General features: G+C 59.4%; 55 protein-coding genes and 1 other RNA gene (1 of these 56 only partly in view). 36 read left to right on the top strand and 20 right to left on the bottom strand.

The window, feature by feature from the left end; translation table 11 throughout:
- A partial coding sequence (locus ACM6IN_RS26675) for a M10 family metallopeptidase (protein WP_414916999.1) occupies positions 1-1686 on the bottom strand: 1686 nt, incomplete at its 3' end.
- Positions 1687-1888: 202 nt separating this feature from the next.
- Between ACM6IN_RS26675 and ACM6IN_RS26680 the strand changes: the two genes are divergently transcribed.
- Positions 1889-2533, top strand: a complete 645-nt coding sequence (locus ACM6IN_RS26680; RefSeq protein ID WP_007917060.1) for an MBL fold metallo-hydrolase — start codon at positions 1889-1891, stop codon at positions 2531-2533.
- Positions 2534-2650: 117 nt separating this feature from the next.
- Complete coding sequence (locus ACM6IN_RS26685) at positions 2651-3388, top strand: OmpA family lipoprotein (RefSeq protein WP_007917058.1); 738 nt, start codon at positions 2651-2653, stop codon at positions 3386-3388.
- 254 nt (positions 3389-3642) lie between these two features.
- Here the strand turns inward: ACM6IN_RS26685 and ACM6IN_RS26690 are convergent, their stop codons facing one another.
- Positions 3643-4077, bottom strand: a complete 435-nt coding sequence (locus tag ACM6IN_RS26690; RefSeq protein ID WP_007917055.1) for a YhcB family protein — start codon at positions 4075-4077, stop codon at positions 3643-3645.
- 144 nt (positions 4078-4221) lie between these two features.
- On the opposite strand from ACM6IN_RS26690, the gene ACM6IN_RS26695 reads away from it, so the two are divergent.
- From ACM6IN_RS26695 to zapE, 3 genes are all read left to right on the top strand, one after another.
- Positions 4222-4851, top strand: a complete 630-nt coding sequence (locus ACM6IN_RS26695; RefSeq protein WP_123376601.1) for an alpha/beta hydrolase — start codon at positions 4222-4224, stop codon at positions 4849-4851.
- 24 nt (positions 4852-4875) lie between these two features.
- Entirely contained in the window at positions 4876-6231 is a 1356-nt protein-coding gene (locus ACM6IN_RS26700; protein ID WP_414917000.1) for a tryptophan--tRNA ligase, read from the top strand.
- 90 nt (positions 6232-6321) lie between these two features.
- Positions 6322-7416 carry a cell division protein ZapE gene (gene zapE, locus ACM6IN_RS26705; RefSeq protein WP_034156483.1) on the top strand — a complete coding sequence of 365 codons (1095 nt, stop codon included), beginning with the start codon at positions 6322-6324 and terminating at the stop codon, positions 7414-7416.
- A 184-nt stretch (positions 7417-7600) separates the two neighbouring features.
- Here zapE and ACM6IN_RS26710 read toward each other — a convergent pair whose 3' ends face one another.
- Complete coding sequence (locus ACM6IN_RS26710) at positions 7601-8497, bottom strand: GlxA family transcriptional regulator (protein WP_414917077.1); 897 nt, start codon at positions 8495-8497, stop codon at positions 7601-7603.
- 250 nt (positions 8498-8747) lie between these two features.
- On the opposite strand from ACM6IN_RS26710, the gene ACM6IN_RS26715 reads away from it, so the two are divergent.
- Positions 8748-9884 (top strand): acyl-CoA dehydrogenase family protein, encoded by a 1137-nt coding sequence (locus ACM6IN_RS26715; protein WP_095112414.1) that lies wholly within the window; start codon positions 8748-8750, stop codon positions 9882-9884.
- A gap of 156 nt (positions 9885-10040) precedes the next feature.
- Here ACM6IN_RS26715 and ACM6IN_RS26720 read toward each other — a convergent pair whose 3' ends face one another.
- Positions 10041-11081, bottom strand: coding sequence for an NADP(H)-dependent aldo-keto reductase (locus ACM6IN_RS26720; protein ID WP_007917033.1), 1041 nt, complete (start codon positions 11079-11081; stop codon positions 10041-10043).
- A 245-nt stretch (positions 11082-11326) separates the two neighbouring features.
- Between ACM6IN_RS26720 and rplM the strand changes: the two genes are divergently transcribed.
- The 7 genes from rplM to ACM6IN_RS26755 all read left to right on the top strand — a co-directional run bounded on the left by rplM (position 11327) and on the right by ACM6IN_RS26755 (position 16213).
- Positions 11327-11755, top strand: a complete 429-nt coding sequence (gene rplM, locus ACM6IN_RS26725) for a 50S ribosomal protein L13 (RefSeq protein WP_007917032.1) — start codon at positions 11327-11329, stop codon at positions 11753-11755.
- Positions 11756-11769: 14 nt separating this feature from the next.
- Positions 11770-12162, top strand: coding sequence for a 30S ribosomal protein S9 (gene rpsI / locus ACM6IN_RS26730; RefSeq protein ID WP_003205364.1), 393 nt, complete (start codon positions 11770-11772; stop codon positions 12160-12162).
- Between the two features lie 270 nt (positions 12163-12432).
- Positions 12433-13026: a ubiquinol-cytochrome c reductase iron-sulfur subunit gene (gene petA, locus ACM6IN_RS26735; RefSeq protein ID WP_007917031.1), complete on the top strand. Its 594-nt coding sequence runs from the start codon at positions 12433-12435 to the stop codon at positions 13024-13026.
- The gene (locus ACM6IN_RS26740; protein ID WP_007917029.1) at positions 13026-14237 is read left to right on the top strand and encodes a cytochrome b; all 1212 of its coding nucleotides are present in this window, start codon (positions 13026-13028) and stop codon (positions 14235-14237) included. The genes petA and ACM6IN_RS26740 overlap by 1 nt, the downstream gene beginning before the upstream one ends.
- Positions 14237-15019 (top strand): cytochrome c1, encoded by a 783-nt coding sequence (locus tag ACM6IN_RS26745; protein WP_007917027.1) that lies wholly within the window; start codon positions 14237-14239, stop codon positions 15017-15019. The genes ACM6IN_RS26740 and ACM6IN_RS26745 overlap by 1 nt, the downstream gene beginning before the upstream one ends.
- A 146-nt stretch (positions 15020-15165) precedes the next feature.
- Entirely contained in the window at positions 15166-15783 is a 618-nt protein-coding gene (locus ACM6IN_RS26750) for a glutathione S-transferase N-terminal domain-containing protein (protein ID WP_007917025.1), read from the top strand.
- A gap of 16 nt (positions 15784-15799) precedes the next feature.
- Positions 15800-16213, top strand: a complete 414-nt coding sequence (locus tag ACM6IN_RS26755) for a ClpXP protease specificity-enhancing factor (RefSeq protein ID WP_007917024.1) — start codon at positions 15800-15802, stop codon at positions 16211-16213.
- Between the two features lie 51 nt (positions 16214-16264).
- Here ACM6IN_RS26755 and ACM6IN_RS26760 read toward each other — a convergent pair whose 3' ends face one another.
- The 4 genes from ACM6IN_RS26760 to ACM6IN_RS26775 form a co-directional block, all read right to left on the bottom strand.
- On the bottom strand, positions 16265-16843 hold the full coding sequence (locus ACM6IN_RS26760) for a BON domain-containing protein (RefSeq protein WP_007917023.1): 579 nt from the start codon (positions 16841-16843) through the stop codon (positions 16265-16267).
- The gene (locus tag ACM6IN_RS26765; RefSeq protein ID WP_007917022.1) at positions 16840-17433 is read right to left on the bottom strand and encodes a phosphoheptose isomerase; all 594 of its coding nucleotides are present in this window, start codon (positions 17431-17433) and stop codon (positions 16840-16842) included. Before ACM6IN_RS26765 ends, ACM6IN_RS26760 begins: the two co-directional genes overlap by 4 nt.
- 104 nt (positions 17434-17537) lie before the next feature.
- A complete protein-coding gene (locus ACM6IN_RS26770; RefSeq protein ID WP_007917019.1) occupies positions 17538-17900 on the bottom strand; it encodes a YraN family protein in 363 nt (120 codons plus the stop codon).
- Positions 17900-19711 carry a penicillin-binding protein activator gene (locus ACM6IN_RS26775; protein ID WP_414917001.1) on the bottom strand — a complete coding sequence of 604 codons (1812 nt, stop codon included), beginning with the start codon at positions 19709-19711 and terminating at the stop codon, positions 17900-17902. The genes ACM6IN_RS26770 and ACM6IN_RS26775 overlap by 1 nt, the downstream gene beginning before the upstream one ends.
- A gap of 177 nt (positions 19712-19888) precedes the next feature.
- Between ACM6IN_RS26775 and rsmI the strand changes: the two genes are divergently transcribed.
- From rsmI to lpxC, 18 genes are all read left to right on the top strand, one after another.
- On the top strand, positions 19889-20794 hold the full coding sequence (gene rsmI / locus ACM6IN_RS26780) for a 16S rRNA (cytidine(1402)-2'-O)-methyltransferase (protein WP_034156477.1): 906 nt from the start codon (positions 19889-19891) through the stop codon (positions 20792-20794).
- Between the two features lie 73 nt (positions 20795-20867).
- An RNA gene (gene rnpB, locus ACM6IN_RS26785) (RNase P RNA component class A) lies at positions 20868-21221 on the top strand.
- Between the two features lie 402 nt (positions 21222-21623).
- Positions 21624-22079 carry a division/cell wall cluster transcriptional repressor MraZ gene (gene mraZ, locus ACM6IN_RS26790; protein WP_007917012.1) on the top strand — a complete coding sequence of 152 codons (456 nt, stop codon included), beginning with the start codon at positions 21624-21626 and terminating at the stop codon, positions 22077-22079.
- A complete protein-coding gene (gene rsmH / locus ACM6IN_RS26795) occupies positions 22076-23023 on the top strand; it encodes a 16S rRNA (cytosine(1402)-N(4))-methyltransferase RsmH (protein ID WP_163019685.1) in 948 nt (315 codons plus the stop codon). The genes mraZ and rsmH overlap by 4 nt, the downstream gene beginning before the upstream one ends.
- The gene (ftsL, locus tag ACM6IN_RS26800) at positions 23020-23313 is read left to right on the top strand and encodes a cell division protein FtsL (protein ID WP_007917008.1); all 294 of its coding nucleotides are present in this window, start codon (positions 23020-23022) and stop codon (positions 23311-23313) included. The genes rsmH and ftsL overlap by 4 nt, the downstream gene beginning before the upstream one ends.
- The gene (locus ACM6IN_RS26805; RefSeq protein ID WP_174245137.1) at positions 23313-25052 is read left to right on the top strand and encodes a peptidoglycan D,D-transpeptidase FtsI family protein; all 1740 of its coding nucleotides are present in this window, start codon (positions 23313-23315) and stop codon (positions 25050-25052) included. The genes ftsL and ACM6IN_RS26805 overlap by 1 nt, the downstream gene beginning before the upstream one ends.
- Positions 25052-26515, top strand: coding sequence for a UDP-N-acetylmuramoyl-L-alanyl-D-glutamate--2,6-diaminopimelate ligase (locus ACM6IN_RS26810; protein WP_414917002.1), 1464 nt, complete (start codon positions 25052-25054; stop codon positions 26513-26515). Before ACM6IN_RS26805 ends, ACM6IN_RS26810 begins: the two co-directional genes overlap by 1 nt.
- The gene (locus tag ACM6IN_RS26815) at positions 26508-27875 is read left to right on the top strand and encodes a UDP-N-acetylmuramoyl-tripeptide--D-alanyl-D-alanine ligase (protein WP_095112410.1); all 1368 of its coding nucleotides are present in this window, start codon (positions 26508-26510) and stop codon (positions 27873-27875) included. Before ACM6IN_RS26810 ends, ACM6IN_RS26815 begins: the two co-directional genes overlap by 8 nt.
- Positions 27875-28957, top strand: coding sequence for a phospho-N-acetylmuramoyl-pentapeptide-transferase (gene mraY, locus ACM6IN_RS26820; protein ID WP_007917000.1), 1083 nt, complete (start codon positions 27875-27877; stop codon positions 28955-28957). The genes ACM6IN_RS26815 and mraY overlap by 1 nt, the downstream gene beginning before the upstream one ends.
- Before the next feature lie 5 nt (positions 28958-28962).
- Positions 28963-30309 carry a UDP-N-acetylmuramoyl-L-alanine--D-glutamate ligase gene (gene murD / locus ACM6IN_RS26825; RefSeq protein ID WP_414917003.1) on the top strand — a complete coding sequence of 449 codons (1347 nt, stop codon included), beginning with the start codon at positions 28963-28965 and terminating at the stop codon, positions 30307-30309.
- On the top strand, positions 30306-31523 hold the full coding sequence (gene ftsW / locus ACM6IN_RS26830) for a putative lipid II flippase FtsW (protein WP_007916996.1): 1218 nt from the start codon (positions 30306-30308) through the stop codon (positions 31521-31523). Before murD ends, ftsW begins: the two co-directional genes overlap by 4 nt.
- On the top strand, positions 31513-32583 hold the full coding sequence (gene murG, locus ACM6IN_RS26835) for an undecaprenyldiphospho-muramoylpentapeptide beta-N-acetylglucosaminyltransferase (protein ID WP_007916994.1): 1071 nt from the start codon (positions 31513-31515) through the stop codon (positions 32581-32583). The genes ftsW and murG overlap by 11 nt, the downstream gene beginning before the upstream one ends.
- A complete protein-coding gene (murC, locus tag ACM6IN_RS26840) occupies positions 32576-34036 on the top strand; it encodes a UDP-N-acetylmuramate--L-alanine ligase (protein WP_007916992.1) in 1461 nt (486 codons plus the stop codon). The genes murG and murC overlap by 8 nt, the downstream gene beginning before the upstream one ends.
- Positions 34033-34992, top strand: coding sequence for a D-alanine--D-alanine ligase (locus ACM6IN_RS26845; protein ID WP_110721097.1), 960 nt, complete (start codon positions 34033-34035; stop codon positions 34990-34992). The genes murC and ACM6IN_RS26845 overlap by 4 nt, the downstream gene beginning before the upstream one ends.
- A gap of 4 nt (positions 34993-34996) precedes the next feature.
- Positions 34997-35863 (top strand): cell division protein FtsQ/DivIB, encoded by an 867-nt coding sequence (locus tag ACM6IN_RS26850; RefSeq protein WP_007916989.1) that lies wholly within the window; start codon positions 34997-34999, stop codon positions 35861-35863.
- Positions 35864-35878: 15 nt separating this feature from the next.
- Positions 35879-37138: a cell division protein FtsA gene (gene ftsA, locus ACM6IN_RS26855; protein WP_007916987.1), complete on the top strand. Its 1260-nt coding sequence runs from the start codon at positions 35879-35881 to the stop codon at positions 37136-37138.
- Between the two features lie 68 nt (positions 37139-37206).
- Positions 37207-38403: a cell division protein FtsZ gene (ftsZ, locus tag ACM6IN_RS26860; protein WP_007916986.1), complete on the top strand. Its 1197-nt coding sequence runs from the start codon at positions 37207-37209 to the stop codon at positions 38401-38403.
- Between the two features lie 112 nt (positions 38404-38515).
- Positions 38516-39427 (top strand): UDP-3-O-acyl-N-acetylglucosamine deacetylase, encoded by a 912-nt coding sequence (gene lpxC / locus ACM6IN_RS26865; protein ID WP_007916984.1) that lies wholly within the window; start codon positions 38516-38518, stop codon positions 39425-39427.
- Between the two features lie 202 nt (positions 39428-39629).
- Here the strand turns inward: lpxC and ACM6IN_RS26870 are convergent, their stop codons facing one another.
- The 7 genes from ACM6IN_RS26870 to ACM6IN_RS26900 form a co-directional block, all read right to left on the bottom strand.
- Entirely contained in the window at positions 39630-41138 is a 1509-nt protein-coding gene (locus ACM6IN_RS26870; protein ID WP_414893118.1) for a sensor domain-containing diguanylate cyclase, read from the bottom strand.
- Positions 41139-41262: 124 nt separating this feature from the next.
- On the bottom strand, positions 41263-42579 hold the full coding sequence (locus ACM6IN_RS26875) for an OprD family porin (protein ID WP_414917004.1): 1317 nt from the start codon (positions 42577-42579) through the stop codon (positions 41263-41265).
- 197 nt (positions 42580-42776) lie between these two features.
- Positions 42777-42998 carry a hypothetical protein gene (locus ACM6IN_RS26880; protein WP_007916980.1) on the bottom strand — a complete coding sequence of 74 codons (222 nt, stop codon included), beginning with the start codon at positions 42996-42998 and terminating at the stop codon, positions 42777-42779.
- A 418-nt stretch (positions 42999-43416) separates the two neighbouring features.
- Positions 43417-44781 carry a heavy metal sensor histidine kinase gene (locus ACM6IN_RS26885; protein WP_414917005.1) on the bottom strand — a complete coding sequence of 455 codons (1365 nt, stop codon included), beginning with the start codon at positions 44779-44781 and terminating at the stop codon, positions 43417-43419.
- Positions 44771-45448: a heavy metal response regulator transcription factor gene (locus ACM6IN_RS26890; protein ID WP_007916978.1), complete on the bottom strand. Its 678-nt coding sequence runs from the start codon at positions 45446-45448 to the stop codon at positions 44771-44773. The genes ACM6IN_RS26885 and ACM6IN_RS26890 overlap by 11 nt, the downstream gene beginning before the upstream one ends.
- 9 nt (positions 45449-45457) lie before the next feature.
- Positions 45458-48559 carry a multidrug efflux RND transporter permease subunit gene (locus ACM6IN_RS26895; RefSeq protein ID WP_414917006.1) on the bottom strand — a complete coding sequence of 1034 codons (3102 nt, stop codon included), beginning with the start codon at positions 48557-48559 and terminating at the stop codon, positions 45458-45460.
- Positions 48556-49716 (bottom strand): efflux RND transporter periplasmic adaptor subunit, encoded by a 1161-nt coding sequence (locus ACM6IN_RS26900; protein ID WP_007916974.1) that lies wholly within the window; start codon positions 49714-49716, stop codon positions 48556-48558. The genes ACM6IN_RS26895 and ACM6IN_RS26900 overlap by 4 nt, the downstream gene beginning before the upstream one ends.
- 1077 nt (positions 49717-50793) lie before the next feature.
- Between ACM6IN_RS26900 and ACM6IN_RS26905 the strand changes: the two genes are divergently transcribed.
- The 5 genes from ACM6IN_RS26905 to ACM6IN_RS26925 all read left to right on the top strand — a co-directional run bounded on the left by ACM6IN_RS26905 (position 50794) and on the right by ACM6IN_RS26925 (position 53147).
- Positions 50794-51156 carry a DUF6124 family protein gene (locus ACM6IN_RS26905; RefSeq protein WP_007916971.1) on the top strand — a complete coding sequence of 121 codons (363 nt, stop codon included), beginning with the start codon at positions 50794-50796 and terminating at the stop codon, positions 51154-51156.
- 193 nt (positions 51157-51349) lie between these two features.
- Complete coding sequence (locus ACM6IN_RS26910; RefSeq protein ID WP_007916969.1) at positions 51350-51979, top strand: nucleotidyltransferase domain-containing protein; 630 nt, start codon at positions 51350-51352, stop codon at positions 51977-51979.
- Entirely contained in the window at positions 51942-52361 is a 420-nt protein-coding gene (locus ACM6IN_RS26915; RefSeq protein ID WP_414917007.1) for a hypothetical protein, read from the top strand. The genes ACM6IN_RS26910 and ACM6IN_RS26915 overlap by 38 nt, the downstream gene beginning before the upstream one ends.
- Positions 52362-52490: 129 nt before the next feature.
- Positions 52491-52796 (top strand): type 1 fimbrial protein, encoded by a 306-nt coding sequence (locus tag ACM6IN_RS26920; protein WP_414917008.1) that lies wholly within the window; start codon positions 52491-52493, stop codon positions 52794-52796.
- A 111-nt stretch (positions 52797-52907) separates the two neighbouring features.
- Entirely contained in the window at positions 52908-53147 is a 240-nt protein-coding gene (locus ACM6IN_RS26925; RefSeq protein ID WP_414917009.1) for a hypothetical protein, read from the top strand.
- Between the two features lie 175 nt (positions 53148-53322).
- On the opposite strand, the gene ACM6IN_RS26930 is transcribed toward ACM6IN_RS26925, so the two are convergent.
- The 5 genes from ACM6IN_RS26930 to norR all read right to left on the bottom strand — a co-directional run.
- Positions 53323-54072 (bottom strand): YkgJ family cysteine cluster protein, encoded by a 750-nt coding sequence (locus ACM6IN_RS26930; RefSeq protein WP_414917010.1) that lies wholly within the window; start codon positions 54070-54072, stop codon positions 53323-53325.
- Positions 54073-54155: 83 nt separating this feature from the next.
- Positions 54156-54482 (bottom strand): hypothetical protein, encoded by a 327-nt coding sequence (locus tag ACM6IN_RS26935; protein WP_095112399.1) that lies wholly within the window; start codon positions 54480-54482, stop codon positions 54156-54158.
- A gap of 156 nt (positions 54483-54638) precedes the next feature.
- The gene (locus tag ACM6IN_RS26940) at positions 54639-55097 is read right to left on the bottom strand and encodes a GNAT family N-acetyltransferase (RefSeq protein WP_414917011.1); all 459 of its coding nucleotides are present in this window, start codon (positions 55095-55097) and stop codon (positions 54639-54641) included.
- Between the two features lie 27 nt (positions 55098-55124).
- Positions 55125-56027 carry a chemotaxis protein CheV gene (locus tag ACM6IN_RS26945; RefSeq protein ID WP_008084803.1) on the bottom strand — a complete coding sequence of 301 codons (903 nt, stop codon included), beginning with the start codon at positions 56025-56027 and terminating at the stop codon, positions 55125-55127.
- 326 nt (positions 56028-56353) lie between these two features.
- On the bottom strand, positions 56354-57093 hold the end of the coding sequence (gene norR / locus ACM6IN_RS26950; RefSeq protein WP_414917012.1) for a nitric oxide reductase transcriptional regulator NorR. 820 nt of this gene lie beyond the right edge of the window; 740 of the gene's 1560 nt are visible here — the last part of the coding sequence; the start codon falls outside the window, past its right edge; it ends in the stop codon at positions 56354-56356.

Raw genomic sequence — 57093 nt, forward strand, 5'->3', positions numbered from 1 at the left:
TGCAGCGTTACCGGTCAGCGTGTTGTCCAGCGCGTTACCGGTGCCGTTGATCGCATCGCCGGTGAGCACGAGGTTTTCCAGGTTGGCGCCCAGGGTCCAGTCCACCGACGCGCGCACGGTGTCGATTTCGCTGGCCAGCGTGCTGCTTTCAGTCACCGTGTCGCCGATGTTGTCGACGATATAAGTGTCATTGCCCAAGCCGCCATTCAGGACGTCGGCACCCGCGCCGCCATCGAGGATGTTGTTGCCCGAATTACCATTGATGTAGTTAACGCCGCTGTTGCCGGTGCCGTTGAGATTGGCGGTACCGGAAAGCGAGAGGGCTTCTATGTTGGCGCTCAAGGTGAAGTCGACCGACGACCAGACACTGTCGATCTCGCCGGCCAGGGTGCTGGTTTCCACGATGGTGTCGCCGACGTTATCGACGATATAGGTGTCGTTGCCGAGGCCGCCAATCAATGTGTCAGCGCCTGTGCGGCCATCAAGGATGTTATTGCCATCGTTACCGGTGATGCGGTTATTGACCGAGTTGCCGGTGCCGTTGAGGTTGCCAGTGCCGGTCAGGATCAGGTTTTCGACGTTGTTGCCGAGGGTGTAATCGATGGACGCGAATACGCGGTCAAGGGCGGTCAGCGAGGCATCGGTTTCGATGACCACATCACCGACGTTGTCGACGTAGTACGTGTCGACGCCATCGCCACCGGACATGGTGTCGGCACCTGCGCCGCCATCAAGCGTGTTGTTCAGCGCGTTACCGGTGAGGATGTCGTTGAACGCAGAACCGATGGCGTTCTCGATCTTCGCCCCGTAGGCAATCGCCAGGCCGTCATTGATCGCGGTCTGGTTGTTGTAATCGATGAACGCCTTGCCGATCTGGCTGTAAGCGCCTTCATTGAGGTTGATGCTGACGGCTGCGAGCTGGTTGCTGCCATCGATGGTGTCGTTGCCGCCGCCATCCCAGATGGTCTCGAAAATCGACTGGTTGGCTGCCCACTTGTAAACAGTGTCACCGGCCTGCCACGCCATGTTGGCGCCATACAGGCTCTGGATCGCGATGATGTCCAGCACCATTGGCGTGGTTGGCTGGTAGGAATAATTGCTGTTGTAGCTCATCACCGTGAAGTGAACATCATCGAGCGTCGGGTCGAGCAGGGTCTTGTTGGTCGAGCTGGCGTCGAACGGGTGCTTGAGTCCTAGCGCATGGCCGATTTCATGCACGAACGTCATGTAGTCGTAGGTGCCTTTGCCCGGGTTCGGATCATTGGTCTGCGGACCGATCCAGACATCGCCGGCGACTGGCGTATTGGCCGGGAAGTAAGCCCACGCAGCAGTCTTGTCGTCCATCAAGCGATAGCCGCCAAAACGCATGTCACCGACGTTGAAAAGGGTGTCGGTGGTCAGCGTGAAGTTGAGGTTGGCGACGGCACTCCAGGCGCCCAGCGCGCTGGTGATTGCGGTTTTTTGCCCGGCCGTGAGCTCATACAGTGCGTTGTATTCGTTGTCGGGGCTGTAATCGGTCACGAAATACGAAGTGACCGGTGCCATGAAGCTATAGCTCAGGTTGGTCGGCCCAGTCGGACTCCAGTTGGCTCCCAGCCAATAGGTGCCGGAGATGAGGCTGTCGACGAGGGCATTGCCCGTCAGCGTGGAGGGCAAACTGATCGAATACGTCTTGGGCGTTGGCATAGGATTTCCTGAGAGCTATGCGACCCTTCCTGAATGCGGCCGCTACAAAAAAAACGCGATTTTGCACCAGAATTTATACATTTGACATCATAGGGCCACTATTTTCTGATTAGTGGCGTCAAATTACTGGCCTGGCATTCTGTATCGGCGCGTGCAGTAGAATCCTGAAAAAATGCTGTCCGCCGTCTGTCGAGGATTTTTCATGTCAGTTGTAACGCCTTCTCTCATCCGCGAAACCTTCCCCGTCGGCCCTTTGCAGTGCAACTGCACGATCATTGGCGACCCGTTGACCAAGAAAGCCATCGTCGTCGACCCCGGCGGCAACCCTGATCTGATCATGGCGCGCCTTGATGCGCTGGGCCTGAAAGTCGTCAGCATCATTCACACCCACGCGCATCTGGATCACTTTCTCGCTTCCGGGCAAATGAAGGAAAAAACCGGCGCGACCCTGCACCTGCACAAGGAAGATCAATTCCTGTGGGACAACCTGGAAATGCAATGCCAGATGTTCGGTGTGCCGTATGTGCCCGTGCCGTCACCGGATCGCTGGCTGAGCGACGACGAAGAACTGGCCTGCGGCTGCGGCGTGGCGCTGCATACGCCAGGCCATACACCCGGTTCCATGAGCTTTTGGTTTTCCGAGGCTAAGCTGTTGATAGCGGGCGACACGTTGTTTCGTCGCGGCGTAGGGCGTACGGATTTGTGGGGCGGCGATCAGGCGACCATCGTGCGTTCGATCAAGCAGCGGCTATATACCTTGGACGAGGACGCAATCGTGGTGACCGGACATGGGCCGGATACGCGTCTGGGGGACGAGATGCGCGAAAACCCGTTTGTGCGCGCCTAAATATTTTGTCACGAGTGCCCGGCGGAATTTTTGTGCATTGTCATGATCAAACGCCCGCGCAGGTCCATTAACCCAGTGGCCGCTGCACCACAGAATGCGAAAAACCAGGAGCTCTCCATGTTCACCAAGCGTCGTTTGATTATTGTCGCTACTGCCGTGGCCTTGCTGTCCGGCTGTGCCTCGCCTAACCCGTATGACAATCAGGGCCAGGCTGACGGTGGCTCGCAAGGCATGAGCAAAACCGCCAAGTACGGTGGCCTCGGTGCTCTGGCCGGTGCGCTCGCCGGTGCCGCCATCGACCACAACAACCGCGGCAAAGGTGCCCTGATCGGTGCGGCTGTGGTGGGTGCCTCCGCAGCCGGTTACGGTTACTACGCCGACCAGCAGGAAAAGAAACTGCGCGCGAGTATGGCCAACACCGGTGTTGAAGTGCAGCGTCAGGGCGATCAGATCAAGCTGATCATGCCGGGCAATATCACCTTCGCTACCGACTCGGCGAACATCGCTTCCAGCTTCTACCAGCCGCTGAACAACCTGGCCAACTCGTTGAAAGAATTCAACCAGAACCAGATCGAAATTGTTGGCTACACCGACAGCACCGGCAGCCGCCAGCACAACATGGACCTGTCGCAGCGTCGTGCGCAGAGCGTGGCGACCTATCTGACCTCGCAAGGTGTCAGCGGTGCCAACCTCTCGGCCCGTGGCGCCGGTCCGGATAACCCGATTGCCAGCAACGGTGACGTCAATGGCCGGGCGCAGAACCGTCGGGTTGAAGTCAACCTGAAGGCGATCCCGGGTCAGCAGTATGGTGGTCAGCAGCAACAGCAGCCGGGTACGGTTCAGCAGTATCCGTAAGCGCTAGCCTGAATGAAAAAATGCCCGGTCCAGTGATCGGGCATTTTTTTGTCTGGCCTGTTATGGCCTCATCGCGAGCAGGCTCACTCCCACAGGAATTGATGATGTACACAAAAGTTGTGTTCCACACCTAACCCTGTGGGGGCGAGCTTGCTCGCGAAGGGGGCATAACAATCAGGCACAAATCATCGGATACAAAAAAGCCCCCGGACACATCGCTGTCCGGGGGCTTTTTGTTTGTCAGCGAAGGCTGATTACTTCTTCAAACCATAATGCTCATCGAGCATGCCCGGTGAGTTCGGGGTCTTCGGTGCGTAATCACGTGGTGGCTCCTGATCGCGCGGTGGCGTCAGGCGTTCACGTGGTGCGACTGCCGCGTCAGCGTGCAGGGCGGCGATCAGGCGCTGGCGGGTCTGCTCGTCCAGGGCCAGACGATTGGCGCCCTCGGCGAGATGATCCTGCACTTCCTGATAGCTCTGGGTCAGCTTCTTGACCAGCATCGCGGTGCTGTTGAAGTGGGTGACCACCTCGTTTTGATAACTGTCGAAACGCTCCTGGATATCATCCAGTTGACGCTGCGTACGGCTCGGCGCGGCGTTCGGCGCAACGCGCGCGATCAGGAATCCAATGGCGACACCCACAACCAGGGCAAGAGTCGGTAACAACCAAACTAAGAGCGAGTGTTCCACGAGTCCTTCCTCTATAAACGGCTTTGCTTTACGTTAACGGCTCGAACCTGCGCTGTATACCGCGATTCACTCGCAATAGATTGGCACAGACAATTTGCTAGACGAGTCGACCTGATTCGAGGTCACGGAGTTCCTTCCTTGCTGATGCGTGAAACCCCTGTAGTGATTGACGGCCCGGTGGGTCAACTTGAGTCTCTGTATCTGGATAACGAGCAGCCAATCGGCATCGCGCTGATCTGCCACCCGAACCCGGTGCAGGGCGGCACCATGCTCAACAAGGTCGTCTCGACCCTGCAGCGCACCGCGCGCGATGCGGGCCTGATTACCTTGCGCTTCAACTATCGTGGCGTCGGTGCCAGCGAAGGTTCGCACGACATGGGCATCGGCGAGGTCGACGATGCTCAGGCTGCCGCTGCATGGCTGCGAGAAAAACACCCGGATCTGCCGCTGACCCTGTTCGGTTTTTCCTTCGGCGGATTTGTTGCAGCAAGTCTCGGCGGTCGACTCGAAGCGCAGGGCGTACAGCTCAAGCACCTGTTCATGGTTGCTCCGGCGGTGATGCGTCTGGGCGAGCAGGATCAACTGCCGCAGCAGGGTGAACTCACGGTGATCCAGCCGGAAACCGACGAAGTCATCGATCCGCAACTGGTTTACGACTGGTCGGAAAAACTCCAGCGCCCCCATGAGCTGCTGAAAGTGGCAGAATGCGGACACTTTTTTCATGGCAAGCTGACCGATCTCAAGGATCTGATCCTGCCGCGTCTCTCGAATTGATTGCAGTCTGACAAGCGATTACCCATGACGAACCGTACCCGTATCCTCACCGGCATCACCACCACCGGCACGCCGCACCTGGGCAACTACGCCGGCGCCATCCGCCCGGCGATCCTCGCCAGCCGCGACAGCAATGCCGATTCGTTCTACTTCCTGGCCGACTACCACGCCCTGATCAAATGCGATGACCCGCTGCGCATCCAGCGCTCGCGTCTGGAAATCGCCGCGACCTGGCTGGCCGGTGGCCTCGATGTCGACCGCGTGACGTTCTACCGTCAGTCCGACATTCCGGAAATCCCTGAGCTGACCTGGCTGCTGACCTGCGTGGCCGCCAAGGGCCTGCTCAACCGTGCGCACGCTTACAAGGCCTCGGTGGACAAGAACATCGAAACCGGTGAAGACCCGGACGCCGGCATCACCATGGGCCTCTACAGCTATCCGGTACTGATGGCGGCGGACATCCTGATGTTCAATGCGCACAAAGTACCGGTCGGTCGTGACCAGATCCAGCACGTGGAAATGGCCCGCGACATCGGTCAGCGCTTCAACCACCTGTTCGGTCAGGGCAAAGAATTCTTCACCATGCCTGAAGCGCTGATCGAAGAAAGCGTGGCGACGTTGCCGGGCCTCGACGGTCGCAAGATGTCGAAGAGCTACGACAACACCATCCCGTTGTTCTCCAGCGCCAAAGAGATGAAGGACGCGATCTCCCGCATCGTCACCGACTCCAAAGCGCCAGGCGAAGCCAAGGATCCTGACAACTCGCACCTGTTCACCCTGTTCCAGGCCTTCGCCACGCCAGCGCAGGCTGACGAATTCCGCAGCGAATTGCTCGGCGGTCTGGGTTGGGGCGAGGCGAAGAACCGTCTGTTCCAGTTGCTCGACAACGATCTCGGCGAAGCGCGCGACAAGTATCACCAGTTGATCGAGCGCCCGGCGGATCTGGAAGACATTCTGCAGATCGGCGCCAAGAAAGCCCGTGCCGTGGCAACGCCGTTCCTCAACGAACTGCGCGAAGCCGTTGGCCTGCGTTCCTTCGTCAATCAGGTTCAGGTTGCCGCGACGACCAAGAAGAAAGCCGCAAAAGCCGCACGTTTCGTCAGTTTCCGCGAAGACGACGGCAGCTTCCGTTTCCGTCTGCTGGCGGCCGATGGCGAGCAACTGCTGTTGTCGCGCAACTTCGCCGACGGCAAAACCGCCGGGCAGGTGACCAAGCAACTGCAATCCGGCCAGCCGCTGGACGTGCGCAGCGAAGACCTGAGCTTCAGCGTGTGGCTGGAAGGCGAGTGCGTTGGCGACAGCCCGGCATTCGCCGACGCTGCGGCGCGGGACGCGGCCATCGAGGCTTTGCGCGTCGCGCTGACCCCGGTTCAGGACTAATCGGCGGCACGGTCCGACCAAGGGCCGATTGCCATTCCCACGGGCCGTCGCTACAGTGACGGCCCGTTTTTGTTGCCTTGCTAACGAATTATGACGCCCCTAGAACGATACCAAGCTGATCTGAAACGCCCGGACTTCTTCCATGACGCCGCGCAGGAAACTGCTGTGCGTCATCTGCAGCGTCTGTACGAGGATCTGATCGCCGCCGATCAGAACAAACCGGGTCTGCTGAGCAAACTGTTCGGCAAAAAAGATCAGACGCCGGTCAAGGGCCTGTATTTCTGGGGCGGCGTAGGTCGCGGCAAAACTTATCTGGTCGACACCTTCTTCGAAGCGCTGCCGTTCAAGGAAAAGACCCGCACCCACTTTCACCGCTTCATGAAGCGTGTGCACGAAGAGATGAAAACCCTCGGCGGCGAGAAAAACCCGCTGACCATCATCGCCAAGCGCTTCGCGACCGAGTCGCGGGTGATCTGCTTCGATGAATTCTTCGTCTCCGACATCACCGACGCGATGATCCTCGGCACGCTGATGGAAGAGTTGTTCAAGAATGGTGTGACCCTGGTCGCGACCTCGAACATCGTGCCGGACGGTCTGTACAAGGACGGCCTGCAACGCGCGCGTTTCTTGCCAGCCATCGCCCTGATCAAGCAGAACACCGAGATTGTCAACGTCGACAGCGGTGTCGACTACCGTCTGCGTCACCTCGAACAAGCGGAACTGTTCCACTATCCGCTCGACGAAGCCGCTCACGAAAGCCTGCGCAAGAGCTTCAAGGCTCTGACGCCAGAGTGCACCGCAGCGGTCGAGAACGACGTGTTGATGATCGAAAACCGCGAGATCCGTGCGCTGCGCACGTGTGACGACGTGGCCTGGTTCGACTTCCGCGAACTGTGCGACGGCCCACGTAGCCAGAACGACTACATCGAACTGGGCAAGATTTTCCACGCCGTGCTGCTCAGCGGTGTCGAGCAGATGAGCGTCACCACCGATGACATCGCCCGCCGTTTCATCAACATGGTTGACGAGTTCTATGACCGCAACGTCAAGCTGATCATCTCCGCTGAAGTCGAGCTGAAGGATCTGTACACCGGCGGCCGCTTGAATTTCGAATTCCAGCGCACGCTGAGCCGTCTGCTGGAGATGCAATCGCACGAATTCCTGTCGCGGGCGCACAAGCCTTAAACAGAATCGCGAAACAAAAAAGGGCCTGCAATTGCAGGCCCTTTTTTATGTCCAGAATTCACCGCAATACCCTGTAGGAGTGAGCCTGCTCGCGATAGCGGTGGATCAGTCACATAAATGCTGCATGGACGGACGCAATCGCGAGCAGGCTCACTCCTACATGGGGTTGTGTATGGGCAGAGGGCTAAGCAGCCTGCTGAAACTGCTGCCGATACTGGTTCGGCGACAGTTCAGTGTGCTGACGGAACAGCCGCGCAAAGAAGCTCGCGTCGTCGTAACCGACTTCATAACTGATGGTTTTGATGCTCTTGCGGCTCCCGGACAACAAACCCTTGGCGGTCTCGATACGCAGCCGTTGCAAGTAATGCAGTGGCTTGTCACCGGTGGCCGTCTGGAAGCGTCGCATGAAATTGCGGATGCTCATGCCATGCTCGCGGGCCACGTCTTCGAAGCGGAACTTGTCGGCGAAATGCTCTTCGAGCCAATGCTGAATCTGCAGGATGATTACGTCCTGATGCAGTTTCTGCCCGCCAAAACCGATGCGTCCCGGCGCATAGCTGCGCTGCACCTCATAGAGAATGTCGCGGGCCACGGCTTGCGCGACGTTGGCCCCGCAAAAGCGCTCGATCAAGTAAATGTAGAGATCGCAGGCTGAGGTGGTGCCGCCGGCGCAGTACAGGTTGTCGGCGTCGGTCAGGTGCTTGTCCTGATTGAGGTAGACCTTGGGAAACCGCTCGGCGAAGGCATTGAAGAAGCGCCAGTAGGTGGTCGCTTCCTTGCCGTTGAGCAGACCGGCCTCGGCCAGCCAGAACACCCCGGTGGCTTCGCCGCACAATACGGCGCCGCGCGAGTGTTGTTCGCGCAGCCATGGCAGGACTTGTGGATAACGGCTGCACAGCGTATCGAAATCGTCCCAGAACGCCGGGAGGATAATGACATCGGCGTTTTCCAGGCCACCGTCGACCGGCATTACCACGTCACTGAAGCTGTTCACCGGTTTGCCGTCGGGGCTGACCAGGCGCGTTTCAAACGCCGGTGTCAGGCCTTGGCCCAGTTGTTTGCCATAACGCAGGCTGGCCAGATGGAAGAAATCCTTGGCTTGCATGAGAGTGGAAGCGAAAACCCGGTCGATTGCCAGGATGCTGACGCGCCGCAAGGGCGTGGAGACTTGCTTGGACATAATTCAACTTTTGTTTTGTTTTTATAAGGGAAAGTGGTCACCAGACGGCTGGATCGTCTTATTTTTTGTCGGATGTGTCCAGTGTCCTGTGTCAGAGGGGAGGCTTAGTCTCTGAAGGTCATCTCCCTCCAACAACAAAGAAAGGTGCCGCATGATCCCCAGAACCTTGTTTAGCCCCGAGCACGAATTGTTTCGCGACAGCGTTCGCACCTTCCTCGAAAAAGAGGCCGTGCCGTTTCATGCGCAATGGGAGAAGCAAGGCTATATCGACCGCAAACTCTGGAACAAGGCAGGGGAGGCGGGGATGCTCTGCTCGCACCTGCCGGAAGAGTATGGCGGGCTGGGAGCGGACTTTCTTTACAGCGCGGTGGTGATCGAGGAGGTCGGTCGACTGGGCCTGACCGGCATCGGTTTCTCGCTGCATTCGGACATTGTCGCGCCGTACATCCTGCATTACGGCAGCGAGGCGCTGAAGCACAAATACCTGCCGAAACTGGTTTCGGGCGAGATGGTCACTGCTATCGCGATGACCGAGCCGGGGGCGGGTTCCGATCTGCAAGGTGTGAAGACCACCGCTGTGCTTGACGGTGACGAATATGTGATCAACGGTTCGAAAACCTTTATTACCAACGGCTTTCTGGCGGACTTGGTGATCGTAGTCGCGAAGACCGATCCGAAGGCCGGCGCCAAGGGCACCAGCCTGTTTCTGGTGGAGGCGAATACGCCGGGCTTCGACAAGGGCAAGCGCCTGGAGAAGGTCGGCATGAAGGCGCAGGACACCTCGGAATTGTTCTTTCAGGATGTGCGCGTGCCGAAGGAAAACCTGCTGGGGCAGGCTGGGGCAGGGTTTGCTTATCTGATGCAGGAGTTGCCGCAAGAGCGTCTGACGGTAGCGATTGGTGGCCTGGCTTCAGCTGAAGCGGCGTTGCAATGGACGCTTGATTACACCCGTGATCGCAAGGCCTTTGGCAAGGCGATTGCCGACTTCCAGAACACCCGCTTCAAGCTGGCGGAGATGGCGACTGAAATCCAGATCGGTCGAGTGTTCGTCGATAAATGTCTGGAGCTGCATCTGCAAGGCAAGCTGGATGTGCCGACAGCGGCGATGGCCAAATACTGGGGCACCGATCTGCAATGCAAGGTACTCGACGAATGCGTGCAGTTGCATGGCGGCTACGGTTTCATGTGGGAATACCCGGTAGCCCGGGCGTGGGCGGATGCGCGGGTGCAACGGATTTATGCCGGCACCAATGAAATCATGAAGGAGATCATTGCGCGTTCGCTTTGATGATCGTTCCCACGCTCTGCGTGGGAATGCCGCCGGGGACGCTCCGCGTTCCGCTTTGGTGATGATCTGATCGGCCTCTTCGCGAGCAGGCTCGCTCCCACAGGGGATCTCCGTGCCTGTGGGAGCGAGCCTGCTCGCGAAGCTTTTAGCGTTCAATCAAGGCGCAGGATTCGGATGATCCTTGTGAATCGCTTCGATCCCTGCCAGCACTTCGTCGGAAAGCTTCAGATCAAAACTGGCAATGTTGCTGTCCAGTTGCTCAAGCGTCGTCGCACCAATGATGTTGCTGGTGACGAACGGTTGCTGCGTGACAAACGCCAGCGCCATCTGCGCAGGATCCAGACCGTGTTCACGGGCCAGCGCCACATAGCGGCTGCACGCTGCTTCCGACTGCGCGTTGAAATAGCGGCTGAAGCGACTGTAGAGGCTCAGACGACCTTTCGGCGGCCGGGCGCCACCTTCGTACTTGCCTGACAGAAAACCAAACGCCAGCGGCGAATAGGCCAGCAGACCGCATTGCTCGCGAATGGCGATTTCTGCCAGACCGACTTCAAAGCTGCGGTTGAGCAGGTTGTACGGGTTTTGGATCGACACCGCACGCGGCCAGCCACGGGCCTCAGCCAATGCCAGAAAACGCATGGTGCCCCACGGCGTTTCGTTGGACAGGCCGATGTGGCGGATCTTGCCGGCCTTCACCTGTTCGTCGAGCGCTTCGAGGGTGTCTTCGAGCGGCGTCAGGTTGGCTTCGATCTTGTGTTTGTAGCCCAGCTGTCCGAAAAAGTTGGTGCTGCGTTCCGGCCAGTGCAATTGGTACAGGTCGATGTAATCGGTCTGCAGGCGCTCGAGGCTGGCGTCCACCGCTGCGGTGATGTGCTGGCGGTTGTGGCGCAGGTTTTTGTCGCGGATGTAGTCAATGGTGTTGCCCGGGCCGGCGATCTTGCTGGCGAGAATCCAGTCGGCGCGATCACCGCGACTTTTGAAGTAATTGCCGATGTAGCGCTCGGTGGTGGCGTAGGTTTCGGCTTTCGGCGGCACCGGATACATCTCGGCGGTGTCGATGAAATTGATCCCGGCTTCCTTGGCCCTTTCGATCTGCGCGAAGGCTTCAGCTTCAGTGTTTTGCTCGCCCCAGGTCATGGTGCCGAGGCAGATTGCACTCACGTTCAGGTCGGTACGGCCTAGCTGGCGATAGTCCATCGGGTGCTCCTTGGGCAAAACAATCATAAAAGCAGGTTGAAATATTTTTCGCAATCTGCATAATTGCCGACCTCTTTCTGCAGTGGAAGTGATGCGCCGCCGCCGAAGAATCTTGCCGTTGAACGGACGCGCCGACCCGAGCCCCCGAAAGCGTCTGTATCCGGCTGCCTTTGACTTGTCAAAGTACGCACTATTCAGTAAGATCCGCCGTCTAATTTACAGGGCGGCCCCTGAGGCTATAAAGAATGAAAACTTTTACTGCTAAACCGGAAACAGTAAAGCGCGACTGGTTTGTCGTCGACGCTGCTGGTCAGACCCTGGGTCGTCTGGCCACCGAAATCGCGAGCCGTCTGCGTGGCAAGCACAAGCCTGAGTACACTCCTCACGTTGACACCGGCGACTACATCGTCGTAATCAACGCTGAGCAGATTCGTGTTACCGGTGCTAAAACCACTGACAAAATGTACTACTCCCACTCCGGTTTCCCGGGCGGCATCAAGTCGATCAACTTTGAAAAGCTGATCGCTAAAGCCCCTGAGCGCGTGATCGAGACCGCGGTTAAAGGCATGCTGCCTAAAAACCCACTGGGTCGCGACATGTACCGTAAGCTGAAAGTCTATGCGGGCGCTGCACACCCACATACTGCTCAGCAGCCCCAAGAACTGAAGTTTTAACGGAATAGTACATTATGTCGGCGACTCAAAATTACGGCACTGGCCGTCGCAAGACCGCAACCGCACGCGTTTTCCTGCGTCCGGGTACTGGTAACATCTCCATCAACAACCGTTCGCTGGATAACTTCTTCGGCCGCGAAACTGCCCGCATGGTAGTTCGTCAGCCGCTGGAGCTGACCGAGACTGTCGAGAAGTTCGACATCTACGTCACCGTGATCGGTGGTGGTGTAAGTGGTCAAGCTGGCGCAATCCGCCACGGCATCACTCGCGCTCTGATGGACTACGACGAAACCCTGCGTGGCGCTCTGCGCAAAGCTGGCTTCGTTACTCGCGACGCCCGTGAAGTTGAACGTAAGAAAGTTGGTCTGCGTAAAGCGCGTAAGCGTCCGCAGTACTCGAAGCGTTAATTCCGCTTCCGCGTTCAAAAAGAACGCCCGCCTCCTCACGGAAGCGGGCGTTTTTTTATGCCTGTGATTTATCAAAGAATTGCGCTGCGACAACTTGCCACTTCCGTAGACCCCCTATACTGCAAGGCTTGAGGGTAAGAGCTCCGGGTAATTCCCTTGTCAGAATTGGGGCTTTTCATTACCATCTCGGCAAAATTTTTATAAGTAACATTGATTTATTTAGTAGACGCCTGATTTAACAGGCCACAAAAGCTGATGGGAGAGGACTGAATGAGCAATGACGGCGTGAATGCAGGCCGGCGTCGCTTCTTGGTAGCAGCCACATCCGTGGTGGGTGCTGCAGGAGCGGTGGGGGCTGCGGTCCCGTTCGTGGGGTCATGGTTTCCCAGTGCCAAGGCGAAAGCCGCCGGTGCACCGGTGAAAGTGAATGTCAGCAAAATCGAGCCAGGACAGCAGATGATTGCTGAATGGCGCGGCCAGCCGGTGTTCATTGTCCGCCGTACCGAGGAAATCCTGGGGAATCTCAAGAAGATCGAGGGCCAGCTCTCCGATCCAACCTCCAAAAACTCCACGCAACCCACCTATGTCGACCCTGAAGTGCGCTCGATCAAGCCGGAAATTCTGCTGCTGATCGGGATCTGCACACACTTGGGTTGCTCACCAACCTTCCGTCCCGAAGTGGCACCTGCGGATCTCGGTAAAGACTGGGTCGGTGGCTATTTCTGCCCTTGCCATGGTTCCCACTACGATCTGGCTGGCCGCGTCTACAAGTCGCAACCTGCGCCTTTGAACCTGCCAGTTCCCCCGCATTCCTATGAGACCGATGACCTGATTGTCATTGGCGTCGATACGGAGAAAGCGTGATGAGCAAGTTCATGGATTGGGTTGATGCGCGCTTTCCCGCGACCAAAATGTGGGAAGACCATCTCAGCAAGTATTACGCTCCAAAAAACTTCAACTTCTTCTATTTCTTCGGCTCCTTGGCGCTGTTGGTGCTGGTGAATCAGATCGTTACCGGTGTCTGGCTGACGATGAGTTACACGCCGTCGGCAGAAGAAGCCTTCGCTTCCGTTGAATACATCATGCGCGACGTCGAGTACGGCTCGATCCTGCGTCTGCTGCACTCGACCGGCGCTTCGGCGTTTTTCATCGTGGTTTATCTGCACATGTTCCGTGGCCTGCTCTACGGTTCGTACCAGAAACCGCGCGAGCTGGTCTGGGTCTTCGGCATGCTGATTTACCTGGCGCTGATGGCCGAAGCCTTCATGGGTTATCTGTTGCCTTGGGGTCAGATGTCCTACTGGGGTGCCCAGGTGATCATCTCGCTGTTCGGTGCGATTCCGGTGATCGGAAACGACCTGACGCAGTGGATTCGTGGTGACTACCTGATCTCCGGGATCACCCTGAACCGCTTCTTCGCCTTGCATGTGGTGGCTCTGCCAATCGTGATTCTCGGTCTGGTCGTGCTGCACATTCTGGCCTTGCACGAAGTCGGTTCGAACAACCCTGACGGCGTCGACATCAAGAAGCACAAAGACGAAAACGGCATCCCGCTGGACGGCATTGCCTTCCACCCGTACTACACCGTGAAAGACATAGTCGGTGTCGTGGTGTTTCTGTTTATCTTCTGTTTTATTGTGTTCTTCTTCCCGGAAATGGGCGGCTACTTCCTCGAAAAACCAAACTTCGAGCAGGCTAACCCGTTCAAGACACCAGAGCACATTGCCCCGGTTTGGTACTTCACGCCGTTCTACGCAATCTTGCGGGCGATCCCCGACAAGCTCATGGGTGTGATTGCCATGGGCGCGGCGATTGCGGTGCTGTTCGTGCTGCCATGGCTGGACCGCAGTCCGGTCAAATCGATGCGCTATAAGGGCTGGATGAGCAAAATCTGGCTGCTGGTGTTCTGCATTTCGTTCGTGATTCTGGGCATTCTCGGTGTTCTTGCGCCGACGCCGGAGCGAACCTTGCTGTCGCAGGTCTGCACCTTCCTGTACTTCGCCTACTTCATTCTGATGCCGTTCTACACCAGGCTCGAGAAGACCAAACCGGTTCCGGAAAGGGTGACTGGCTGATGAAAAAGTTATTTTTCGCTCTGATTTTTGCTGCTTTGCCTGTCCTGTCTTTCGCTGCTGAGCACGGAGGTCCTGAGCTGGAGAAAGTCGACATCGACGTTTCCGACAAGGCCGCCCTGCAGGATGGCGCACGTACTTTTGCCAACTATTGCATGGGTTGCCACAGTGCCAAGTTCCAGCGTTACGAGCGGGTTGCCGATGATCTGGGCATTCCTCACGAAATGATGCTGGAGAAGCTGGTGTTCACCGGCGCCAAGATCGGCGATCACATGAACATCGGCATGCAGCCGGCGGACGCCAAGACCTGGTTCGGCGCGGCACCACCGGATCTGACCCTGGTGGCGCGCGTGCGTGGTACTGACTGGCTTTACGGTTACCTGCGCTCGTTCTACGAAGATCCGGCACGTCCTTGGGGTGTAAACAACAAGGTCTTCCCGAACGTCGGCATGCCTAACGTGCTGGTCGGCCTGCAAGGTCGCCAGGTCGTGGGCTGTAAACAGGTGCAGATCGTCGAAGACGGCAAGAAGCAATATGATCCGTTGACCGGCACGCCTCTGACGCATGAAGCGTGCGATCAACTGACCATCGTGCCGAAATCCGGTGCTCTGAACGAAGAGCAGTTCGATGAGAAGGTCAAGAATCTGGTAACCTTCCTGGCTTACTCGGCTAACCCGGTTAAGCTGCAACATCAGCGCATCGGTACTTATGTCTTGCTGTACCTGGCGTTCTTCTTTGTGTTCGCCTACCTGCTCAAGCGTGAATACTGGAAAGACGTGCACTGATACGCTTCAAGCATTGCTGTTAATCGCGCGCGCCCAAGGGCGCCTCCAATAACGCAACGTCTGGTTCGCCAAGCGTTGCGGGAGGCGCCCTCTGGGCGCGCGCGTTTTTCCGGTTCCGACAAATTCAACAAGCGAGGAGGATCGCCATGGGCGTGACCAATCGGTTGGCCTGTTACTCCGACCCCGCCGACCACTATTCCCACCGAGTGCGCATTGTGCTTGCAGAGAAGGGTGTCAGCGCCGAGATCATTTATGTGGAAGCTGGTCGCCAGCCGCCTAAACTGATTGAGGTAAACCCTTACGGCAGTCTGCCGACGCTGGTCGATCGTGACCTGGCGTTGTGGGAGTCGACCGTGGTGATGGAATATCTGGATGAGCGTTACCCGCACCCGCCGTTGATGCCGGTTTACCCGGTGGCGCGTGCCAACAGCCGCCTGCTGATTCATCGTATTCAGCGCGACTGGTGTGGTCTGGTGGATCTGATTCTGGATCCCAAGTCCAAGGAGGCCGCGCGTGTCGTGGCGCGCAAGGAATTGCGTGAAAGCCTGACGGGCGTGTCGCCGCTGTTTGCCGACAAGCCGTTTTTCCTCAGTGAGGAACAAAGTCTGGTGGATTGCTGCCTATTGCCAATACTCTGGCGTTTGCCGATTCTGGGTATTGAACTGCCGCGGCCAGCCAAGCCGCTGCTTGATTATATGGAGCGCTCGTTTGCGCGTGAGGCTTTCCAGGCGAGTCTGTCTGGTGTCGAACGCGATATGCGCTAAGGCTTAAGGAGCCGCTATGAACTCCAGTCGACCTTATCTGGTCCGCGCGCTCTACGAGTGGATTGTTGATAACGATTGCACCCCGCACATGCTGGTCAATTCCGAATACCCGGCGGTGCAGGTGCCGCAGGGTTTCGCCAGTGACGGGCAGATTGTCCTGAACATCTCGCCAAGTGCCGTGCGTCATCTGCACATGGACAACGACGTGGTGACCTTCGAAGGTCGCTTCGGTGGTGTCCCGCACAGCTTGTACGTGCCGATCAGCGCGATCCTGGGGATCTACGCCCGGGAGAACGGTCAGGGCATGGTGTTCGATCTCGAGTCGCCGATGGATGACGAGGAAGAGATCGAGTCGGATGACGACTTGCCACCACCGGACAGCGAGCCGCCGCGCCCTAGCGGCCGGCCAAGCCTGAAAGTGGTGAAGTAATAAAAAAGGCGATCCGGATGGATCGCCTTTTTTGTGTGCGCGTTTCAGCTATCAGTCGATGTATTCGAAGAGTTTGACGATTTTCTGTACGCCGGAAACACCCTGAACCAGATTGGTTGCCTGAGTGGCTTCCTGTTTGGTCAGCAGGCCCAGCAGATAGACGATACCGTTCTCGGTCACGACCTTGATGCGCGAGCCAGGGATGCTGGCGTCGGTGAGCATCTGGGTCTTGATCTTGGAGGTCAGCCAGGTGTCGTTCTGGCGAGCCAGGAAGCCGGACGGCGGTATGACCTGCAGTTCGTTGTGAACGGTTTTTACCCGCTGCACGGCGGCTGCTGCCTGCTCAGCCTTGGCTTTCAAGTCTGCGCGAGGGGTTTGACCGGCCAGCAAGACAACACCGTTGAAACTGGTGACGACGATGTGCGAATCGTTGTCCAGGGCCGGGTCGGCCTTGGCCACGTTCACACCGACTTTGGTTTCGATCAACGAGTCGTCGATCTTGCTGCCGAAGGTGCGCGTGCCACGGTCGTCGTCGATCGGTGCTTCACGGCTGGCGTTCACCACCGAGGTGCAGCCGCTGATGCCGAGGCACAGGGTCAAGGCCAGAAGGCCAAGGCGATTAGGGGTCATTCTTCACTCCCGAACAGTTGGCTGTCGATCAGATCGCAAAGGCAATGGATCGCCAGCAAGTGGACTTCTTGAATACGTGCAGTGACATTGGCCGGAACGCGAATCTCGACGTCTTCGGGCAGCAGCAGCGACGCCATGCCGCCGCCATCGCGTCCGGTCATAGCTACGACAATCATTTCGCGATCATGTGCGGCCTGGATCGCTTGAATAATGTTCGCCGAGTTGCCGCTGGTCGAAATAGCCAGCAGGACATCGCCTGGCTGACCGAGCGCGCGGATCTGTTTGGAGAACACTTCGTTGTAGCTGTAGTCATTGGCGATCGAAGTGATCGTCGAGGTATCGGTGGTCAGGGCGATAGCTGGCAGGCTCGGACGCTCGCGCTCGAAGCGGTTGAGCAACTCGGAGGAGAAGTGCTGGGCATCGCCGGCTGAGCCGCCATTGCCGCACGAAAGCATTTTGCCTTCGTTGAGCAGGGCGTTGACCATGATCTGGCTGGCTTGCTCGATGTGCGGTGCAAGTACGTCCATCGCCTGTTGCTTGGTGTCGATACTGGCCTGGAAAAGCTGGCGAATTCGGGATTGCATGTCCATCTGTGTGACCTTAAGTAGCGCGGCTGTCCGGCACATGAATGTGCAGCCCGCAAAGCAAAGAGCAAAATTTGTCGGTGGGATTGTCCGGGTCGCAACGCCGACGATCAACTGTCGAAAGCATTCTGCAACCAGTTCAGCTGATCCGGATGGCTGTCGATAGCCACCACGTCGAAGCGGCAAGGGGAATTGGCCCAACGCGACTCGCGCTGAAGAAAATACTGTGCAGCGAAAATCAGTTTCTGCTGCTTGCGCCCATCGATGCTAGCGAGCGCGCCACCCCATTGAGTGTTTTTTCTGTAGCGAACTTCAACGAATACTACTGTATCGCCATCAAGCATGACCAGATCAAGCTCGCCGCGTTTGCATAACCAGTTCTGCGCCAGCAGGCGCAGACCGTGTTGTTGCAGATGCTCGAGCGCCTGGCGCTCGGCATCCTTACCGCTTTGCGAGCGTGACCTGTCAGGCATCAGCGCGGGGTGTCCGGCAGGCGCTGCACCTGGCCGCTGACGAACTGTGCCCAAGGCAATTGACGCACGACGCGTTGGGTCTGGGTCATGCCGAGGCTGCCCGACTCACCGTCGATGCGGCTGTCTGGCAGGGCTTTGAGTTGCCCCAGGCGCGGAGCCAAGCGATAGGCATCGACACCCATCGCGTACAGGCGGCCGAGGCTGCCGGCGGCTTGCGGCCACTGCGCAACCACTTGCTGACGCAATGGGTCACTGCTGTCCAGCAGCCATGGGGTTTCGCAGAAGCGAATGCCGTTCATGTCGTTGTACTGGTTGACGTCGCCACTGGCGCTGTAAACGTGCGAGGTCGCATAAACCGGAACGTCACCGGCGTACTGGAAATTCAGGGTCGGCTTGATCTGCTGCGCCTGTTGTGGCGTGGCAGCAAGGAAGATGAACTCGATGTCCTGACGACGCGACGGCTGCGCGGCGACGTTAGTGCCGGCGGCATTTTGCAGGCTCTTGGCGCGGGCTTCGCTCTGACGCAGCTGGAACATGTCAGCGATCTGCTGAGCCAGTTGCACCGGCTGATCAACGCGTTCGGTGGCTACGATGCTGCCGCCGTTAGCCTGCCAGTCCTGGCTGAACGCACGCAGTACGCGGTCGCCCCATTCGCCTTTCGGCACCATGATCGCGGCGCGGTGCAGGCCATCGGCGCGGGCGCGACGCGAGACTTCGCGAGCTTCGTCTTCCGCGGCCAGACCGAACTGGAACAGTTGCGCCGGACCTTGATCGCCTTCGCTATAGTTCAGGGCGAGGGTGGTGATCGGCAGTTGCGGACGGGTGCTCAGCTGTTTGACCAGTGGTTTTTCCAGCGGGCCGACAACCAGTTGCACGCCGTCAGCCTGAGCCTTGCGGTAGAACTCGTCCATCGAGGTCAGCTTCGAGCTGTCGTAGAACTCGATCGCTGGTGGCTTTTGCCCGGCCTGTTGAGCCTGGTAGTGCGCGGCCATGAAGCCTTCACGCAGTGCCTTGCCGACGGCGGCCAATTGACCGTCTTGCGGCAGCAGCAGGGCGATTTTGCTCAGCGGCTGGCTGGCCAGTTCCTTGAGTTTGGTCAGCGGCAGCGGCAGGTTGATTGCGGCCGGGTGCTTTGGATTCTGCGCGCGCCAGGTGTCGATTGCGGCTTGCTGCTGTTCCAGGGTGCCCGCGGATTTCACCGCCATGGCCAGGCCCATCCAGCCGCCGAGATCGTCGGTGCTGTTTGGCTGCAGTTGGTCGGTCGGCAGTGAGCCGATCAGGGTCCAGATCGCTTCGTGGTTCTTGCTCGCGGCGTCGCCTTGCAGCATCGGCGCGATGAACACGCGCTCGCGGGCGGCAGCCAGAGTCTGGCCATCGGCTTCAAGGGCGCGGGCATGCACGGTGCCGGTGCGTACTTGCTGCTCTTCAGGCATCTCACCCAAATGTTGCAGGCTTGGATGGCTCAGGGCCGTCAGCGCAGCTTTCGGCTGATTGCGGGTCATGGCCAGTTCAGCATTCAGCGTGCTGGCGAAAATCTGCTGGCCTGGCTTCAGTTGCTCCATCGGCACTTGTTGCAGGATCTGCGCAGACTGGCCGGCGTTACCCTGACGGTAAGCCAGATCCGCAGCACTCAGGCGCAGCAGGGCGGCTTTTTCCGGGGTTTTCGCCTGGCTAGCCTGTTCGAGCAGTTGCTCGATGCTGGCATCCGGGGTCCGTGGAAGTTCGCCAAGGCTGGAGGAAGGGGAGCTGGCGCAAGCCGCCAACAGGGCAGCGAGGCAGAGGGCAGTGAACAGCCGCAGGCAAGCGATCATGTAAGTGTTCCTGATACTCGATCAAATTAGCGTCGAATTGTACCCAAGCACTGGCCGGGGCGCGATGTTACTGGCGTGAATCGGACGATTTAGCTGGAGTAAATGTTGCGGCGGCGCACAACTGCGCGCAAAACCATGGTGGGTCGAGGCGCGTCGCAAGCCTCGTGTCGCGCTACAATGGCCGCTTTTACCGATCACGAGGTGTGCGCTTTGACTGCTCCAGGTTCCCTGAATTCCGCTGCTGGCTCGCTTTATGTGGTGGCGACGCCCATCGGCAACCTGGACGACATCAGCGCCCGGGCATTGAAGATCCTCCGTGAAGTCGCCTTGATCGCCGCCGAGGACACCCGTCACTCGGCGCGCCTCATGCAGCACTTCGGGATCGGCACGCCGCTGGCTGCGTGTCACGAACACAATGAACGAGATGAAGGTAGCCGCTTTATTACCCGCTTGCTGGCCGGTGATAACGTCGCGCTGATTTCCGATGCGGGGACACCGCTGATTTCCGATCCGGGTTATCACTTGGTGCGTCAGGCTCGCGCAGCCGGAATCAATGTGGTGCCGGTGCCGGGTGCTTGTGCGCTTATCGCCGCGTTGTCGGCGGCGGGGCTGCCATCCGATCGTTTTATCTTTGAAGGTTTTCTGCCGGCCAAGTCGGTCGGGCGCAAGGCGCGACTGGAAGCCGTTAAAGAAGAGCCGCGCACGCTGATCTTTTACGAAGCTCCGCACCGCATTCTTGAATGTCTGCAGGATATGGAAGCCGTGTTTGGTGGAGAGCGCCAGGCATTGCTCGCCCGCGAGATCACCAAGACCTTCGAAACGCTAAAAGGTCTGCCATTGGCTGAGTTGCGTGCGTTCGTCGAATCCGACAGCAATCAGCAGCGCGGCGAATGCGTGGTGTTGGTGGCTGGCTGGACCGCGCCGGAGTCTGAAGACGCCGTGAGTAGCGAGGCGATGCGCATCCTCGATCTGCTCCTCGAAGAAATGCCGCTCAAGCGTGCCGCCGCGCTGGCAGCGCAGATCACCGGCGAGCGCAAAAACGTGTTGTATCAGGTCGCGCTGGATAAACAGAAAGGCGTGTAAGCCGTCGCCCATAGCGGTCTTGAGGCTTTTAGCGCTTGTTCTTCGGGCGCTCTGCCGTTAACCTTCGCGGCGGAGAGTCGATCGGACAGTCGCTGCCCTCTATGAAAATTAGGGGGGGGAGGAAAGTCCGGGCTCCATAGGGCGAAGTGCCAGGTAATGCCTGGGAGGCGTGAGCCTACGGAAAGTGCCACAGAAAATAACCGCCTAAGCGCTTCGGCGCCGGTAAGGGTGAAAAGGTGCGGTAAGAGCGCACCGCACGTCTGGCAACAGTTCGTGGCTAGGTAAACCCCACTTGGAGCAAGACCAAATAGGGTCCCAAGGCGTGGCCCGCGCTGGGACCGGGTAGGTTGCTAAAGATGTCCAGTGATGGCCATCGTAGACGAATGACTGTTCAAGACAGAACCCGGCTTACAGATCGACTCTCCACCTTTTTCTTTCCCTGCTTGAATCAATGGCAACAGGGCTGTGTAATATCAGCAGGCCTGGGCTGAAAGTTCGGCAGCGGCAAACGCAGTAATAGCCATTTCCCACCTTGCTTCAATCAACAGCAGAAGCGCTTTTGTAATACCGAAAAAATCTTACTCTTAACAAATTACTTTAACTTTCGAGCGCAGCTATCAGTGCTGCATCAGGTTATGGGTCAAAAGTCTGCGCCAGATTGTCGTTACTCCTCCTTTTATGCTCCTAAATCTCCGTTCTGTAAGGGTTTTCCTTTAATCCGCGCCTTGACGGTGTGGTGGGCGCATTCCTATAGTGTGCGCAAGTGGCGGAAAGTGGCATGAAGTGGGTTTTTTGAGCTCAAAACGATAAAAATTGGAGAAACGCAGACGTGTTTCGCGGAGCTAACGCTATCAGTCTCGACGCAAAGGGCCGTCTCGCTATGCCGAGCCGGTACCGTGACGAGCTCGATTCGCGCAGTTCCGGCCAACTGATCGTGACCATTGATGCCGTTGATCCGTGTCTGTGTGTCTATCCGCTCGACGAGTGGGAAATTATTGAAACCAAGTTGCGCGCACTCCCTTCGCTTCGCGAAGAGAACCGTCGCTTGCAGCGTTTATTGATTGGCAACGCCGTCGACCTCGAGCTCGATGGCAGTGGTCGTTTTCTGGTTCCACCGCGTCTGCGCGAATACGCCAAGTTGGATAAGCGCGCGATGCTGGTAGGCCAACTGAACAAGTTCCAATTGTGGGACGAGGATGCATGGAACGCGGTATCTGCCGCTGACCTTGCTGCCATTCAACAACCGGGCGCGATGCCTGATGAACTGCGTGATTTGATCCTGTGACTATTGATAGCGGCTTTAACCACATCACCGTACTGCTTGACGAAGCCGTCGAGGCTCTCGCCGTACGTCCTGATGGCTGCTATCTGGACGGCACGTTCGGGCGCGGCGGCCACAGCCGGCTGATCCTCAGCCAGCTCGGCACGGACGGTCGGCTCATCGGATTCGACAAAGATCCACAAGCGATTGCCACCGGGCAAACGCTAGCGGCCGAAGACGGCCGCTTTGTCGTTGTGCAGCGCAGCTTTGCCGAGCTCGGTTCGGTGGTTGCCGAACAGGGTCTGAGCGGCAAGGTCAGCGGTATTCTGCTCGACCTCGGCGTGTCTTCGCCGCAGCTCGACGACGCCGAGCGCGGCTTCAGTTTCCTCAACGACGGCCCGCTCGACATGCGCATGGACCCGTCCCGTGGCATCAGCGCTGCCGAGTTTGTCAACACCGCGCCGGCTGAGGAAATCGCCCGGGTGTTCAAGGAATACGGCGAAGAGCGATTCTCCGGTCGCATGGCTCGCGCGGTCGCCGAACGTCGCGATATCAAGCCGTTCGAGCGCACCGCCGATCTGGCTGAAGTGTTGAAAGTCGCCAACCCGGCGTGGGAAAAGGGCAAGAACCCGGCCACCCGTGCATTCCAGGGTTTGCGCATTCACGTCAACAACGAGCTGGGTGATCTGGAAGCCGGCCTCGAAGCCGCACTGGATGCTCTGGAAGTTGGCGGCCGTCTGGTCGTGATCAGCTTCCACTCGCTGGAAGACCGCATCGTCAAACTGTTCATGCGCAAGCTGGTGAAAGGCGAAGCCGACAACCTGCCGCGCAACCTGCCGGTTCGCCATGTCGCGTTCGAACCGAAAATCAAAATCCATGGCAAAGCGCAGACGGCCTCCGACGCCGAACTCAAAGCCAACCCACGTTCCCGTAGCGCCGTCATGCGCGTCGCGGAGAAGTTGCGGTGAGCAAGCTTTTCGCCAAGCCACTGCCCGGCGGCAGCTTTCTGATGCTGCTGCTGTTTATCGGCGTGCTCGTCTCGGCCATCGCCGTGTCGTACAGCGCGCACTGGAACCGGCAGTTGCTCAACACCCTTTACAACGAACTCAGCGTGCGCGACAAGGCGCAGGCCGAGTGGGGCCGTCTGATTCTTGAACAGAGCACCTGGACCGCGCACAGCCGCATCGAAGTGCTGGCCACCGAACAATTGAAAATGCACATCCCCGGCGCGGCTGACGTGAAGATGGTGGCGCCATGATGAAACTCGAAGGCGCACTGTTCCCATGGCGCTTCCGCCTGATGGTGGCGCTGCTTGGCATCATGGTCGCGGCGATCTGCTGGCGCATCATCGACCTGCAAGTGGTTGACCGTGACTTCCTCAAAGGTCAGGGCGATGCGCGCAGCCTGCGTCACATTCCGATTCCGGCTCACCGTGGTCTGATCACCGACCGTAACGGCGAGCCTTTGGCCGTGAGTACCCCGGTGACCACGCTGTGGGCCAACGCCAAGGAAATGCAAACGGCGAAAGAGAAGTGGCCGGCACTCGCCGCCGCGCTGGGTCAGGACCCGAAAGCCCTGACCGAACGCCTCGAAGCCCAGGCCAACAAAGAATTCATTTATCTGGTGCGCGGGCTGACCCCCGAGCAAGGCCAGGCTGTGCTCGACCTGAAAGTGCCGGGCGTTTATGGCATCGAAGAATTCCGCCGGTTCTATCCGGCCGGTGAAGTCACCGCACACATGGTCGGGTTTACCGACATCGACGACCACGGTCGCGAAGGTGTCGAACTGGCTTATGACGAATGGCTCGCCGGGGTGCCGGGCAAACGACAGGTCATCAAGGATCGGCGCGGACGGCTGATCAAGGATGTCCAGGTCACCAAAAACGCCAAGGCCGGCAAGCCCTTGGCGTTGTCCATTGACCTGCGCCTGCAATATCTGGCCAACCGCGAGCTGCGTAACGCGATCATCGAGAACGGCGCCAAGGCCGGCAGCCTGGTGATCATGGACGTCAAGACCGGCGAGATTCTGGCCATGGTCAACCAGCCGACCTACAACCCGAACAACCGCCGCAACCTGCAACCGGCGATGATGCGTAACCGCGCGATGATCGACGTGTTCGAACCGGGTTCGACCATGAAAGCCATCTCGATGGCTGCCGCAATCGAAACCGGCCGCTGGAAACCGAGCGACACCGTCGAGGTGTATCCGGGCTCCCTGCAGATCGGCAAATACACCATCAAGGACGTCTCCAAGAGCGAAGGTCCGGTGCTCGACCTGACCGGCATCCTGATCAATTCCAGTAACGTCGGCATGAGTAAGGTCGCGTTCGATATCGGCGGCGAAACGATTTTCCGCCTCGCGCAGAAAGTCGGCCTCGGCCAGGACACCGGCCTTGGCTTCCCGGGCGAACGTGTCGGCAACCTGCCGAACTACCGCGATTGGCGCAAGGCTGAAACCGCAACGCTTTCTTACGGCTACGGTATTTCCGTGACCGCGATTCAGCTCGTCCACGCGTTCTCGGCATTGGCCAACAACGGTCGTCTCGCGCCGTTGACCCTGATCAAAACCGACAAGCCACCGCAGACCACGCAGGTGCTGCCGGAAGCCGTCGCGAAAACCCTGCAAGGCATGCTTACTCAGGTGATCGAAGCGCCGCGCGGCGTGTTCCGTGCGCAGGTGCCGGCGTATCACGTGGCGGGCAAGTCGGGTACTGCGCGTAAGACCTCGGTGGGCACCAAGGGCTATGCGGAAAACTCTTACCGCTCGCTGTTCGCCGGTTTCGGTCCGATGAGCGATCCGCGTTACGCCATCGTTGTCGTGATTGATGAACCGTCCAAGGCCGGTTACTTCGGTGGTCTGGTTTCCGCGCCGGTGTTCAGCCGTGTGATGTCCGGCACCCTGCGTCTGATGAACGTTACGCCGGACAATCTGCCGACGACGCAACAAGCCAACGCTACCCCGGTCGTTCCGCTGAAAGCCAATGGAGGGCGCGGCTGATGTCATTAAGTCTGAACAAGATATTCCCCCACGCCGGCCACGATCTGTTGATCCGTGAATTGGCGCTGGACAGCCGCAACGTACGCGCGGGCGATTTGTTCCTCGCCGTGCCCGGCGGCAAATTCGATGGCCGTGCGCACATCGCCGATGCCTTGCAACGCGGCGCGGCGGCTGTAGCGTATGAAGTCGAAGGTGCCACCGTACTGCCGATCACCGACGTGCCGCTGATTCCGGTCAAAGGCTTGGCAGCGCAGCTGTCGGACATTGCCGGGCGTTTTTACGGCGAGCCAAGCCATCACCTGAACTTGATCGGCGTGACCGGCACCAACGGCAAAACCAGCGTGACCCAATTGGTTGCGCAGGCGCTGGATCTGCTCGGTCAGCATTGCGGCATCGTTGGGACCTTGGGTTCCGGCTTCTATGGCGCACTGCAAAGCGGTCTGCACACCACGCCGAATCCGATCGCCGTGCAAGCAACGTTGGGCGACCTGAAAAAGGCCGGCGCCAAAGCCGTGGCCATGGAAGTCTCGTCCCACGGTCTGGATCAGGGCCGGGTCACGGCGCTGGCGTTCGACGTCGCGGTGATGACCAACTTGTCCCGCGATCACCTGGATTATCACGGCAGCATGGAGGCATACGCCGAGGCCAAGGCCAAGCTGTTCGCCTGGAATGATCTGAAGTGTCGTGTGGTCAACCTCGACGACGATTTCGGCCGGCAACTGGCCGCTGAAAAACGCGAATCGCGCCTGATCACCTACAGCCTGCTCGACAGCAGCGCCTATCTATATTGCCGCGAAGCGCAGTTCGATGACCACGGCGTGCGCGCCACACTGGTGACGCCGCAGGGCGAACATCATCTGCGCAGCACCTTGCTCGGTCGTTTCAACCTGAGCAACGTTCTGGCGGCGGTCGGCGCCTTGCTCGGTCTGGATTACGCGCTCGACGAAATTCTCAAAGTACTGCCGAAACTCGAAGGCCCGGCCGGGCGCATGCAGCGTCTTGGCGGTGGCACTCAGCCGTTGGTGGTGGTCGATTACGCCCACACCCCGGATGCATTGGAAAAGGTTCTGACCGCGCTGCGCCCGCACGTCAAAGGTCAATTGCTGTGCCTGTTCGGCTGCGGCGGTGACCGTGATCGCGGCAAGCGTCCGTTGATGGCTGAAGTGGTCGAGCGTCTGGCCGATCAGGTGCTGGTCACCGACGACAACCCGCGCACTGAAGATCCGGCAGTGATTTTCGATGACATCCGCGCCGGTTTCACGGCTGTGGATAAAGTCACCTTTGTCGCCGGCCGTGGTCAGGCGATTGCGCAACTGATTGCCGGCGCTTCGGCGGATGACGTGATTGTGCTGGCCGGTAAAGGTCACGAGGACTATCAGGAAATCAACGGCGAGCGCCACGCTTTCTCCGATCTGGTCGAGGCTGATCACGCCCTGACGGCGTGGGAGGTGGCCCATGCTTAAGGCCTTGAAACTCAGCGAACTGACCAACGCACTCGATGCACGTTTGATCGCTGCTGATGCCAGTTTCGACGGCGTCAGCATCGACAGCCGTGCGATCCAGCCAGGCCAACTGTTTATTGCGTTGACCGGCCCGCGATTCGACGGTCATGACTATTTGAACGATGTCGCTGGCAAAGGCGCCGTGGCTGCGCTGGTCGAGCGTGAAGTCGCCGACAGCACCTTGCCGCAACTGCTGGTCAAAGACACCCGTCAGGCCCTCGGCCAGTTGGGCGCGCTGAACCGTGCCGCGTTCACTCAGCCAGTCGCAGCGATCACCGGTTCCAGCGGCAAGACCACGGTCAAGGAAATGCTCGCGAGCATCCTGCGCACCCGCGGTCCGGTACTGGCGACCCGTGGCAATCTGAACAACGATCTCGGCGCGCCGCTGACCCTGCTCGAACTGGCTGCGGAACACACTTCGGCCGTCATTGAACTGGGCGCCTCGCGTCTCGGCGAAATCGCTTACACCGTTGGCCTGACCAAGCCGCACGTGGCGATCCTCAACAATGCCGGCACCGCGCATGTTGGTGAGTTCGGCGGGCCGGAAAAAATCGTCGAAGCCAAAGGCGAAATCATCGACGGGCTGGCGGCCGATGGTGTCGCCGTGCTCAACCTCGATGACAAGGCCTTCGGTATCTGGAAGACCCGTGCGGGCGCGCGCAAAGTGCTGACTTTTGCCTTGAGCAATACGCACGCGGACTTTTACGCCAGCGATCTGAGCACCGATGCCCGTGGTTGCCCGGCCTTCAATCTGCACACGCCTGAAGGTGTCGAGCGCGTTCAACTGAACCTGCTCGGCACGCATAACGTCGCCAACTCCATGGCCGCCGCCGCTGCCGCTCACGCCTTGGGCGTGTCGCTGTTCGGCATCGCCACCGGGCTTGGCGCCGTGCAACCGGTCAAGGGTCGCACCGTCGCGCAACTGGCGAAAAACGGTATGCGCGTGATCGATGACACTTACAACGCAAACCCCACCTCGATGTGCGCGGCCGTTGATATACTCGCCGGCTTTTCCGGCCGCACCGTCCTGGTGCTCGGAGATATCGGCGAGTTGGGCGATTGGGCGGAGCAGGGGCACCGCGACGTGGGCGAGTACGCCCGGGGCAAGGTTTCCGCGCTTTATGCCGTCGGGCCAAACATGGTTCACGCCGTAAACGCTTTCGGTGAACAGGCGCATCACTTCGGCACGCAAGCCGAACTGATTCAGGCCCTCGACGCCGAGCAGGACACAAACACCACCATTTTGATCAAGGGTTCGCGCAGTGCAGCGATGGAAAACATCGTTGCGGCTCTGTGCGGGTCCAGTCTGGAGAAACATTAATGCTGCTGCTGCTAGCGGAGTATCTGCAACAGTTCTACAAAGGCTTCGCGGTCTTTCAGTACCTGACCCTGCGCGGGATTCTCGGTGTGCTGACCGCGCTGGTTTTGTCGCTGTGCTATGGCCCGTGGATGATCCGCACTTTGCAGAACCGTCAGATCGGTCAGTCCGTTCGAAATGATGGCCCGCAATCGCACCTGTCCAAGTCGGGTACACCGACCATGGGCGGCGCACTGATTCTGTCTTCGATCGGCGTCAGCACTCTGCTTTGGGCTGACCTGAGCAACCGCTACGTCTGGACTGTTTTGTTGGTGACTTTGTTGTTCGGCGCCATCGGCTGGGTCGACGATTACCGCAAAGTCATCGAGAAGAACTCGCGTGGTCTGCCGAGCCGCTGGAAGTATTTCTGGCAATCGGTGTTTGGCCTCGGCGCGGCGATCTTCCTTTATATGACTGCTTCCACCCCGGTGGAAACCACGCTGATTCTGCCGATGCTCAAGGACTACAGCATTCCGCTGGGCCTCGGTTTCATCGTGCTGACCTACTTTGTGATCGTCGGCTCGAGCAACGCGGTCAACCTGACTGACGGCCTCGATGGCCTGGCAATCATGCCGACCGTGATGGTCGGTGGTGGCCTCGGCATCTTCTGCTACCTGTCGGGTAACGTGAAATTCGCTGAATACCTGTTGATCCCTTACGTGCCGGGCGCGGGCGAACTGATCGTGTTCTGCGGCGCGCTGATCGGTGCCGGTCTCGGCTTCCTGTGGTTCAACACCTATCCGGCGCAAGTGTTCATGGGCGACGTCGGTGCCCTGGCACTCGGCGCGGCGCTGGGCACCATCGCGGTGATCGTCCGTCAGGAAATCGTCCTGTTCATCATGGGCGGCGTGTTCGTGATGGAAACCCTGTCAGTCGTCATTCAGGTTGCGTCCTTTAAGCTGACCGGTCGCCGTGTGTTCCGCATGGCACCGATCCACCACCATTTTGAACTCAAGGGCTGGCCCGAGCCGCGCGTGATCGTCCGTTTCTGGATCATCACCGTGATTCTCGTGCTGATCGGCCTTGCCACCCTGAAGCTGAGGTAGAACGAGTGTCTCTGATCGCTTCTGACCACTTCCGCATCGTTGTCGGCCTCGGCAAGAGCGGCATGTCCCTGGTTCGCTTCCTGGCGAACCGGGGCACGTCGTTTGCCGTGGCCGACACGCGGGAAAATCCACCGGAACTGGCCACGCTCAAGCGTGACTATCCGCACGTGGAAGTGCGTTGTGGCGAGCTGGACGTCGAATTCCTGTGCCGTGCCGACGAGCTCTACGTGAGCCCCGGCCTGGCGCTGGCGACCCCGGCCCTGCAAGCCGCTGCGGCCCGTGGCGTGAAACTGTCCGGCGACATCGAGCTGTTCGCGCGTAACGCGCGGGCGCCGATCGTGGCCATCAGCGGTTCCAACGCGAAAAGCACCGTCACCACTTTGGTCGGCGAGATGGCGGCTGCGGCCGGCAAACGTGTCGCCGTCGGCGGCAACCTTGGCACTCCGGCGCTGGATCTGCTCAGCGACGACGTCGAGCTGTACGTGATGGAACTGTCGAGTTTCCAACTGGAAACCACCGACCAGCTCAATGCCGAAGTGGCCACCGTGCTGAACATCAGCGAAGACCACATGGATCGCTACAGCGGTCTACCGGCGTACCACTTGGCCAAGCACCGGATTTTCCGTGGTGCCAAGCAGTTCGTGGTCAACCGTCAGGATGCGCTGACTCGTCCGTTGATGGGTGAGGGCCAGCCGTGCTGGACCTTCGGTCTGAGCAAACCGGATTTCAAGGCATTCGGTATCCGCGAAGAAGATGGCGAGAAGTACCTGGCCTTCGAATTCCAGAATCTGATGCCAGTGCGTGAATTGAAGATTCGCGGTGCACACAACCAGTCCAACGCCCTCGCGGCGCTGGCGCTCGGTCACGCCGTGGGCTTGCCGTTCGACGCCATGCTCTCGGCGCTGCGCACCTTCGCCGGCCTCGAACATCGCTGCCAGTGGGTGCGTGATCTCGATGGCGTGGCGTATTACAACGATTCCAAAGCGACCAACGTTGGCGCCGCACTGGCGGCCATCGAAGGCCTCGGCACGGACATCAACGGTAAGGTCATCCTGATCGCCGGTGGTGATGGCAAGGGTGCCGAATTCAACGATCTGCGTGATCCGGTGGCGGCCAACTGCCGCGCCGTGATCCTGATGGGCCGCGACTCCGACAAGATCGGTGCGGCAATCGGTGATGCCGTGCCGCTGATTCGCGCGACCTCGCTGGTCGACGCCGTTGCGCAATGCCGCGCCGCCGCCCAGCCGGGTGACGTCGTGCTGCTGTCGCCGGCCTGTGCCAGTTTCGACATGTTCAAGAATTACGAAGACCGTGGTCACCAGTTCGTCCGCGCTGTGGAGGATCTGGCATGAGCCTGCGCAATATCATCAAACCGTATCCGTCGCCGATCATCACCGGGCGCGGTATCGACCTCGATTTCCCGATGCTCGCCGGTTGCCTGGCGCTGCTCGGTCTCGGTTTGATCATGATCGCCTCGGCGTCCACCGAAGTGGCAGCCGCGCAGTCGGGCAGTCCGCTGTATTACATGATTCGCCACCTTATTTATGTGGTGCTGGGTCTGGGCGCGTGCATCGTCACCATGATGATTCCGATCGCCACCTGGCAACGTCTCGGCTGGCTGATGCTGATCGGTGCGTTCGGCTTGCTGGTGATGGTGATCATTCCCGGCATCGGTCGCGAAGTGAACGGTTCGATGCGCTGGATCGGTTTCAGCTTCTTCAACGTGCAGCCTTCCGAGATCGCCAAAGTGTTCGTGGTGATCTACCTCGCCGGTTATCTGGTGCGTCGCCAGAAAGAGGTGCGTGAAAGCTGGATGGGCTTCTTCAAGCCGTTCATTGTGCTGCTGCCGATGGCCGGTCTGTTGCTGATGGAACCGGACTTCGGGGCCACCGTAGTAATGATGGGGGCTGCGGCGGCCATGCTGTTCCTCGGCGGGGTCGGACTGTTCCGCTTCTCGCTGATGGTGGTGTTGGCGGTCGGGGCCGTGGTCTTGCTGATTCAGATGCAGCCATATCGTATGGCGCGTCTGACCAACTTCGCCGACCCGTGGGCTGACCAGTTCGGTGCCGGTTATCAGTTGTCGCAAGCGTTGATCGCGTTCGGTCGCGGTGAATGGCTGGGCGTCGGTCTGGGCAACAGCGTGCAGAAGCAGTTCTACCTGCCGGAAGCGCACACTGACTTCGTGTTCTCGGTACTGGCTGAAGAGCTCGGCGCCGTGGGTTCGCTGTGCACCGTGGCGCTGTTCGTGTTCGTGTGTATTCGCGGCATGTACATCGGCTTGTGGGCGGAGAAAGCCAAGCAGTTCTTTGCCGCGTATGTGGCTTACGGTCTGTCGTTCCTGTGGATTGGTCAGTTCCTGATCAACATCGGTGTGAACGTCGGCCTGCTGCCAACCAAGGGCCTGACCTTGCCGTTCCTCAGTTATGGCGGCAGCTCGTTGGTGATCTGCTGTGCCTGTCTCGGCTTGTTGCTGAGGATCGAGTGGGAGAGTCGAACCCATCTGGGCAGTGAAGAGATGGAGTTCCATGAGAGCGACTTCGCCGAGGAGCCGAATCATGGGCGCTAACGTATTGATCATGGCCGGCGGCACCGGCGGCCACGTATTCCCGGCGCTGGCCTGTGCCCGCGAGTTTCAGGCGCGCGGCTACACCGTGCACTGGCTCGGCACGCCACGCGGCATCGAGAATGAACTGGTGCCGGCGGCAGGTCTTGAACTGCACCGCATCAACGCTACCGGCCTGCGCGGCAAGGGCAAGCTGTCGCTGCTCAAGGCGCCGTTCATGCTGCTCAAATCGGTGTGGCAGGCGCGGGCGATCATTCGTCGCTTGAAGCCGGTGTGTGTGGTCGGCTTCGGTGGTTATGTGACCGGTCCCGGTGGCCTCGCCGCGAAACTGGCCGGCGTGCCGGTGATCGTTCACGAGCAGAACGCCGTGGCCGGCACCGCCAATCGGTTGCTGGTGCCGTTCGCCGCCCGGGTGTGTGAAGCGTTCCCCGACACCTTTACTCTGTCGGACACCCGCCGTACCACCGGAAACCCGGTGCGCAGCGAGCTGTTCCTCGATACATCGCGACCTGCCCTGGCCGGTCGCAAAGCGCGTTTGCTGATCCTCGGCGGAAGCCTTGGCGCAGAACCGTTGAACAAGTTGCTGCCTGAAGCCCTGGCCCAAGTCGCTGCCGATTTGCGCCCGGAAGTGTTTCATCAGGCTGGCAAAAACCACGATGAAGTGACTGCAGAGCGTTACCGCGCCGCCGGCGTGGAAGCGCAGGTGCAGCCGTTCATCAAAGACATGGCCCAGGCCTATGGCTGGGCTGACCTGGTGGTGTGTCGCGCAGGCGCGTTGACCATCAGTGAGCTGGCTGCCGCCGGTCTGCCCTCGATGCTGGTGCCTTTGCCCCACGCGATCGACGATCACCAGACCCGCAACGCCGATTATTTGGCCCGCGAAGGCGCTGCCTTCCTGATGCCGCAAAGAACGACTGGTGCCGCGGACCTTGCCGCGCGCCTGACAGAGGTCTTGATGCAACCGCAACGACTCGAAGATATGGCCCAAGCGGCCCGCCGTCTGGCGAAACCCGATGCCACCCGTAGCGTGGTCGATACCTGTCTGGAGGTGGCCCATGGTTGAGAATCAGAAAGCCATGCCGCAACCGGAAATGCGCCGCATCCGTCGCATCCACTTCGTCGGCATCGGCGGCGTGGGCATGTGCGGTATTGCCGAAGTGTTGTTGAACCTGGGCTACCAAGTGTCCGGTTCCGACCTGAAAGCTTCGCCGGTGACCGAGCGTCTGGAATCGTTCGGCGCGCAGATTTTCATTGGCCACCGTGCCGAGAACGCTGCGACCGCCGATGTGCTGGTGGTGTCTAGCGCGGTAAATACCTCGAACCCGGAAGTCGCGACTGCGCTTGAGCGCCGCATTCCGGTTGTACCGCGTGCCGAAATGCTTGCGGAACTGATGCGCTATCGCCACGGCATCGCTGTCGCCGGTACGCACGGCAAAACCACCACCACCAGCCTGATCGCTTCGGTGTTCGCCGCGGGTGGTCTGGACCCGACGTTCGTCATCGGTGGTCGTCTGAATGCCGCGGGCACCAATGCCCAGCTCGGCACCAGCCGTTACCTGATCGCCGAAGCCGATGAAAGCGATGCGAGTTTTCTGCATCTGCAACCGCTGGTGGCCGTGGTCACCAACATCGACGCCGACCACATGGCGACCTACGACGGTGACTTCAACAAACTGAAGAAAACCTTCGTCGAGTTCCTGCACAACCTGCCGTTCTACGGCTTGGCAGTGATGTGCCTGGACGATCCGGTGGTGCGCGAAATCCTGCCGCTGGTGAAACGTCCGACCGTGACCTACGGCTTCAGCGAAGACGCTGACGTGCGCGCGATCAATATTCGCCAGCAAGGCATGCAGACGTTCTTCACCGTGCTGCGCCCGGATCGTGAACCGCTGGACGTGTCGGTGAACATGCCCGGCAACCACAACGTCCTCAACTCGCTGGCGACCATTTGCATCGCCACCGACGAAGGCGTCAGCGATGAAGCCATCGTTCAGGGCCTCTCTGGCTTCCAGGGCGTGGGTCGACGCTTCCAGGTCTACGGCGAACTGCCAGTGGACGGCGGCAACGTGATGCTGGTCGATGACTACGGTCACCACCCGACCGAAGTCGCTGCAGTGATCAAAGCCGTGCGCGGTGGCTGGCCGGAGCGCCGTCTGGTGATGGTGTATCAACCGCATCGCTACAGCCGCACCCGCGACCTGTACGACGACTTCGTCAATGTACTGGCCGACGCCAACGTGCTGCTGCTGATGGAAGTCTATCCGGCCGGTGAAGAGCCGATCCCGGGCGCCGACAGCCGCAAACTGTGCAACAGCATCCGCCAGCGCGGTCAGCTCGACCCGATCTACATCGAGCGTGGCGTCGATCTGGCGCCGCTGGTCAAGCCGCTGCTGCGTGCCGGCGACATCCTGCTGTGCCAGGGCGCCGGTGATATCGGCGGTCTCGCGCCGAAGCTGTTGAAAAGTGAATTGTTCGCTGGCGCCGTGGCGGCGTCGGTCGAGGGGAAGTTGAAATGACTGCTGCCTACGCCAACCTGTTCTCCACCATCGCGCCAAAAGACTTCGGCCGCGTCGCCGTGCTCTTCGGCGGGCTGAGTGCCGAGCGTGAGGTTTCGCTGAAATCCGGTAACGCCGTACTTGAAGCGCTGCAAAGTGCTGGCGTGGACGCGTTCGGCATCGACGTTGGCGACGACATTCTGCAACGTCTGCTCAGCGAAAAGATCGACCGCGCCTTCATCATTCTTCACGGCCGTGGCGGTGAAGACGGCTCCATGCAGGGCCTGCTCGAAGTGGCGGGCATTCCGTACACCGGCAGTGGCATTCTGGCCTCGGCACTGGCGATGGACAAACTGCGCACCAAGCAGGTCTGGCACAGCCTCGGGATTCCGACGCCGCGTCACGCCGTGCTGTGCAGCGAAGCCGATTGTATTTCGGCGGCGACGGAACTGGGCTTCCCTTTGATCGTCAAACCGGCGCATGAAGGTTCAAGTATCGGGATGGCCAAAGTGAGTTCTGCGTCCGAGTTGATCGACGCATGGAAAGCGGCCAGTACCTACGATTCGCAAGTCTTGGTTGAGCAATGGATTCAAGGTCCGGAGTTCACCATCGCCACCCTGCGTGACCAGGTGTTGCCTCCTATCGCCCTGGGTACACCGCACACGTTCTACGACTACGACGCCAAGTACATCGCCAACGATACCCAGTACCGCATTCCGTGCGGGCTGGATGCCGCCAAGGAACAGGAACTCATGGATCTCACGGCCAAGGCCTGTGAGGCGCTGGGTATTGCCGGTTGGGGCAGGGCGGACGTGATGCAGGACGCCGACGGGCAGTTCTGGTTTCTGGAAGTGAACACCGCTCCGGGCATGACCGATCACAGTCTGGTGCCGATGGCGGCCCGTGCGGCTGGCCTGGATTTCCAGCAACTGGTTCTGGCCATTCTGGCCGCCAGTGTTGAAGACGCTCGAGGTTAAGACGATGCAAGGCGCTCAGCTCCGACATCAGCCTCCCGCACCCGGCCGCAAGCCGGTGCCACGGGGTGCCAGCCGAATGGTGGCGAAAGAGCCGATGTCCGCGCGCCTGCCGAAAGCCAATTTCAGCTTTCTGAAAAGTCTGTTCTGGCCGGTGCTGTTGGTGGTGCTGGGCTTTGGCACTTACGAAGGCGCGACGCGTTTGCTGCCGTACGCCGACCGGCCGATCACCAAGATCGCCGTGCAGGGCGACCTGAGCTACATCAGCCAGCAAGCGGTGCAGCAGCGGATCGCCCCGTATGTGGCGTCGAGCTTCTTCACCATCGACCTGGCCGGTATGCGCACCGAGCTTGAGCAGATGCCGTGGATCGCCCACGCCGAAGTCCGTCGGGTGTGGCCGGACCAGGTGGTGATCCGCCTCGAAGAACAATTGCCGGTGGCGCGTTGGGGCGACGAGTCGTTGCTGAACAACCAGGGCCAGGCGTTTACGCCCAAGGAACTGGCGAATTACGAACACCTGCCACAGCTGTTCGGCCCACAACGGGCTCAGCAGCAAGTCATGCAGCAGTATCAGGTGCTGAGCCAGATGCTGCGGCCGTTGGGCTTCTCGATTGCGCGCCTGGAATTGCGTGAACGCGGGAGTTGGTTCCTGACCACCGGTGCCGGCAGTTCCGGCCCCGGCATCGAGTTGCTGCTGGGACGCGGCAACCTGGTGGAAAAGATGCGCCGCTTTATCGCCATCTATGACAAGACGCTTAAAGACCAGATTACGAACATTGCGCGCATCGATCTGCGCTACGCCAACGGCCTCGCTGTTGGCTGGCGGGAACCAGTAGCGCCGACGACAGCCCAACCCGCTGTCGCAAAGAATTAAGAAGAGGCAGGACCCATGGCAAACGTGCAAAGCGGCAAAATGATCGTCGGTCTCGATATCGGCACCTCCAAGGTGGTGGCGCTGGTCGGCGAGGTTTCCGACGACGGCTCGCTGGAAATCGTCGGGATCGGTACCCATCCGTCCCGTGGCCTGAAGAAGGGCGTGGTGGTCAACATCGAGTCCACCGTGCAATCGATCCAGCGCGCGATCGAAGAGGCCCAACTGATGGCGGGCTGCCGCATTCACTCGGCGTTCGTCGGCGTGGCGGGCAATCACATCCGCAGCCTGAACTCCCACGGCATCGTCGCGATCCGTGATCGTGAAGTCAGCTCGGCTGACCTTGAGCGCGTGCTCGACGCCGCTCAGGCTGTAGCTATCCCGGCTGACCAGCGCGTGCTGCACACCTTGCCGCAGGATTACGTGATCGATAACCAGGAAGGCGTACGCGAGCCTCTGGGCATGTCCGGCGTGCGTCTGGAAGCCAAGGTTCACGTGGTCACCTGCGCCGTCAACGCTGCACAAAACATTGAAAAATGCGTGCGTCGCTGCGGTCTGGAAATCGACGACATCATTCTCGAGCAACTGGCCTCGGCCTACTCGGTGCTGACCGACGACGAGAAAGAACTCGGCGTGTGCCTGGTCGACATCGGCGGCGGCACCACTGACATCGCGATCTTTACTGAAGGCGCGATCCGCCACACCGCAGTGATCCCGATTGCCGGTGATCAGGTGACCAACGACATCGCCATGGCGTTGCGCACCCCGACCCAGTACGCCGAAGAGATCAAGATCCGCTACGCCTGCGCCCTGGCCAAACTGGCCGGTGCCGGTGAAACCATCAAGGTGCCGAGTGTTGGCGATCGTCCACCGCGCGAACTGTCGCGTCAGGCCCTGGCCGAAGTGGTCGAGCCGCGTTACGACGAACTGTTCACCCTGATCCAGGCCGAGCTGCGTCGCAGCGGCTACGAAGACCTGATCCCGGCCGGCATCGTCCTCACCGGCGGTACGTCGAAGATGGAAGGCGCCACTGAACTGGCCGAAGAAATCTTCCACATGCCGGTCCGCCTCGGCGTACCGCATGGCGTGAAAGGTCTGGATGACGTGGTGCGCAACCCGATTTATTCCACTGGCGTTGGTTTGTTGATGTACGGCCTGCAAAAGCAGTCCGACGGGGTTTCGTTCTCCGGCATCGGCAGCCGCGACAGCTACAGCAACGAAGAGCCACAGGCGCCGTTGCTGGACCGATTGAAGAAGTGGGTTCAAGGCAACTTCTAAAGCTTTACCGCAACACCGCAACAAAAATGCAGTAGGCGAAAAAACTAGAGAATGTAAGGAGAGGGAAAATGTTCGAACTCGTAGACAACATCCCCGCAAGCCCGGTAATCAAAGTTATCGGTGTTGGCGGTGGCGGCGGCAACGCTGTCAATCACATGGTCAAGAGCAACATCGAAGGCGTTGAATTCATCTGCGCCAACACTGATGCTCAAGCGCTGAAAAACATCGGCGCGCGTACCATTCTACAACTGGGCACGGGCGTGACCAAAGGTCTGGGCGCCGGCGCCAACCCTGAAGTAGGTCGTCAGGCCGCTCTCGAAGACCGTGAGCGCATTGCCGAAGTCCTGCAGGGCACCAACATGGTGTTCATCACCACTGGCATGGGCGGCGGTACCGGTACCGGTGCTGCGCCGATCATCGCCGAAGTGGCCAAGGAAATGGGCATTCTGACCGTTGCGGTAGTAACGCGTCCGTTCCCGTTCGAAGGCCGCAAGCGTATGCAGATCGCCGATGAAGGCATCCGCATGCTTTCGGAAAGCGTCGACTCGTTGATCACCATCCCTAACGAGAAGCTGCTGACCATCCTCGGTAAAGACGCAAGCCTCTTGTCGGCTTTCGCCAAGGCTGACGATGTACTGGCCGGTGCCGTTCGCGGTATCTCCGACATCATCAAGCGTCCGGGCATGATCAACGTCGACTTCGCCGACGTGCGTACCGTAATGAGCGAAATGGGCATGGCGATGATGGGCACTGGCTGCGCCAGCGGTCCGAACCGTGCACGTGAAGCCACTGAAGCGGCCATCCGCAACCCGCTGCTGGAAGACGTGAACCTGCAAGGCGCACGCGGCATCCTGGTGAACATCACCGCCGGTCCTGACCTGTCCCTGGGTGAGTACTCCGACGTGGGTAGCATCATCGAAGCCTTCGCTTCCGAGCACGCGATGGTCAAGGTCGGTACCGTTATCGATCCGGACATGCGCGACGAACTGCACGTGACTGTGGTTGCCACCGGTCTGGGCGCGAAAATCGAGAAGCCTGTAAAGGTTATCGACAACACCGTTCACACCTCCATGGCTTCTGCCCAGGTGCAACAACCGGCTGCGGCCCGTCAGGAAGCGCCAGCGGTGAACTACCGTGATCTGGACCGTCCGACCGTCATGCGCAACCAGGCTCAGGCCGGTGCTGCGGCTGCCGCGAAGATGAATCCGCAAGATGATCTGGACTACCTGGACATCCCGGCTTTCCTGCGTCGTCAGGCCGATTGATGGAATGTATCAGGGCTATGAAGGTGATTGGTGTTCAGCAAAGGCATGGTCTGCTATCATCGCCAGCCTTTGTTGATACCAGTTCGCAATTTGCGCTGAAGCGGCCCAAGCCATGATTAAACAACGCACACTGAAAAATATTATCCGTGCCACAGGTGTAGGCCTGCACTCCGGTGAGAAGGTCTACCTGACCCTCAAGCCTGCGCCTGTCGACACTGGCATTGTGTTTTGTCGCGCTGACCTCGACCCTGTGGTGCAGATTCCTGCCCGCGCGGAAAACGTCGGTGAAACCACTATGTCGACGACGCTGATCAACGGCGACGTGAAAGTGGACACGGTAGAGCACTTGCTCTCGGCCATGGCTGGCCTGGGCATCGATAACGCCTACGTCGAGCTCTCCGCGTCCGAAGTCCCGATCATGGATGGCAGCGCTGGACCCTTCGTATTCCTGATTCAATCGGCAGGCCTGGAAGAACAGGACGCCGCCAAGAAATTCATCCGCATCCTGCGTGAAGTGACAGTGGAAGACGGCGACAAGCGCGCCACTTTCGTCCCTTTCGAAGGGTTCAAGGTGAGCTTCGAGATCGATTTCGATCACCCGGTATTCCGGGACCGCACCCAAAGTGCAAGCGTGGATTTTTCCAGCACTTCGTTCGTAAAAGAAGTCAGCCGCGCCCGTACCTTTGGTTTCATGAGTGATATCGAGTACCTGCGCAAGCACAACCTCGCACTCGGCGGCAGCGTTGAAAACGCAATCGTGGTCGATGCCGATGGCGTGTTGAACGAAGACGGCCTTCGCTATGAAGACGAATTCGTGAAGCACAAGATCCTCGATGCCATTGGCGACCTGTACCTGCTGGGTAACAGCCTGATTGGTGAGTTCAAAGGCTTCAAGTCCGGTCATGCACTGAACAACCAGCTGCTGCGCAAGTTGATTGAGCAGACAGATGCTTGGGAAGTGGTGACGTTCGAAGACGCCAGCACCGCACCAATCTCTTACATGCGCCCGGTTGCGGCGGTGTAAGTAAAAAACCTCTCTAGTTTTTTGAAGGCCATCCTCGGATGGCCTTTTTTTATGCCTGCAATTTCTCTAGTGCCTGATCTGGCCCTATCGCTGGCAAGCCAGCTCCCACAGGTTTCTTTGTGAATCACAAATCTGCAGCACATCACAAATCCCTGTGGGAGCTGGCTTGCCAGCGATAGGGCCGGTGAAGCCAATACATCTATCAGGCAGCCACCACCACCCGATTACGCCCACCTTCCTTGGCCTGATACAACGCCTTGTCCGCCGCAAACAGCAACTGCTCCAGCGTCATCTCGCTCGCCGCCGTCCATGTCGCGATGCCAATACTCACGGTCATCGGCCGCTCGGCCCCGTCGACCAACGGCAACTGCTCCACCGCTTGGCGAATATGCTCGGCAATCTGCTGCGCGCCATGGCCGTCGGTCTCGGCCAGAATCACCGAAAACTCCTCCCCGCCATAACGCGCGACCAAATCCGCCGGTCGCCGCACATTGTCCGTGATGACCTTGGCCAGCGTCTTCAACGCCTGATCCCCAGCCTGATGCCCATGTCGATCATTGAAAGCCTTGAAATGATCGGCATCGATCATCATCACCGACATCGGTTTGCCCGAGCGCTGGGCGCGGAACCACTCATGACGCAGTGCCTGATCGAGCATTCGCCGATTGGCCACGCCCGTCAGCGCATCGGTAGCAGCCAGTTGCGCCAGCTCGCGCTCGGCACGCTGGCGCAAGCGTAATTCGCGGGCCAACAGCCAGGTCAGCCACAACAGACCCACGCACAACACGCCCGTGGCACCGCTGATCAGAATCGCGGTGCGCCGCCAGGTGCCGAACACTTGATCGCTGGACAGCGCAACCATCACCGTCAACGGCAAATTGCCAACCCGCGAATAGGTATAGAGGCGCTGCTGATGATCCATGCTCGAGGTGCTGGTGAAACTGCCGCTGCCGTCCTTGTCGCCGAGGATGCGCACGACATTCGGCCGGTTGCCGAAGCTTTTGCCGATGGAATCACTTTGCAGATAAGGCTTCTGTGCGAGCAGGACGCCGTCACTGTTGATGATGTTCAGCGTGCTGTCTTTGCCAATGTCGAGGCTGTTGAACAATTGGTCGAAGTAGTCGAGTTTCATCGACGCCACGGCCACACCAGCGAACTCACCGGTTTGCGAGGAGATCCGGCGACTGAAACTGATTCGCCACTGATTGGCCTCGTCGCAGTCGCAACGGGTCTTGAACGGACGGCTGATGAACATGCCGATGTCGCGATTGAAGGCGTGGGCGAGGAAGTAATCGCGGTCGGCAAAATTACCCGGTTTTGGCTCGATTCGCGAAGAATCGGCAATCACATTCCCATGTTTGTCGAGCAACAGAATGTCGCCCTTGAAGCGTGCCGTGGTCGAGCGGTCGAACAGCGCCAGATGGCGGATCTGCGGTGAGACATCTTGCAGGTCATCGCGCTGGGCGGCGGCGATCAGGCCTTGCAGGGTCAAGTCGTACAGCTCGACGGTGCGCAGCACATCGGCGTCGATCAGTTGCGCAATGGTGGTGGCACTGCGGGTCGCCGATTCCCGAGCATTGGCGTGCTCGCGGATCAGCAGGAACGTGACGATGCACAGAATCGCGATCACTGTCAGCAAACTGCCGCAGATCAGCAGCAGCTCGGGGCGTCCGGTCTTGCCCGCAACGGGTGGGGTACGGCTCGCGATCATGATTGGGCTGTCGGTTGGGGGAAGGTCTTATAAGCGTAGTAGGCCAAACACCACAGCCGAAGCCAGAAACCATTCCTAATGTGGGAGCGAGCCTGGACTTCAAGACTGTGCTGTGGCGCCGATCTTAGAAGACGTTGATCGGGTAGTCGATGATCACGCGGTATTCATCTGTATCCGAATCAATCACGCCGTAACCGTTGCCGCCACGGTTGGTCGCCCATTGCAGGTGCACCGCCAGATCCTTGGCCTGGCCGCTTTGCACCACATACTGCAAATCGAGATCGCGCTCCCAATGCTTGGCGTTGCGGCCATCGGCGCTGTACCAGTTGGAATAGCCTTTGCTGTCGGGGTCAACTTTGGTCAGGTCGACAGTGCCGCGCGAGTAGGACACAGACGAGGTCAGACCCGGCACGCCGACACCGGCGAAGTCATAGGCGTACTTGAGCTTCCACGAGCGCTCGTTCGGACCGTTGAAGTCGGAGTACTGTTGCGAGTTATCCAGATAAACGCTGTCACCCTGGCTGATGTAGTCGAACGGCGTGTTGCCGTTGACCCGCTGATACGCGGCGGTAACGCTGTGATTACCGACGCCAACGGTGAAATGCAGGCTGTAGGTGTTGTTGTCGATGTTGCCCAGCAGCGCATCACCGGTGTCTTGCGTGTGATAGAAATGCAGGCCCGGGTTGAGGCTGACCAGATCGTTCAACTGCCAGGTGTAATCCAGGTCGTAGTAGTACTGGTTCCAGATGTCCTTCAGCTCGGAGGCGTAAAGACTGCTGGTCAGACCTTCGACGCCGCTCCAGGCCACACCGGCCCAGTTCAGGTGCTGGCTCTCATCGCCGTCGGCAAGGGTGCCGTAGGAAGTGCCGATGCGCGTGTGACCGCTTTGGTTGTAAGGCTTGGTAAAACTGGCCTGGCCACCTTCGATCAACCAGCCGTCGAAGCTGTGGTTGGTCAGGCTCACACCACGGAAAGTCTGCGGCAGCATGCGCGTTTCACCGCCAGCGATGACCGGGTTGGTGAGGAACAGGTCTCCGGCCTTCAATTCGGTATCGAACGCGCGCATTTTCAACGTGCCGCCCGCCGTGGAGAACGAACCCGGCGCTTTGCCGCCATTCTCTCGGACCGGCAGGATGCTCGACCCGTCCGTGCCGCCACCGCCATCCAGCTTCAACCCGAGCATGGCGTGGGCGTCAATGCCGAAACCGACCGTGCCTTCGGTGTAACCCGATTTGAACACCCCAAGAAAGCCTTGGCCCCACTCGATGTTGTCGTCCGCTTTCTGCAAGCGGTTGCGATTCATGTAGTAGTTGCGGGCGTTGAGGTTGAGGCTCGAACCCTCGACAAAGCCTTCTTTGGCAGGCTCGTCGGCGTGGGCGGCAGGGGCAATCGTTGCGGCAATTGCAATGAACAGCGGGGTGAAGCGGACTGGGTAACGCACGTGCAATGGAGCTCCTTGGGTCAACTGGCGCCTCTATATTTTGAGGCGCTCGATGTTTCTTGTTGTTACAGACGAACCAAACGGCTTTCAGACCACAACGAAAAAAGGCCGCTGAAAGGCAGCGGCCTGGAATGACGACGGTTGAACGGGAAGAGCCAAACAACCGCGTCGAGGGAAACGTTGGCGCGGAGCGCGACTCAGCTGTCTTTCTCGCTTGCTTGAGTCTGGGAAGTGGCAGCCTGCGGGGCTTGCGAGGCGTCCTGAGCCTTGGCCATCACTTCGGCCTGATGCTGATCGAAGGCCTGAGCGCGAGCGACATTGTGCGCCACGAACGACTGCGATTCTTCAGCCATCGCCATCGGCGACAGGATCAATGAGGACAAAACGAACGCGCTGGCAATACCCATACTGTTGGACATCTTGAAAACCTTCTCGCTTGGCGAGTGCTGTTTGGTGCGGGCAAAGATAAGGTTGCCGAGCGTTGGGAAACAGCGTGATTTTCATAAATGACTGTTGCGCGGGAGGTAAAAGTCGAAGATCGCGGCGCGGCCAAGGGCAACCCCCTCACCCCAGCCCTCTCCCCCAAGGGGGCGAGGGGGAAAGGGAGCAGATCCGGGGCTTTTCAGAATCCGAGTTCGACTGGATATTTCAGGTCGGCGTACTTCGAGAGAACAACTCGCTCAGTCCCATTTCCCCCAGGGGGGCGAGGGGGAAAGGGAGCCGATAGGGGGCTTTTCAAAGCCTGAGTTCGACTCGAGCTTTCAGGTCGGCGTACTTCGAAAGAACACCACGGTCAGTCCCCTCTCCCTCCGGGAGAGGGTTAGGGTGAGGGGCTTTTCAAACCGGCAAATAAATCCCGAAAGTATTCATCCCCCGATCACTGCGCACAAACACATCCCCGCCATGCATCAGCGCAATCGCTTTAACGATCGCCAGCCCCAACCCATGGTTATTGCCACTGTTGCTACGCGACGCATCGACCCGATAAAAGCGCTCGAACAGCCGTGGCAAATGCTCACTGGCAATCGGCGAACCGGGGTTGGCCACACCAATACTCACCTGATGATCTTCAACCTCGATGCGCACCTCGATCACCTGACCCGGCCCGGTGTGCTGCACCGCATTGCTCAACAGATTGATCAACGCCCGGCGCAAATGCGCGACCTCGATCTGCACCAGTGCGTCACCGCTGACCTGCACTTCAACCTGCGCATCTTCAAGGATGAAATCCAGATACTCCAGCGTCGTCGCCACCTCATCTGCCAGCGACGTCGAGGTCAGTTTGGTCGCCTTGTTGCCCTGATCGGCACTGGCCAGAAACAGCATGTCATTGATGATCGAACGCAGCCGTTCCAGCTCTTCAAGATTGGATTGCAGCACTTCGAAATAGTGTTCGGCAGAGCGCCCACGGGTCAGCGCCACCTGCGTCTGGCCGATCAGATTGGTCAGCGGTGAACGCAGTTCATGGGCGACGTCGGCGTTGAACGATTCCAGCCGCGAGTAGGCCTGCTCGACCCGTTCCAGCGTCGAGTTGAATGAGTCGACAAACTGCTCAAGCTCCGGTGGCAGCGGCGACAAACGCAAGCGCCCGGCCCTGAGCGGTGGCGCCAGTCGTTGAGCCTCATGGGACAGTTTGATCAACGGCTTCAAACCAATCCGCGCGACCCAATACCCCAGCGCCGACGCCATCAACACACCGACAATCGCCAACCCGATCAGCGCGATCAACAGATTGTGCTGAGTCTCGTGAAAGGTCTCGGTATCAATGCCGATCATGAAGCGCAGCGGCGGGCGCTGATCCTTGGCCGGCAGTTCGGTCAGCAACACTTTCAGCGGATAAGGATGGTCGGGCAACTGCAGGTCATGCATGCCCAGCGGTCCTTGGGCGAAGGCACGAATCGCGGCATCCGGCTGACCGTATTCGTAACCCGGATCAGCACTCACCACCCAGAACCGAATGCGTTTGTCCTCTTCGCCAAGCAGCTTCAACTTGGCGTTGATCTTCACCCAGTGCTCCGGCGTGCCGAAGCGATTGAGTGCCGATTCGAGCACGCTGTAGCGCGCATCCAACTCGGCTTCCGGCAGTAATCCCAGGCCTTTGTCGACCTGCTGATACAGCGCGCCGCCGATCAACAGAAACACCAGCAGCGCCACCAGCGTGAACATGCCGCTTAAACGCAGGGCAATCGAGTTACTGGACACCACGGCTCTCCAGCACATAACCCATGCCGCGAATGGTGTGCAGCAGTTTCTCGTCGAACGGCCCGTCGAGCTTGGCGCGCAGGCGTTTGATCGCCACTTCGACGACGTTGGCGTCACTGTCGAAATTGATGTCCCAGACCATCTCGGCAATCGCGGTTTTCGAAAGGATTTCACCTTGGCGACGGGCGAGGACGCTCAACAACGAAAACTCCTTGGCGGTCAGATCCAGTCGGGTGCCGGCGCGTGTGGCCTTGCGGCTGATCAGATCTATCCACAGGTCGGCGATGCTCACTTGCACCGGTTCGTGGCCGCCGCTGCGCCGGGTCAGTGCTTGCAGACGCGCGACCAGTTCGAGGAAGGAAAACGGTTTGCCGAGGTAATCGTCGGCACCGTCGCGCAAGCCTTTGATGCGGTCTTCGACGCGCTCGCGGGCGGTGAGCATGATCACCGGGGTCTGCTTGCGTGCACGCAATGCGCGCAGTACGCCGAAGCCATCGAGGCCCGGTAGCATGACGTCGAGGACGATCACCGCGTAGTCGCTTTCCAGCGCCAGATGCAGACCCTCGACGCCGTCGCGAGCCAGATCCACGGTGTAACCCTGTTCCGTCAGACCGCGGTGCAGATAATCCGCGGTTTTTTCCTCGTCTTCGATAATCAGAACGCGCATGACCCTGCCTCAGTCTGTGGTCGCCAATGCCGGTGAGGGCATCGGTTTGGGCCGGTGGAACAGCCGCTCGAGCCACAAGTATATGACCGGAGTGGTAAACAACGTCAGCATCTGGCTGACCAGCAAACCGCCGACCACCGCGATCCCCAACGGTTGGCGCAGTTCGGCACCGGTGCCGTAACCGAGCATCAGCGGCAGCGCGCCAAGAAGGGCGGCGAGGGTGGTCATGATGATCGGCCGGAACCGCGTGATGCACGCTTCGAAAATTGCATCCTGCGGCGACAGGCCTCGCTGGCGCTGCGCTTCGAGCGCGAAGTCGATCATCAGGATGCCGTTCTTCTTGACGATACCGATCAGCAACACCAGGCCGATCAACGCCATGATCGAAAAGTCCTGGCCGCAGATCCATAGCATGATCACTGCGCCCAAACCCGCCGCCGGCAATGTCGAAATGATCGTCAGCGGGTGCACGAAGCTTTCATAAAGCACTCCGAGAATGATGTACACCGCCACCAGCGCCGCGAGAATCAGCCACGGCTGGCTGGCCAGCGAACTCTGGAACGCCTGCGCCGCACCCTGGAAATTGCCGCTGATCGCCGTCGGCATGCCGATCTCGGCCTTGGCCTGATTGAGCAGAATCACCGCATCACCCAACGCCACGCCGGGCGCGAGGTTGAACGACAGGTTGGCGGCCGGGAACATCCCATCGTGGGCAATCGACAGCGGGCCGATGGTGGGTGCGTCGAATTTGGCCAGCGCTGACAGCGGCACCATCTCGCCACTCAGCGGTGAGCGCAGGTAGAAATAGTTGAGGCTTTCGGCCTTGCCGCGTTGTTTGGTGTCCAGCTCCAGAATCACGTTGTACTGGTTGACCTGGGTCTGGAATTCATTGATCTGCCGTTGGCCGAAAGCATCGTACAGCGCCTCATCGACATCGCTGGCGGTCAGGCCGAAACGTGCGGCGGCGCTGCGGTCGATGCTGATGTGGGTGATGCTGCCGCCCAGTTGCAGGTCGTTGGAAATGTCGCGGAACGCCGGGTTGCTGCGCAGTTTTTCCGTGAGGCGTTGCGTCCATGTCGCGAGGGTCGCGCCGTCGTTGCTCTTCAGGACGTATTGGTACTGCGCGCGGCTCGGGCCGGAGCTGAGGTTGATGTCCTGGCCAGCGCGCAGATAGAGAACGATGCCGGGGACTTTCATCAGTTGCGGGCGGATACGGTCGATGAACTGGCTGGCGCTGACGTCACGGTCGCCGCGTTTTTTCAGGGCGATCCAGAAGCGGCCGTTGGCGATGGTCTGGTTACTGCCGGACACGCCGACCGAGTGGGAAAACGCTTGCACCGCCGGATCGGCGGCGACGATTTCGGCCATCGCCAGATGTTTTTTCACCATGTCGCCGTAGGAAATATCCGCAGCCGCTTCAGTGGTGCCGAGGACGAAACCGGTGTCCTGCACCGGGAAGAAGCCTTTCGGGATAAAGATGTAACCGCCGATGGCCAGCGCCAGCGATAAACCGAACACGCCAATCATCAATTTCTGATGGGCGAGGGCGCGGCGCAGACCTTTCTCGTACCAGCCGAGCAGACGTTCGCTGAAGCCCGGTTTGGCGTGGGCGTGGTGCACCGGTTTGCGCATGAACAGCGCCGCCAACGTTGGAGCCAGAGTCAGCGAGACCACCACGGAAATCATGATGGTCGAGGTCGCCGTCAGGGCGAATTCCTTGAACAGTCGCCCGACCACACCGCCCATGAACAGCAGCGGAATAAACGCTGCCACCAGCGAGAAACTGATCGAGACCACGGTGAAGCCGATCTCGCCGGCGCCCTTGATCGCCGCTTCGCGCATATCGTCGCCGGCCTCCAGATGGCGGTGGATGTTTTCCACCACCACGATGGCATCGTCGACCACAAATCCCACGGCCACCACGATCGCCACCAGCGTCAGGTTGTTCAGGCTGAAACCGAGGATGTACATCAGGGCGAAACTGGCGATCAACGACACGCCGAGTACTGCCGAAACAATCAGGGTTGCCGACAACTGACGCAGGAACAGCGCCATCACCGCGACCACCAGCAGGATCGCGATCAACAGGGTGATCTCGACCTCATGCAGGGAGGCACGAATGGTCTGGGTGCGGTCGATCAGGGTTTTCACCTGCACCGAGGCCGGCAGCATCGCTTCGAGGCCGGGCAGGGCGGCTTGAATGCGGTCGACGGTTTCAACGATGTTCGCGCCCGGTTGACGCGAGATCACCAAGTTCACCCCGGGTTGATCACCGGCCCAGGCTTGCACGTAGGCATCTTCTGAACCGTTGACGACTTTGGCGACATCACGCAGGTGAACCGGGGCGCCGTCCTTGTAGGAAACGATGAGTTGGCTGTAGTCCTCGGGGTGGAACAACTGGTCGTTGGTCGACAGCGTCGAGATGCTCGATTCGCCGTACAGCGCACCTTTGGCGAGGTTGAGGCTGGTCTGCTGAATCGCCAGTCGAATGTCGGCGAGGGTCAGGCCGATCGCCGCCAGTTTGTCCGCCGAGGCTTGTACGCGAATCGCCGGACGTTGCTGACCGGTGATGTTGATTTGGCCTACGCCGTCGATCTGACTGATCTGACGCGAGAGCAGGGTTTCCACCAGATCGCTGAGTTCGGTGCCGGGCATTTGCGTCGAACTGACGCTGAGGATCAGTACCGGGCTGTCGGCCGGGTTGACCTTCTTCCAAGTCGGCAGGGTCGGCATGTCCTTGGGCAGTTTGCCGGCGGCGGTGTTGATCGCCGCTTGGACTTCCTGGGCGGCGGTGTCGATGCTTTTATCGAGGGTGAACTGCAGGGTCAGCAGGCTGGAGCCGAGCGCACTGCTGGAGGTCATCTGGGTCATGCCGGGGATGGCGCTGAATTGCACCTCCAGCGGCGTGGCCACGGACGAGGCCATGGTGTCGGGGCTGGCGCCGGGCAACTGCGCGGACACCTGAATCGTCGGAAATTCCGCTTCCGGCAGTGGGGCAATCGGTAAACGCGGGAAGGCAATCAAACCGACCAGCACCAGCGCGATGGTCAGCAGAATGGTTGCGACCGGGTGATCGATGCACCACGTCGAGACGCCTTTGTGCGCCTTCATGGTTTCGGCTCCGCTTGCACCACCTGCGCCGGCTCGCTCATGACTTGCACCGTTGAACCCGGTTTAAGCCGCGACTGGCCATCGGTGACCAGCACGTCACCGGCCTTCACGCCTTTGATGATGTCCTGACCGCTGCCTTGATAAACCATCTGCACTTGCACGGCTTCGACCTTGTCGCCGTTGACCCGGTAAACGAAGTGTTGGTCGAGGCCACGTTGTACAACGGTGGGCGGGACGACCAGCGCATCTTTGTCGAGGGCTGTCTGAATTTTTACCGTGACCAGCAGGCCGGGCCAGAGCTTCTGGCTGGCGTTGTCGAATTCGGCCTTGGCGCGGATGGTGCCGGTGTTGGCGTTGATCTGGTTGTCGATCAGGGTCAGGTGACCTTCGCCGAGCAGGTTGCCGGTTTCGCCATCGGTGTCGGCGCCGATGTAGGCCTTGACCGGTGCGCGCTGCGGATCGTTGATCAGGCCTTGCAGGGTCGGCAGCATTTGCTGCGGCAGGGAGAATTCGACGGCGATCGGGTCGATCTGGGTGACGGTGAACAGGCCGGCGGTGTCGGTCATGCGCAGGAAGTTGCCTTCGTCGACTGTGCGAATACCGACGCGGCCGGTGACCGGGGAGCGGATTTGCGTGTAGGAAAGTTGTACTTGCGCGGCGTCGATCGAGGCTTGGTTGCCTTGGGCGGTGGCTTTCAACTGGTTGACCAGGGCTTGTTGCTGGTCGTAGGTCTGTTTCGAGATGCCGTCGTCGACGGTGAGCAGTTTGTAGCGTTTGAGGTTGACCAGGGCGACTTGCAGTTGCGCCTGGCTTTCGCCCAGTTGGGCGCGGGCCTGGTCGAGGCTGGCGCGGATGGAGCGGTCGTCAATGGTGGCCAGCAGGTCGCCTGCTTTGACGAGTTGGCCTTCTTTGACGAGGATTTTGGTGAGGATGCCGTCGATCTGGGGGCGCACGACCACGCTGTGTAATGAGAGTACGGAGCCGATGCCGCTGGTGTAGCGGGGGACGTCTTTTTCGCTGACCGCTATGACTCGCACGGGGATTGCGGTGGGGGTGGCGAGTTTGGTGGGGGCGGGTTTCAGGGCGTACCACAGACCTGCGCCTGCGAGGACGATCAATAGGGTGGCGAGCAGGGCTTTGTTTTTTTGGATTCGCATGCGGGGTGGGCGCCGGAGTTTGGAGTTTGGGCAGGTTGGGTAGTTATAAACTTGTTTGGGGGTCAGGAGGGTGACGGCTGGCTGTCGGCGCTGTCAGTTTCGTTGTGTACATATCCGTTGTTGCGGGTGTTGCTGATTACGGTTCCGCCCTTACGGCGGGTCACTTTTTCCAGACGCCGAAAAAGTAACCAAAAAGGCTTGCTCCTACGTGCGGCCCGCTCGCTGGGGCTCGGGGTTCCTTCGCTGCGGGATCGATCCGGGCGCAGCGCCTACGGTTTGCTTCGCTGCACCTCCTCTCGCTGTGTTTGGCTGCGCCAAACGGTCGCTGCGCTCCCACGCCCGGATCAATCCCTCCACTCAGCCTTCCGACGTCGCCTTACAGATCAAGAGCTGCAGCCGAGCTAACGCTCATCCTGTTGAGTGGTGAAGAGCATGCGGTCGGCTTTTGTTCGGTGTTGGATTCGCCCCTCATCGGAACGCCGCCCGCCCAGCCCTCTCCCGAGGGAGAGGGAGCCGATTTGTGAGCTTTTCAGAATCTGAGTTCAACGCGGTATCGCACGTCGGCGTAGCTCTCCCAAACACCACGATCAGTCCCCTCTCCCTCCGGGAGAGGGCTAGGGTGAGGGGCTTTTGATCTGTTTCAAAACCTGAGTTCAACACGGTATCGCACGTCGGCGTAGCTCTGCCAAACACCACGATCAGTCCCCTCTCCCTCCGGGAGAGGGCTAGGGTGAGGGTTGGCTTTTGGCTGTTTAAATTTGTGTCAAATAACCAGAACCTTCCCACAAGGTTTTCAGGTTGTCCGTCGGACGTGCGCTCTCTAGTCTTTGGTTGTCGCCGAAAACTCGGTGATCGGGTGTGAGAACCCTGAAAAATTAGTGATTCAGTCCATCAGTCCGCATAATTGCCGGCGGCTTGTCCGCTGCTTGCAAGTGCTTCATGGCGGCTATGTGCGGGCAGACTTCGGTCTGGCCGGTTTCCTATTTTTCCGGTTTCTCACCCCGCACATAGCTGCCACCCACTTCGCCGCGTGAGAAACGGCAAGGGATGGCTCCCATTTGCAAAATAGGGTTTCCAATGACTAAGCCAGTTCCAGATCCACCCATCGATCCCACAACCCCACTCGAAGACGCCATCCGCGCCGACGACCAGATCAAAACCCGCGAAGCCATCAAGCGCGCCCTCGATTTCTACCTCTGTCCCGAACCGGTCAAACCGCGTCAGCCCAGTACGATGTTCCTCATCCACCCGGACATCGACACCGAAAGCCTGCTCGCCCACGCCTGCGAATCGCTGGCTTCAGCCAATGTCATGGCCGGTGATCTGGCTGATCAGCTCAGTCGCCCGCAGCGCAGTACGGCGCTGGCGATCCAGCAGATCGTCATGCTCGCCGAGTTGGCGGTAAACCGGGCGCTGGACCGGGTTGATCCGCAAACGTAATCCGTCTGAGTACCGCATCATCGTTCTTCGCGAGCAGGCTCGCTCCTACAAGGGGATCGCACTCCAAATGTAGGTGTGAGCCTGTTTGCGATGGCGATTGTTCTGTGGCCGCTGTCTCTGGAAATATTCGCAAGGTTGATAAGTCCCAAAAAGGGACCTATCGTTCCCTTTTTGGGACTCTTTGGCCTTCACAGTGGAAACTATCTCTCTAAGCGAAGCGCTGTTTACCACCACTCAACAAAAAGTGTTGGGTCTGCTGTTCGGTAAGCCTGACCAGACTTTCTATGCCAATGAGATCGCGCGCTGGGCGCGTGTTGGCAAAGGCAGTCTCATGCGTGAACTCGACCGTCTGCAGCGAGCCGGTGTGTTGCGCATGAAAAGGGTGGGTAATCAGAACCATTACCAGGCCAATCCCACCTGTCCCATCTATGCCGAACTACTGGGCATCGCCCGCAAGACGTTTGGCATCGCCGAGCCTCTGCGTCAGGCATTGCAGCCATTTACCGAGCAGATCACCTGGGCGTTTGTCTATGGCTCCGTCGCCAAGGACACAGCAAACACACTCAGTGACATTGATCTCATGCTGATTGGCGAAGGCCTGCACTACAGTGACGTCATGGAACTGCTCATGCCTATGGAGGAGCAATTGGGTCGTCCCATCAACCCCACGCTTTACACCCCGCAAGACTGGACGGCGAAACTGGCTGCGCAAAACAGCTTTGTCGTGCGGGTAGTGCAGCAGGAAAAAATCGATCTGTTAGGGGCAAACCCTTTGGAGTCCAAGGATGGGCAGCAACGAGAGTCTGGAGAATCTTCTACGTAGCGGTGGGCTGAAAGCGGAGCCGCCGGATCGCAAGGAGTGTGAGGGCTTGATGCGCTCGGCCGTGGACCGGCTCAAGGATGCGCAAACTTCTACGTTGTCTTTTTCCAGCCGTTTCGACTTGGCTTATAACGCAGCGCACGCGTTGGCGCTGACGGCGCTTCGATTGAGTGGCTTTCGATCAGATAAACGCTATCTGGTCTTTCAGTGCCTGGTGCATACGGCGCATATCAGCAAGGTTCAGGTGCGATTGTTCGCGCTGTGTCATGAGCGGCGCAATCTCGCGGAATACGAAGGGTATATGGATGAGGATGACGCGCTTCTGGCGCAGTTGTTGGAAAGCACCTCGCAATTGTTGAGTAACGTCCAGCAACGAATGAACTGACATTCGGCACGGCTTGCGATCCTGACTAATCTCTTAAAGATCCGCCTCTATGAGCGGATACAGCTTGTATGGCTCAAGCCGCGCACGGCCCAAATCTCTCTGGGCCGTCCACCCCGGGAGTGTCTTGAAATGAAGCTGAAAACCGCTCTGCCATCTGTGCTCCTCTTGCTTCCACTCACAGCCTTCGCCGCGCCGGCCAGCCAATCCGGTGAGATCCGCTTTACCGGGCAAATCGTTGATTCGGGCTGTCAGGTCGGACCGGTCGGGGCGTTTGCGTCTCGTGAGTCTCGCCAGATTGAAATCAAGCCCGGCGTGAAAGTCGATGTCGACACTGATCGCAACGCCTGCAGTCATCAGGCGCTGCCGATTTCCATGCGCTACGAAGCGTTGAAGACCTCGACCGACAAAGGCATTGTCATCATCAGTTACCTGTAAACCGTTCGGCGTGCGTTGCAAATCTTCAGGTGCCGAGCGATGGCGCACAGGTATACTGCGCGCCTTCGCGGCTCACTGATCGGGCCCGACTTTTTGCTTTCCGGAGCTTTTATGACTTCCCCGACCCTGCCGCCGGTTGACGACGCCGTGAGCGATGTCCTGGCTGAACTGGCCGACACCAGCGATACCAAAGCCGAAATCCCGGCGTTCAAATTTCCGTTCAAGCCGGGCGAGCTGGCCTCTGCCAAAGGCTTGAATCAGCCGTGGTACAAGAACGGCGCCAAGAATGGCCACACCAAGACCCCGGGCATGGCGCCGCCCGGTACCCGTCGTTCGATGGGCAAGCGCTGAGTTTTAATCCCGCCTGCGTTCAACGCGGCGATTGATACTGCCCGTGCCGGACCTTTCGCTGGCAAGCCAGCTCCCACAGGGTTCTGTGTCGTACACAAATTATGTGAACGCCCGAGATACCTGTGGGAGCTAGCGTGCTAACGATGAGGCCGGTTCGATCGCTGCAAAACCCCGATCAAGCCGCCCGCAGCGAGATAAACGCATACGTCTGCGCCGGTTCAGTCACCACCTGTGCCCCGGCCGCCAACACTTGCCCGGCCACATCATCCCCGGACAAATGAAATACCCACTCACTCGGAGTCGTCGTCAGCGGTTGCGCGGTGACCTGATCAATCACCGAAGCAAAAGCGCTCATATTCGGCAAATACGCTGTAAACCCGTCACCCTTCAACGCCGTGGTGCGAATCCCGAGCATCGCGCAAATCGTATCCTTGATACCGATGTCATCCCGATCCGCCTGGCGCGAGCGTTGAATCAAATCCATCAGTTCCTGATCCACCAACTCGCCACCGGCAATCAACACTGGCCCCTGTTGCCAGGACTCCGGCGGGCAATCCTTGGCGGCAGGGTTGAGCGGGATATGCGGGTTGATTTCCGCCGGATAGATGCGACACACCAGTGGCCGCCGCTCGTAGATCCGGCACAACTTGTCTTCGTCAAGATTCCGGCAAGGGCCGACGTTGTACGCGGCGAAGGTAATCGCCACGTGGGCATCCGTGACACCGCTGCGCACCACCGCCGAACGCCGTTCAGCGTGCTCACGCTGTTGCGCTGGCAAGCCCAGACCATTGCCGAGAAAAGCCTCCACCAGCACGATCACCTGGCCGCCATCCGCCGCCCACATGCGGGCTTCGGCCAAGGTCAGGGGGACATGGTGATCGGTGCAGCATTTGCCGCAGCCTACGCAGGAAAACGTCGTATTCATTGAGCGATCTGTCTTCAATCAGGGTGTGAAACGGTGGCGGAAAACCACCGCACAGGCCTGGATCGAAGCAAGTTATGCGCCATTCACTGGGTTTTGCCGGTCGGACGGATCGAGTCCCACTCGGTGACGAAAGCAGTTTTCGATTTTTTGTTGTACAGGCACAGCTCGGTGCCTTGCTGGCCTTTCATGTGTTTTTGCGGGTATTGGCCTTGCAGCAAAACGGCGGTGTAGCCGACGCGGTCATCGAATTGCGCGGGCGTGCCGACGGGTTTGATGTTTTTCAAGCCGCTGGCTTTGCTGCAACTGGCGAGCACGGTTTTGTCGTAGGCGGCCCAGGCATCGGGGCTGGAGGCGTGGGCCTGGGACGCGAGGGCGGTGAGGCAGAGTAGGCTGAGGGTGAGCGCTTTCATGGGGGGCATCCTTGGTCGTGGGTGGCCAAGGTTGGAGTGTGCCTAAAGAGTTTTGTTGCCTGGGACACCGTTAAAAGATCGCAGCCTTCGGCAGCTCCTACATGGATATGCGGTTCCCTGTAGGAGCTGCCGAAGGCTGCGATCTTTTGACTTTAATCAGTCCGGCACCCGTTCCCGGCGGACCACATACATCCCGGCACCTTCATACAACCGCTGCGCGCGATGGTTGTCCTCCAGCACCTTCAGATCTACAAACCCTTCGCGCCGTTGCTGAAACACCTTGAATGCATGGAGCAACAACGCCCGACCCAGTCCTCGGCCCTGCATGCGCGGATGCACCACCAGATTTTTGATATAGGCGCTGGTCCAGCATTGCGCCACACCGACCACGCCGTCGCCATCGTGGGCAATAAAGCACAACGACGGATCGTATTCAGGATTGCTCTCGAATTGCTGCTGCCAAGCGTCCAGCGCCGGCACTCGGCCGCCGCCTTCGCGGTAGCCCAGTTGCATCAAATGATGCACGTCCGCCGCCAGTTCGACGGAGTACGTGCGCAGTTCAATGTCCTGTGGCCAAGGCGCATCCGGCGCGTCCTTACCGAGGTCGCGCCGCATCAAAAAACAATACGTCTCGACCAAGACTCAGTGCCCGTGTGCCGCGACGTGTTTGGCCGCTTCGATCAGGCAGTGGGTCAGTTCCGGCGAGGAGAACTTGGTCAGCACGCCGTTCGCCCCGGCCAGGCGCGCTTTCTCGCTGTTCATTGCGCTGTCGAGCGAGGTGTGCAGCAGCACGTACAGATGGGCGAAGTCCGGCGTTTCACGCAGGGTGCGGGTGAAGGCGTAGCCGTCCATCTCGGACATTTCGATGTCGGAGACAATCAGGTTGATTTGCTGCGCGGTGCCTTGCAGGTCGAGCAGGCAGTCGATGGCTTCCTTGGCGCTGCGTGCGGTGTGGCATTGCAGGCCGAGGTTGCGCAGGGTGTGCACCGATTGTTGCAGTGCCACCTGGCTGTCGTCGACCACCAGAATCCGGGCGTTGCCGAGCACTTCGGCGTCTTCCATGGTCAGGTCGGTCGGGGCCATTTCAATCTGTGCCGGGGCGATGCTGTGGATAACCTTTTCGATGTCGAGCACCTGCACCAGCGTGCCGTCCACCGAGGTCACGCCGGTGATGTAGGCGCGCGAACCGCCGGAACCGAACGGCGGCGGTTTGATGTCGGTGGTCAGGCAGTGAACGATTTTGCTCACAGCCTGGACGTGCAGGCCCTGTTTCGAGCGGCTGACGTCGGTGACGATCAGGCAACCGCCGTTGGGGTCTTCCAGCGGGCGCTCGCCGATGGCGCGGCTGAGGTCGATGACCGACAGCGAGGCGCCGCGCAACGTGGCGATGCCTTTCACATGCGGGTGCGATTCCGGCAGCTTGGTCAGCGGCGGGCAGGGGATGATTTCACTGACTTTCAGCAGGTTGATCGCCATCAGCTTGCCGCTGCGCAAGGTAAACAGCAGAAGCGAAAGTGAATCTGCGCGGGCTTTGGTGGAGGACATATGAACCTTCTGTGGAAAGGTGGTGGGCGAGGGTGGAAATCGCCAGAAACTATTGATGCCGGGTTATCGGCGTCAAAAGGTTGGGCTTTAGGTTAGTTGTCGGGTGGCGTTTCAATCAAAAGCCAAAGCCCCTCATCGGAACGCCGCCCGCCCAGCCCTCTCCCAAAGGGAGAGGGGGCCGATCGGGGAATATTGTAGTAATTCACCGACCTGAACCTGCTCTGCCGAATCCATAATCGACTCGATATTTCAGGTCGGCGTATGGCGAAAGACACCTCGGTCGGTCACCTCTCCCTCTGGGAGAGGGCTAGGGTGAGGGTGTGCTTTTAGCTCTTCATCCCCAACCGCTTGGCCATCCGCCCAAGATTCGCCCGATCCAGCCCCAACTCCCGCGCCGCACTAGCCCAGTTATCCTGATTGCGTTCCAGCGCCGCACTGATCAAGCGCCGCTGATACTGCTCCGTCGCACTGCGCAAATCCCCACTGATCAACGGCATCTCGGTCACCGCACCAACAACAGCCTCAACCGAGTTATCCACAACCTCACGCGGTAAATCCAGATCCGCCGCGCTCAAACTGAGGATCTTCGGCCGCACCTTGCAGTTGCCCAACGCTTTCAGCGCACTGCGTCCGATCAAGTGTTCCAGCTCGCGTACGTTGCCCGGCCAGGTGTAGGCGAGCAGTGCCTCCTGGGCGTCGCTGTTCAGGCGCAGGCTGTTGAGGCCCATGCGCGAGCGATTCTGTTCGAGGAAGAAACCGCTGAGCAGCAATACATCGCGGCCGCGATCACGCAGCGCCGGCACGCGCAGCGGGTACACGCTGAGGCGATGATAGAAGTCGGCACGATAGCGACCGCTGCGCACTTCTTCCGCCAGGTCGCGGTTGGTCGCGGCAATCAGGCGCACATCGACCTGATGCTCCTTATCCGACCCCAAACGCTGCAATTGACCACTCTGCAACACGCGCAACAACTTGGCCTGCACGGTCAGCGACAACTCACCGACTTCATCGAGAAACAGCGTGCCGCCATTGGCCAGTTCGAACTTGCCGCGCCGGTCACTGGTGG

It is taken from the genome of Pseudomonas sp. IT-P395 (assembly GCF_949767675.1).
Lineage (GTDB): Bacteria > Pseudomonadota > Gammaproteobacteria > Pseudomonadales > Pseudomonadaceae > Aquipseudomonas.

Coding starts and splice junctions, on each gene's coding strand:
- rplM (WP_007917032.1), top strand. CDS start 11,327: ATGAAAACTTTTACTGCTAAACCGGAAACAGTAAAGCGCGACTGGTTT.
- ACM6IN_RS26870 (WP_414893118.1), bottom strand. CDS start 41,138: ATGATCGCGAGCCGTACCCCACCCGTTGCGGGCAAGACCGGACGCCCC.
- murC (WP_007916992.1), top strand. CDS start 32,576: ATGGTTGAGAATCAGAAAGCCATGCCGCAACCGGAAATGCGCCGCATC.
- ACM6IN_RS26695 (WP_123376601.1), top strand. CDS start 4,222: ATGCGTGAAACCCCTGTAGTGATTGACGGCCCGGTGGGTCAACTTGAG.
- ACM6IN_RS26720 (WP_007917033.1), bottom strand. CDS start 11,081: ATGGACTATCGCCAGCTAGGCCGTACCGACCTGAACGTGAGTGCAATC.
- murG (WP_007916994.1), top strand. CDS start 31,513: ATGGGCGCTAACGTATTGATCATGGCCGGCGGCACCGGCGGCCACGTA.
- ACM6IN_RS26930 (WP_414917010.1), bottom strand. CDS start 54,072: ATGAATACGACGTTTTCCTGCGTAGGCTGCGGCAAATGCTGCACCGAT.
- ACM6IN_RS26935 (WP_095112399.1), bottom strand. CDS start 54,482: ATGAAAGCGCTCACCCTCAGCCTACTCTGCCTCACCGCCCTCGCGTCC.
- ACM6IN_RS26890 (WP_007916978.1), bottom strand. CDS start 45,448: ATGCGCGTTCTGATTATCGAAGACGAGGAAAAAACCGCGGATTATCTG.
- mraY (WP_007917000.1), top strand. CDS start 27,875: ATGCTGCTGCTGCTAGCGGAGTATCTGCAACAGTTCTACAAAGGCTTC.
- ACM6IN_RS26900 (WP_007916974.1), bottom strand. CDS start 49,716: ATGCGAATCCAAAAAAACAAAGCCCTGCTCGCCACCCTATTGATCGTC.
- lpxC (WP_007916984.1), top strand. CDS start 38,516: ATGATTAAACAACGCACACTGAAAAATATTATCCGTGCCACAGGTGTA.
- ACM6IN_RS26925 (WP_414917009.1), top strand. CDS start 52,908: ATGACTTCCCCGACCCTGCCGCCGGTTGACGACGCCGTGAGCGATGTC.
- ACM6IN_RS26945 (WP_008084803.1), bottom strand. CDS start 56,027: ATGTCCTCCACCAAAGCCCGCGCAGATTCACTTTCGCTTCTGCTGTTT.
- petA (WP_007917031.1), top strand. CDS start 12,433: ATGAGCAATGACGGCGTGAATGCAGGCCGGCGTCGCTTCTTGGTAGCA.
- zapE (WP_034156483.1), top strand. CDS start 6,322: ATGACGCCCCTAGAACGATACCAAGCTGATCTGAAACGCCCGGACTTC.
- ACM6IN_RS26680 (WP_007917060.1), top strand. CDS start 1,889: ATGTCAGTTGTAACGCCTTCTCTCATCCGCGAAACCTTCCCCGTCGGC.
- ACM6IN_RS26750 (WP_007917025.1), top strand. CDS start 15,166: ATGGGCGTGACCAATCGGTTGGCCTGTTACTCCGACCCCGCCGACCAC.
- ACM6IN_RS26770 (WP_007917019.1), bottom strand. CDS start 17,900: ATGCCTGACAGGTCACGCTCGCAAAGCGGTAAGGATGCCGAGCGCCAG.
- ACM6IN_RS26755 (WP_007917024.1), top strand. CDS start 15,800: ATGAACTCCAGTCGACCTTATCTGGTCCGCGCGCTCTACGAGTGGATT.
- ACM6IN_RS26685 (WP_007917058.1), top strand. CDS start 2,651: ATGTTCACCAAGCGTCGTTTGATTATTGTCGCTACTGCCGTGGCCTTG.
- ftsA (WP_007916987.1), top strand. CDS start 35,879: ATGGCAAACGTGCAAAGCGGCAAAATGATCGTCGGTCTCGATATCGGC.
- rpsI (WP_003205364.1), top strand. CDS start 11,770: ATGTCGGCGACTCAAAATTACGGCACTGGCCGTCGCAAGACCGCAACC.
- ftsZ (WP_007916986.1), top strand. CDS start 37,207: ATGTTCGAACTCGTAGACAACATCCCCGCAAGCCCGGTAATCAAAGTT.
- ACM6IN_RS26915 (WP_414917007.1), top strand. CDS start 51,942: ATGGGCAGCAACGAGAGTCTGGAGAATCTTCTACGTAGCGGTGGGCTG.
- ACM6IN_RS26880 (WP_007916980.1), bottom strand. CDS start 42,998: ATGTCCAACAGTATGGGTATTGCCAGCGCGTTCGTTTTGTCCTCATTG.
- ACM6IN_RS26760 (WP_007917023.1), bottom strand. CDS start 16,843: ATGACCCCTAATCGCCTTGGCCTTCTGGCCTTGACCCTGTGCCTCGGC.
- ACM6IN_RS26940 (WP_414917011.1), bottom strand. CDS start 55,097: ATGCGGCGCGACCTCGGTAAGGACGCGCCGGATGCGCCTTGGCCACAG.
- ACM6IN_RS26745 (WP_007917027.1), top strand. CDS start 14,237: ATGAAAAAGTTATTTTTCGCTCTGATTTTTGCTGCTTTGCCTGTCCTG.
- ACM6IN_RS26805 (WP_174245137.1), top strand. CDS start 23,313: ATGAAACTCGAAGGCGCACTGTTCCCATGGCGCTTCCGCCTGATGGTG.
- ACM6IN_RS26765 (WP_007917022.1), bottom strand. CDS start 17,433: ATGGACATGCAATCCCGAATTCGCCAGCTTTTCCAGGCCAGTATCGAC.
- ACM6IN_RS26845 (WP_110721097.1), top strand. CDS start 34,033: ATGACTGCTGCCTACGCCAACCTGTTCTCCACCATCGCGCCAAAAGAC.
- ACM6IN_RS26810 (WP_414917002.1), top strand. CDS start 25,052: ATGTCATTAAGTCTGAACAAGATATTCCCCCACGCCGGCCACGATCTG.
- ACM6IN_RS26775 (WP_414917001.1), bottom strand. CDS start 19,711: ATGATCGCTTGCCTGCGGCTGTTCACTGCCCTCTGCCTCGCTGCCCTG.
- ACM6IN_RS26740 (WP_007917029.1), top strand. CDS start 13,026: ATGAGCAAGTTCATGGATTGGGTTGATGCGCGCTTTCCCGCGACCAAA.
- ftsW (WP_007916996.1), top strand. CDS start 30,306: ATGAGCCTGCGCAATATCATCAAACCGTATCCGTCGCCGATCATCACC.
- ACM6IN_RS26895 (WP_414917006.1), bottom strand. CDS start 48,559: ATGAAGGCGCACAAAGGCGTCTCGACGTGGTGCATCGATCACCCGGTC.
- rsmI (WP_034156477.1), top strand. CDS start 19,889: ATGGCCGCTTTTACCGATCACGAGGTGTGCGCTTTGACTGCTCCAGGT.
- ACM6IN_RS26920 (WP_414917008.1), top strand. CDS start 52,491: ATGAAGCTGAAAACCGCTCTGCCATCTGTGCTCCTCTTGCTTCCACTC.
- ACM6IN_RS26715 (WP_095112414.1), top strand. CDS start 8,748: ATGATCCCCAGAACCTTGTTTAGCCCCGAGCACGAATTGTTTCGCGAC.
- ACM6IN_RS26700 (WP_414917000.1), top strand. CDS start 4,876: ATGACGAACCGTACCCGTATCCTCACCGGCATCACCACCACCGGCACG.
- ACM6IN_RS26815 (WP_095112410.1), top strand. CDS start 26,508: ATGCTTAAGGCCTTGAAACTCAGCGAACTGACCAACGCACTCGATGCA.
- ACM6IN_RS26905 (WP_007916971.1), top strand. CDS start 50,794: ATGACTAAGCCAGTTCCAGATCCACCCATCGATCCCACAACCCCACTC.
- ACM6IN_RS26850 (WP_007916989.1), top strand. CDS start 34,997: ATGCAAGGCGCTCAGCTCCGACATCAGCCTCCCGCACCCGGCCGCAAG.